General features: G+C 39.7%; 52 protein-coding genes and 1 riboswitch (2 of these 53 only partly in view). Of the genes, 25 read left to right on the top strand and 27 right to left on the bottom strand.

Annotation, left to right across the window (positions count from 1 at the left end; genetic code table 11):
- Together ABZP26_RS09390 and ABZP26_RS09395 are read right to left on the bottom strand one after the other, a co-directional pair.
- On the bottom strand, nucleotides 1–172 hold the 5' end (the start) of the coding sequence (locus tag ABZP26_RS09390) for a DUF2987 domain-containing protein (protein WP_368484861.1). The gene continues 497 nt to the left of window position 1, outside the view; 172 of the gene's 669 nt are visible here — the first part of the coding sequence; its start codon is at nucleotides 170–172; its stop codon lies beyond the left edge, outside the window.
- A complete protein-coding gene (locus tag ABZP26_RS09395) occupies nucleotides 165–974 on the bottom strand; it encodes a glucosaminidase domain-containing protein (RefSeq protein WP_013465099.1) in 810 nt (269 codons plus the stop codon). The genes ABZP26_RS09390 and ABZP26_RS09395 overlap by 8 nt, the downstream gene beginning before the upstream one ends.
- 181 nt (nucleotides 975–1,155) lie before the next feature.
- Here ABZP26_RS09395 and ABZP26_RS09400 point away from each other — a divergent pair, with 181 nt between their 5' ends.
- Nucleotides 1,156–2,448, top strand: a complete 1,293-nt coding sequence (locus ABZP26_RS09400; RefSeq protein WP_024603109.1) for an anti-phage deoxyguanosine triphosphatase — start codon at nucleotides 1,156–1,158, stop codon at nucleotides 2,446–2,448.
- 68 nt (nucleotides 2,449–2,516) lie between these two features.
- Here ABZP26_RS09400 and ABZP26_RS09405 read toward each other — a convergent pair whose 3' ends face one another.
- Complete coding sequence (locus ABZP26_RS09405; RefSeq protein ID WP_368484863.1) at nucleotides 2,517–4,673, bottom strand: prolyl oligopeptidase family protein; 2,157 nt, start codon at nucleotides 4,671–4,673, stop codon at nucleotides 2,517–2,519.
- Nucleotides 4,674–4,830: 157 nt separating this feature from the next.
- On the opposite strand from ABZP26_RS09405, the gene ABZP26_RS09410 reads away from it, so the two are divergent.
- Entirely contained in the window at nucleotides 4,831–5,142 is a 312-nt protein-coding gene (locus ABZP26_RS09410; protein WP_368484864.1) for an Mpo1-like protein, read from the top strand.
- 177 nt (nucleotides 5,143–5,319) lie between these two features.
- Nucleotides 5,320–7,875 (top strand): TonB-dependent receptor plug domain-containing protein, encoded by a 2,556-nt coding sequence (locus ABZP26_RS09415; RefSeq protein WP_368484865.1) that lies wholly within the window; start codon nucleotides 5,320–5,322, stop codon nucleotides 7,873–7,875.
- Between the two features lie 328 nt (nucleotides 7,876–8,203).
- On the opposite strand, the gene ABZP26_RS09420 is transcribed toward ABZP26_RS09415, so the two are convergent.
- The 3 genes from ABZP26_RS09420 to ABZP26_RS09430 form a co-directional block, all read right to left on the bottom strand.
- Complete coding sequence (locus tag ABZP26_RS09420) at nucleotides 8,204–9,205, bottom strand: branched-chain amino acid aminotransferase (RefSeq protein ID WP_368485618.1); 1,002 nt, start codon at nucleotides 9,203–9,205, stop codon at nucleotides 8,204–8,206.
- Between the two features lie 225 nt (nucleotides 9,206–9,430).
- Entirely contained in the window at nucleotides 9,431–10,483 is a 1,053-nt protein-coding gene (locus ABZP26_RS09425) for an acyl-CoA desaturase (RefSeq protein WP_033103332.1), read from the bottom strand.
- Nucleotides 10,480–11,523, bottom strand: coding sequence for a flavin reductase family protein (locus tag ABZP26_RS09430; protein WP_368484867.1), 1,044 nt, complete (start codon nucleotides 11,521–11,523; stop codon nucleotides 10,480–10,482). The genes ABZP26_RS09425 and ABZP26_RS09430 overlap by 4 nt, the downstream gene beginning before the upstream one ends.
- 366 nt (nucleotides 11,524–11,889) lie before the next feature.
- Here ABZP26_RS09430 and ABZP26_RS09435 point away from each other — a divergent pair, with 366 nt between their 5' ends.
- The 4 genes from ABZP26_RS09435 to ABZP26_RS09450 all read left to right on the top strand — a co-directional run bounded on the left by ABZP26_RS09435 (nucleotide 11,890) and on the right by ABZP26_RS09450 (nucleotide 14,564).
- Entirely contained in the window at nucleotides 11,890–13,050 is a 1,161-nt protein-coding gene (locus ABZP26_RS09435) for a PQQ-dependent sugar dehydrogenase (RefSeq protein WP_368484869.1), read from the top strand.
- A gap of 92 nt (nucleotides 13,051–13,142) precedes the next feature.
- Nucleotides 13,143–13,322, top strand: a complete 180-nt coding sequence (locus tag ABZP26_RS09440; RefSeq protein WP_024603117.1) for a DUF6435 family protein — start codon at nucleotides 13,143–13,145, stop codon at nucleotides 13,320–13,322.
- Nucleotides 13,323–13,740: 418 nt separating this feature from the next.
- A complete protein-coding gene (locus tag ABZP26_RS09445) occupies nucleotides 13,741–14,148 on the top strand; it encodes a GFA family protein (protein ID WP_368484870.1) in 408 nt (135 codons plus the stop codon).
- A gap of 41 nt (nucleotides 14,149–14,189) precedes the next feature.
- Nucleotides 14,190–14,564: a VOC family protein gene (locus ABZP26_RS09450; RefSeq protein ID WP_368484871.1), complete on the top strand. Its 375-nt coding sequence runs from the start codon at nucleotides 14,190–14,192 to the stop codon at nucleotides 14,562–14,564.
- 68 nt (nucleotides 14,565–14,632) lie between these two features.
- Here the strand turns inward: ABZP26_RS09450 and ABZP26_RS09455 are convergent, their stop codons facing one another.
- Entirely contained in the window at nucleotides 14,633–15,424 is a 792-nt protein-coding gene (locus ABZP26_RS09455; protein WP_368484872.1) for an SDR family oxidoreductase, read from the bottom strand.
- 25 nt (nucleotides 15,425–15,449) lie between these two features.
- Nucleotides 15,450–15,953 carry a DUF962 domain-containing protein gene (locus tag ABZP26_RS09460; RefSeq protein ID WP_013465113.1) on the bottom strand — a complete coding sequence of 168 codons (504 nt, stop codon included), beginning with the start codon at nucleotides 15,951–15,953 and terminating at the stop codon, nucleotides 15,450–15,452.
- Between the two features lie 181 nt (nucleotides 15,954–16,134).
- Between ABZP26_RS09460 and ABZP26_RS09465 the strand changes: the two genes are divergently transcribed.
- Nucleotides 16,135–16,533: a hypothetical protein gene (locus ABZP26_RS09465; RefSeq protein WP_368484873.1), complete on the top strand. Its 399-nt coding sequence runs from the start codon at nucleotides 16,135–16,137 to the stop codon at nucleotides 16,531–16,533.
- 329 nt (nucleotides 16,534–16,862) lie between these two features.
- Here ABZP26_RS09465 and ABZP26_RS09470 read toward each other — a convergent pair whose 3' ends face one another.
- Together ABZP26_RS09470 and ABZP26_RS09475 are read right to left on the bottom strand one after the other, a co-directional pair.
- Nucleotides 16,863–17,279, bottom strand: a complete 417-nt coding sequence (locus ABZP26_RS09470; RefSeq protein ID WP_368484874.1) for a hypothetical protein — start codon at nucleotides 17,277–17,279, stop codon at nucleotides 16,863–16,865.
- A 125-nt stretch (nucleotides 17,280–17,404) separates the two neighbouring features.
- The gene (locus ABZP26_RS09475) at nucleotides 17,405–18,349 is read right to left on the bottom strand and encodes a LysR family transcriptional regulator (RefSeq protein ID WP_368484875.1); all 945 of its coding nucleotides are present in this window, start codon (nucleotides 18,347–18,349) and stop codon (nucleotides 17,405–17,407) included.
- Nucleotides 18,350–18,473: 124 nt separating this feature from the next.
- Between ABZP26_RS09475 and ABZP26_RS09480 the strand changes: the two genes are divergently transcribed.
- Nucleotides 18,474–19,421, top strand: a complete 948-nt coding sequence (locus ABZP26_RS09480) for a sodium-dependent bicarbonate transport family permease (protein ID WP_024603122.1) — start codon at nucleotides 18,474–18,476, stop codon at nucleotides 19,419–19,421.
- Nucleotides 19,422–19,737: 316 nt separating this feature from the next.
- Complete coding sequence (locus ABZP26_RS09485) at nucleotides 19,738–20,907, top strand: MFS transporter (RefSeq protein WP_368484876.1); 1,170 nt, start codon at nucleotides 19,738–19,740, stop codon at nucleotides 20,905–20,907.
- 46 nt (nucleotides 20,908–20,953) lie between these two features.
- On the opposite strand, the gene helD is transcribed toward ABZP26_RS09485, so the two are convergent.
- Nucleotides 20,954–23,077, bottom strand: coding sequence for a DNA helicase IV (helD, locus tag ABZP26_RS09490; RefSeq protein ID WP_368484878.1), 2,124 nt, complete (start codon nucleotides 23,075–23,077; stop codon nucleotides 20,954–20,956).
- A 206-nt stretch (nucleotides 23,078–23,283) separates the two neighbouring features.
- On the opposite strand from helD, the gene ABZP26_RS09495 reads away from it, so the two are divergent.
- Nucleotides 23,284–25,326 (top strand): methyl-accepting chemotaxis protein, encoded by a 2,043-nt coding sequence (locus ABZP26_RS09495; RefSeq protein ID WP_013465120.1) that lies wholly within the window; start codon nucleotides 23,284–23,286, stop codon nucleotides 25,324–25,326.
- Between the two features lie 72 nt (nucleotides 25,327–25,398).
- On the opposite strand, the gene ABZP26_RS09500 is transcribed toward ABZP26_RS09495, so the two are convergent.
- The 3 genes from ABZP26_RS09500 to ABZP26_RS09510 all read right to left on the bottom strand — a co-directional run bounded on the left by ABZP26_RS09500 (nucleotide 25,399) and on the right by ABZP26_RS09510 (nucleotide 27,617).
- A complete protein-coding gene (locus ABZP26_RS09500; protein WP_368484879.1) occupies nucleotides 25,399–26,106 on the bottom strand; it encodes a pirin family protein in 708 nt (235 codons plus the stop codon).
- Between the two features lie 29 nt (nucleotides 26,107–26,135).
- Nucleotides 26,136–27,086 (bottom strand): glutathione S-transferase family protein, encoded by a 951-nt coding sequence (locus ABZP26_RS09505; protein WP_368484880.1) that lies wholly within the window; start codon nucleotides 27,084–27,086, stop codon nucleotides 26,136–26,138.
- A gap of 78 nt (nucleotides 27,087–27,164) precedes the next feature.
- Entirely contained in the window at nucleotides 27,165–27,617 is a 453-nt protein-coding gene (locus ABZP26_RS09510) for a DoxX family protein (RefSeq protein ID WP_368484881.1), read from the bottom strand.
- Between the two features lie 124 nt (nucleotides 27,618–27,741).
- On the opposite strand from ABZP26_RS09510, the gene ABZP26_RS09515 reads away from it, so the two are divergent.
- On the top strand, nucleotides 27,742–28,641 hold the full coding sequence (locus ABZP26_RS09515) for a LysR substrate-binding domain-containing protein (RefSeq protein WP_368485619.1): 900 nt from the start codon (nucleotides 27,742–27,744) through the stop codon (nucleotides 28,639–28,641).
- A gap of 73 nt (nucleotides 28,642–28,714) precedes the next feature.
- On the opposite strand, the gene ABZP26_RS09520 is transcribed toward ABZP26_RS09515, so the two are convergent.
- The 3 genes from ABZP26_RS09520 to ABZP26_RS09530 all read right to left on the bottom strand — a co-directional run bounded on the left by ABZP26_RS09520 (nucleotide 28,715) and on the right by ABZP26_RS09530 (nucleotide 31,659).
- Nucleotides 28,715–29,125 (bottom strand): hypothetical protein, encoded by a 411-nt coding sequence (locus ABZP26_RS09520; protein WP_013465125.1) that lies wholly within the window; start codon nucleotides 29,123–29,125, stop codon nucleotides 28,715–28,717.
- 207 nt (nucleotides 29,126–29,332) lie between these two features.
- On the bottom strand, nucleotides 29,333–30,178 hold the full coding sequence (locus tag ABZP26_RS09525; protein ID WP_013465126.1) for an HDOD domain-containing protein: 846 nt from the start codon (nucleotides 30,176–30,178) through the stop codon (nucleotides 29,333–29,335).
- A 182-nt stretch (nucleotides 30,179–30,360) separates the two neighbouring features.
- Nucleotides 30,361–31,659: a porin gene (locus ABZP26_RS09530; RefSeq protein ID WP_368484882.1), complete on the bottom strand. Its 1,299-nt coding sequence runs from the start codon at nucleotides 31,657–31,659 to the stop codon at nucleotides 30,361–30,363.
- A 346-nt stretch (nucleotides 31,660–32,005) separates the two neighbouring features.
- Here ABZP26_RS09530 and ABZP26_RS09535 point away from each other — a divergent pair, with 346 nt between their 5' ends.
- The gene (locus tag ABZP26_RS09535) at nucleotides 32,006–32,251 is read left to right on the top strand and encodes a hypothetical protein (RefSeq protein ID WP_013465128.1); all 246 of its coding nucleotides are present in this window, start codon (nucleotides 32,006–32,008) and stop codon (nucleotides 32,249–32,251) included.
- A 76-nt stretch (nucleotides 32,252–32,327) separates the two neighbouring features.
- On the opposite strand, the gene ABZP26_RS09540 is transcribed toward ABZP26_RS09535, so the two are convergent.
- The 4 genes from ABZP26_RS09540 to ABZP26_RS09555 form a co-directional block, all read right to left on the bottom strand.
- Complete coding sequence (locus ABZP26_RS09540; RefSeq protein ID WP_368484883.1) at nucleotides 32,328–33,671, bottom strand: SPFH domain-containing protein; 1,344 nt, start codon at nucleotides 33,669–33,671, stop codon at nucleotides 32,328–32,330.
- A complete protein-coding gene (locus ABZP26_RS09545) occupies nucleotides 33,664–34,002 on the bottom strand; it encodes a hypothetical protein (protein ID WP_028835109.1) in 339 nt (112 codons plus the stop codon). Before ABZP26_RS09545 ends, ABZP26_RS09540 begins: the two co-directional genes overlap by 8 nt.
- 145 nt (nucleotides 34,003–34,147) lie before the next feature.
- Nucleotides 34,148–34,960 carry an alpha/beta fold hydrolase gene (locus tag ABZP26_RS09550; RefSeq protein ID WP_368484884.1) on the bottom strand — a complete coding sequence of 271 codons (813 nt, stop codon included), beginning with the start codon at nucleotides 34,958–34,960 and terminating at the stop codon, nucleotides 34,148–34,150.
- A gap of 112 nt (nucleotides 34,961–35,072) precedes the next feature.
- Entirely contained in the window at nucleotides 35,073–35,936 is an 864-nt protein-coding gene (locus tag ABZP26_RS09555) for a hypothetical protein (protein ID WP_368484885.1), read from the bottom strand.
- 246 nt (nucleotides 35,937–36,182) lie between these two features.
- Between ABZP26_RS09555 and sbcB the strand changes: the two genes are divergently transcribed.
- Nucleotides 36,183–37,628: an exodeoxyribonuclease I gene (sbcB, locus tag ABZP26_RS09560; RefSeq protein ID WP_075169098.1), complete on the top strand. Its 1,446-nt coding sequence runs from the start codon at nucleotides 36,183–36,185 to the stop codon at nucleotides 37,626–37,628.
- Between the two features lie 471 nt (nucleotides 37,629–38,099).
- On the opposite strand, the gene ABZP26_RS09565 is transcribed toward sbcB, so the two are convergent.
- Nucleotides 38,100–38,981, bottom strand: a complete 882-nt coding sequence (locus ABZP26_RS09565; RefSeq protein WP_368484886.1) for an NAD(P)-dependent oxidoreductase — start codon at nucleotides 38,979–38,981, stop codon at nucleotides 38,100–38,102.
- Between the two features lie 120 nt (nucleotides 38,982–39,101).
- On the opposite strand from ABZP26_RS09565, the gene ABZP26_RS09570 reads away from it, so the two are divergent.
- Both ABZP26_RS09570 and ABZP26_RS09575 read left to right on the top strand, forming a co-directional pair.
- A complete protein-coding gene (locus ABZP26_RS09570) occupies nucleotides 39,102–39,644 on the top strand; it encodes a glutathione peroxidase (RefSeq protein ID WP_013465134.1) in 543 nt (180 codons plus the stop codon).
- An 88-nt stretch (nucleotides 39,645–39,732) separates the two neighbouring features.
- Nucleotides 39,733–40,713, top strand: coding sequence for a 2-hydroxyacid dehydrogenase (locus tag ABZP26_RS09575; protein ID WP_368484888.1), 981 nt, complete (start codon nucleotides 39,733–39,735; stop codon nucleotides 40,711–40,713).
- A gap of 95 nt (nucleotides 40,714–40,808) precedes the next feature.
- Here ABZP26_RS09575 and ABZP26_RS09580 read toward each other — a convergent pair whose 3' ends face one another.
- Complete coding sequence (locus ABZP26_RS09580; protein ID WP_058154794.1) at nucleotides 40,809–42,131, bottom strand: sodium-dependent transporter; 1,323 nt, start codon at nucleotides 42,129–42,131, stop codon at nucleotides 40,809–40,811.
- A 166-nt stretch (nucleotides 42,132–42,297) separates the two neighbouring features.
- Here ABZP26_RS09580 and ABZP26_RS09585 point away from each other — a divergent pair, with 166 nt between their 5' ends.
- Nucleotides 42,298–43,056, top strand: a complete 759-nt coding sequence (locus ABZP26_RS09585; protein ID WP_058154796.1) for a 4'-phosphopantetheinyl transferase superfamily protein — start codon at nucleotides 42,298–42,300, stop codon at nucleotides 43,054–43,056.
- Here the strand turns inward: ABZP26_RS09585 and lysC are convergent.
- Together lysC and nhaD are read right to left on the bottom strand one after the other, a co-directional pair.
- The gene (lysC, locus tag ABZP26_RS09590) at nucleotides 43,033–44,424 is read right to left on the bottom strand and encodes a lysine-sensitive aspartokinase 3 (protein ID WP_368484889.1); all 1,392 of its coding nucleotides are present in this window, start codon (nucleotides 44,422–44,424) and stop codon (nucleotides 43,033–43,035) included. The two genes, ABZP26_RS09585 and lysC, sit on opposite strands and share 24 nt — an antisense overlap.
- 75 nt (nucleotides 44,425–44,499) lie before the next feature.
- Nucleotides 44,500–44,672, bottom strand: a riboswitch (Lysine riboswitch).
- 98 nt (nucleotides 44,673–44,770) lie between these two features.
- Complete coding sequence (nhaD, locus tag ABZP26_RS09595; protein WP_013465139.1) at nucleotides 44,771–46,018, bottom strand: sodium:proton antiporter NhaD; 1,248 nt, start codon at nucleotides 46,016–46,018, stop codon at nucleotides 44,771–44,773.
- Between the two features lie 196 nt (nucleotides 46,019–46,214).
- Here nhaD and ABZP26_RS09600 point away from each other — a divergent pair, with 196 nt between their 5' ends.
- The 5 genes from ABZP26_RS09600 (at nucleotide 46,215) to ABZP26_RS09620 (ending at nucleotide 51,985) form a co-directional block, all read left to right on the top strand.
- Nucleotides 46,215–47,486 (top strand): hypothetical protein, encoded by a 1,272-nt coding sequence (locus tag ABZP26_RS09600; RefSeq protein ID WP_013465140.1) that lies wholly within the window; start codon nucleotides 46,215–46,217, stop codon nucleotides 47,484–47,486.
- 5 nt (nucleotides 47,487–47,491) lie between these two features.
- Nucleotides 47,492–48,040, top strand: coding sequence for a hypothetical protein (locus ABZP26_RS09605; protein ID WP_028835095.1), 549 nt, complete (start codon nucleotides 47,492–47,494; stop codon nucleotides 48,038–48,040).
- Entirely contained in the window at nucleotides 48,037–50,829 is a 2,793-nt protein-coding gene (locus tag ABZP26_RS09610) for a hypothetical protein (protein ID WP_024602960.1), read from the top strand. Before ABZP26_RS09605 ends, ABZP26_RS09610 begins: the two co-directional genes overlap by 4 nt.
- A gap of 104 nt (nucleotides 50,830–50,933) precedes the next feature.
- Nucleotides 50,934–51,485, top strand: a complete 552-nt coding sequence (locus ABZP26_RS09615) for a DUF4136 domain-containing protein (RefSeq protein ID WP_013465143.1) — start codon at nucleotides 50,934–50,936, stop codon at nucleotides 51,483–51,485.
- A 200-nt stretch (nucleotides 51,486–51,685) separates the two neighbouring features.
- On the top strand, nucleotides 51,686–51,985 hold the full coding sequence (locus ABZP26_RS09620; protein WP_029750492.1) for a hypothetical protein: 300 nt from the start codon (nucleotides 51,686–51,688) through the stop codon (nucleotides 51,983–51,985).
- A 395-nt stretch (nucleotides 51,986–52,380) separates the two neighbouring features.
- Here ABZP26_RS09620 and ABZP26_RS09625 read toward each other — a convergent pair whose 3' ends face one another.
- Nucleotides 52,381–52,884, bottom strand: coding sequence for a peptide-methionine (S)-S-oxide reductase (locus ABZP26_RS09625; protein ID WP_368484891.1), 504 nt, complete (start codon nucleotides 52,882–52,884; stop codon nucleotides 52,381–52,383).
- Between the two features lie 202 nt (nucleotides 52,885–53,086).
- Between ABZP26_RS09625 and ABZP26_RS09630 the strand changes: the two genes are divergently transcribed.
- Nucleotides 53,087–54,940 (top strand): TonB-dependent receptor plug domain-containing protein, encoded by a 1,854-nt coding sequence (locus ABZP26_RS09630; protein WP_368484892.1) that lies wholly within the window; start codon nucleotides 53,087–53,089, stop codon nucleotides 54,938–54,940.
- A 372-nt stretch (nucleotides 54,941–55,312) separates the two neighbouring features.
- Here ABZP26_RS09630 and ABZP26_RS09635 read toward each other — a convergent pair whose 3' ends face one another.
- Nucleotides 55,313–55,576 carry a YkgJ family cysteine cluster protein gene (locus ABZP26_RS09635; protein WP_008109286.1) on the bottom strand — a complete coding sequence of 88 codons (264 nt, stop codon included), beginning with the start codon at nucleotides 55,574–55,576 and terminating at the stop codon, nucleotides 55,313–55,315.
- Nucleotides 55,577–55,747: 171 nt separating this feature from the next.
- On the opposite strand from ABZP26_RS09635, the gene ABZP26_RS09640 reads away from it, so the two are divergent.
- Nucleotides 55,748–56,923 carry an efflux RND transporter periplasmic adaptor subunit gene (locus ABZP26_RS09640; RefSeq protein WP_013465149.1) on the top strand — a complete coding sequence of 392 codons (1,176 nt, stop codon included), beginning with the start codon at nucleotides 55,748–55,750 and terminating at the stop codon, nucleotides 56,921–56,923.
- Between the two features lie 3 nt (nucleotides 56,924–56,926).
- Nucleotides 56,927–57,671, top strand: the 5' end (the start) of a protein-coding gene (locus ABZP26_RS09645; RefSeq protein WP_024602955.1) for an efflux RND transporter permease subunit. Its footprint extends 2,429 nt past the window's final position; the window shows 745 of its 3,174 coding nt (coding positions 1–745); it begins with the start codon at nucleotides 56,927–56,929; its stop codon lies beyond the right edge, outside the window.

The following is a 57,671-nucleotide window of genomic DNA, read 5'->3' on the forward strand; positions in this document are numbered from 1 at the left end:
TAATATAAAAGTTTACGCGGGCATACTGAAAATCGCCTTTGTTTACTACTTTTAAACGGTCGTAAAAACCGTCATACGACATAACAAACTCTTTAGCATAGGTGTTATTTGCCGCTATTGCTAAAAAGCAGGTCGCTATAGTCGTAACTAATTTTAATACTGGTTTATTCATCAAAGTACGCTCGGTTTTGATTGATCATCGTATTTAGCTCTTCAATATACGCTTCACCACGCTCTGAGTAGGACATCAGCCCAAGGGTTAGCTTAGTCGCCTTAATTGGCTTTTGCTGTGCGCGTAAATCTTCACGTATACTGCGTAATTGTTTATAGGCATTATGCGTATTAATATTTCTAAAATATGACGTTACAGCAGCGCGAACCGATTTAAATGCAGCCACTTCATGCTCGGCTTCATTATTACGTCTTCTTGGCACCATGCCACAGCCTTTTTTGTAACACCATTGGCCAAAAAAGTTTAAGCCTATTCGGGCAAAGCGTGAGGTACCCCATGCCGACTCATTAGCAGCTTGCATTAGGGCAAGTTCTTTAGGAATAATATCTACACGGCGCAGCGCTTGAGTTAGTGTAAGCGTGTCTAAGGTTTCAGGTAAGCGGTATAATTTAAGTATTTTTTTAATATCGCTCGCTTGTTTTTTACTTAACGGCTCGTCGTGTTCTAGCATCATGCGCGCAATTTCAATGTTTGCACGTTGCTGTAAAATCTTTTTGTTTTCGGCTTCTACATGGGGCTTAATGAAGTTAAAAAACGCATGCTTTTTCTCTTTTACATCGGTGTATTCTGAGAATTTTGGCAACTTGACATTGTGCAATGGTTTTTCTTTCTTCTTTTCTTTTTTAATGTCGTCAGCACGTGTTTGTTCATCTGAAACAAACTCATCAGTTTGTATAAATGGATGAGTAAGTGCCCAAATAACAAGGGCGGCTAACAACAACTGAAAAATAGTTTTTAACATGTATTATCTCAATTAAACTCTAAATTATGTACGGTGTAGTCACATACATACGAACACTCATTATACCTAAGCCACTTTATAAACGCGAATACCGAACAACTGAATAAAATTCATACGCCTATTGTGAGTTATTTATAATATACTAAGCGTTAAAGTCGTAGATATAGAGATAGGTTGTGACATGGATAAACAGTGGCAAAATAGAATAATTGAACAATATAAGCACCGCCCAAACGATAACCGCTCTCCTTGGCAAATAGACCGCTCTCGAATTATTCATGCTGCAGCATTTAGACGCCTTCAAGCCAAAACTCAAATAATGGGTATTGGTTTAAATGACTTTTATCGCACACGTCTTACCCATTCTTTAGAAGTATCGCAAATAGGCACGGGCATATTACGTCACTTAAAAGCCCAGCACCCTCGTTTTGAACATTTTCCATCAACCGGATTACTCGAAACCTTATGTTTAGCGCACGACATCGGCCATCCGCCCTTTGGGCACGGCGGAGAAATTGCACTTAACTATATGATGCGTGATCATGGTGGGTTTGAAGGTAACGCACAAACGCTACGAATAGTAGCCAAACTAGAGCCTTACAGTAATGGCTATGGCATGAACTTAACAAGGCGCACATTATTAGGGTTTATAAAGTACCCTGGTTTTATCGACCAGCTGTGGTACAACATTCCCAAAGTGGATAAACAACGCGCGTTTATAAAAGCCGACGACTGGCGACCTGCTAAAGGCATTTACAATGACGATGCACCTATATTTAATTGGATCATTGAGCCACTGAGTCAAAACGATAAAGCATTATTAACCAGCCAAAATATTGTAGATTCATACCGAGCTAAAACACGCTATAAATCTCTCGATAGTGCCATTATGGAACTGGCTGATGACATTGCCTATGCCGTTCACGATCTTGAAGATGCCATAGCCACCGATGTGTTAAGCCTAGACGATTGGTTAACCCATGCATTGCCGCACTTACAAGCACTCAACTATGATTGGTTAAATACGCTACTTAAATCACTTACAGAGCGATTATTTTCAAAACACGAACATGAACGCAAAGATGCCATTGGTGAATTAGTAAATACCTTTATTATTCATATTCATTTAGACATACAAAACGATGCCTTTGAATGCCCTATTTTAAAGCACACCGCTAAATTAGATCAGCAATACGAAAACGTATTACAAATACTTAAACATTTTGTATTTCAACGCTTGATACGCGACCCACAAATGCAACAAATAGAATTTAAAGGGCAGAACCTGCTTATTGAACTGTTTACTGCATTTGCCAGCGATCCAATGCGGTTATTACCCGAAACCACGCAAGCACTTTACCTAGAAGCCGAAAAACACCATCAAGGCATGCGAATTATTTGTGACTACTTAAGCGGTATGAGTGACGAATACGCTTATAAAACTTATCAACGGTTGTTCTCTCCCATACAATAAAGTAGTGAGCATAAAAAAAAGCCGAGTCATTTAAGTAACTCGGCTTTTCGTTAGCTTATAAAGTCACATTAAAGTGATTTAATGCCCATGTTGTAAAGCGTAAAACCGTACATGTCGGCATAAAGGTCAATAATTTTACTTGTTGGCGTACCCGCACCGTGGCCTGCATTGGTTTCAATACGAATAAGCGTTGGATTAGTGCCCGCTTGGTTCGCTTGAAGCTCTGCTGCAAATTTAAATGAATGCGACGGTACAACGCGGTCATCATGATCGCCTGTAGTGATCATCGTCGCCGGATATTCAACCCCTGCTTTTACATTATGAATTGGCGAGTAGCCTTTTAAGTAATCAAACATTTCTTTACTTTGGTCGCTAGTACCGTAATCGTATGCCCAGCCAGCACCCGCTGTAAAAGTATGATAACGAAGCATATCCAGTACACCTACCGCAGGTAGCGCCACTTGAAATAAGTCAGGTCGCTGGGTCATTACGGCACCGACTAATAACCCGCCGTTTGAACCACCTCGCAGTGCTAGGCGCTTTTTAGAGGTGTATTTTTTATCTTGTAAGTATTGTGCAGCAGCAATAAAGTCGTCAAATACGTTTTGCTTTTGCAATTGCGTACCTGCTTTATGCCACTCTTTACCATACTCACCGCCACCACGAATGTTTGCCACTGCGTATACGCCGCCTTGCTCAAGCCAAGCCGCTGTTGTTGAACTAAAGCGAGGTGTTAAGCTTATATTAAAGCCACCATAGCCATATAAAATAGTTGGGTTGCTACCGTCTAATTTAATATCACTTTTGTAAGTAATAATCATCGGTACTTTAGTGCCATCTTTAGAGGTATAAAATACTTGCTCAGAGGTGTAGTTGTCGCTATTAAAATCAATCCCTGACTTACGATATACTTTAGACTCACCACTTTGTACGTCAAAACTGTAAGTCGTGCCAGGTGTTTTGTAGTTAGTAAATGAGTAATAAAGCGTAGTTTGCTCTTTTTTACCGCCAAAACCACCCGCCGTACCAACCCCTGGTAAACTAATATCACGGATCAATTCGCCCTGCTTGTTGTACTGCTTCACTTTAGAAATAGCATCAACCATGTAGTTGGCAAAAAATGTATTACCGCCAAGCGTTACATTGAGTACGTTTTCGGTTTCTGGAATAAAGTCTTGCCAGTTTTCAGGTTGCGGGTTGCTTGCATCAACCGTCACTACTTTTTTATTCGGAGCATTTAAGTTAGTAACCAAAAATAGCTTGCTGCCTTCGTTATCAATCACACTGGTATCAGAGTCGGTATTACCCACTACGGTAACAAACTCGCTATCTGGCTTAGTTAAATCTTTAATAAATAACTTATTGCCTGAGGTCGATACGCTAGCACTAATAAACAAATAACGGCCATCTTTGGTCGCTTTAGCGCCTACATAACGGTGTTTTTGCTCAGCGGTATCGCCAAATACTAGCGCATCCTCGCTTTGGGCTTGGCCTAATTTATGATAGTACACTTTATGTTGATCAGTTTTTGCAGAAAGCTCACTGCCTTCTGGTTTGTCGTAGCTTGAATAATAAAAACCATCATTTGCCAACCAACTCACGCCACTAAATTTAACATCAACCAGTGCTTGCTCTACTTGCTCTTTGGTTTCGGTGTCTATAACAATGATTTTACGCCAATCACTGCCACCTTCCGATATTTGGTATGCTAACAATGAGCCGTCTTCTGAAAATGATAAGCCCGACATTGAAGTGGTACCATCTTCACTAAAGGTATTAGGATCTAAGAAAATCTCAGCCTCGCCGCCGTCTTTACTGCGGTATAAAACGTACTGATTTTGCAGGCCATCATTTTTGTAAAAATAGGTGTAATCACCTTCGGTGAACGGCGCGCTGATTTTTTCGTAGTTCATTAACTTTTCAAGGCGCTGCTTTAACGTATCTCTGTACGGTATTTGCTCTAAATATGAAAAGGTTAGGTTATTTTGTGTTTTAACCCATTGAGCCGTTTCATCACTCATATCATCTTCTAACCAACGATACGGATCAGCCACAGTTTCACCAAAGTAGCTATCAACCACTGTGCCTTTTTTAGTTTCAGGGTAATCTAGAGAGTTAACTGCTTTCATTGCTGTTTTTACTTCATTTTGAGAGGTGTTTTCTGCAGGTTGTGAACAACCCGCAAGTGCGATTACAACCGCACAGGTCAGTGTTTTTTTTAGCATTGTTATTTTATTTCCTTGTTGATAATCAATCTAAGTTATTAACTTTTCCTGCTTTTGTCTATTAAGATGCGGTAAACGTCATTTATCGCTGTTAACCTGCGCTTAGTTACGCTTAAATACATTAATGAACAACGTTTAAACACCAATAGGCTAAGTAATGACAGAAACCCAATCCTTTAAAAGCTTTAAACGCTTTTACCCTTATTACTTAAAAGAGCATCGTAATCAAACCTGCCGTAGATTGCATTTTATAGGCAATAGTTTAGTACTGTTACTGGCAGGCTATGCGTTTTTTAGCTCACAACTTATGTTGTTATGGTTATTACCAGTGATTGGTTATGGCTTTGCGTGGGTTGGGCATTTCTTTTTTGAAAAAAACCGCCCTGCTACATTTAAGCACCCGTTATATAGTTTATGGGGCGATTGGGTAATGTTTAAAGATATGCTCACAGGTAAAATTAAATGGTAAATGGCGACTTACGCTACAGGCTACTCAAATAGTCCACCTGCCGCTGTAAATAAATTGTAGATTGAATGTAATTCAATTGACCTTGGTTGTAAAAATGGTCTACCTTGACAACAGAAATTTCAATTAGTTCATTAATAATTGAATTACCTGTAGAGCATTGAATGAGGGAAACTAATCATGCAACTAAAACAGCTATTTACAGCAAAAAAAACCATTACACTCAGTGTTGCCGCTGCACTACTTGGCTCGTGGTCGGTAAATGCCGCACAGCAAGAAACACAAGCAGAAGAAAATATTGAACAAATTAGTGTAATTGGCTCTCGCCGACTCGGCCGCACAGTTGAAGACAGCCCAGTTCCGATTGATATCATTAGCGGTGATGCCCTAAAAAGTTCAGGGCAAACTGAAACCAATGCACTACTGAGCACTTTATTACCAAGCTTTAATTTCCCTCAGCCATCAATCACCGATGGCAGCGACCATGTGCGCCCCGCTCAACTGCGTGGCTTAGCACCTGATCACACCTTAGTGCTCGTAAATGGTAAACGTCGCCATAGTAATGCACTGCTTAATTTAAATGGTTCAACCGGTCGTGGGTCATCATCGGTTGATTTAAACGCTATTCCAGCCAATGCCATTGATCGAATAGAAGTATTGCGCGATGGTGCCGCTGCGCAATATGGCTCAGACGCCATTGCCGGTGTGATTAATATTGTCCTTAAAAGTAATAGCAGTGGCGGCAGCCTAGGTGCTGTATATGGAGCAAACATCACCGAAATGCAGGGTGTGCCTCAACTAGAATCCGTTTCTGAAGATGCCAATGGCAACTTAGCCTTTAATGAAGGCAGCGACCGTTCGCTGACCGACGGCCAAACCTTAACCCTGCAAGGTAATATGGGGTTTGAATTGGGCGATAACGGCTTTTTAAGTATTTCTACTGAATATCGCGACCGTAGCTCAACGAATCGCTCTGATTATGACCAGCGCGAAAATTACGCCCGCCTACCTGATGGCTCTCTTGATCCGCGTGAGTTCACATGGGATCGTTACGATCATAACTTTGGCAATGGCACCGTTGAAGACTTCGCGCTGTTTTATAATGCCGGTTATCAATTAACTAACGATGCCGAGCTTTACTCGTTTGGCTCTTACAGCAAGCGTGAAGGCGAAGGCGGAGGTTTTTATCGTCGCGCACAAGATAGCCGTAACGTAACAGAAATTTATCCTGATGGCTTTTTACCGGTGATCACCTCAGATATTGACGATTTTTCGTTAGCACTTGGCGTAAAAGGTTTTGCTAATGAATGGAATTACGACGCTTCTGCTGTATACGGCCAAGATGCCTTTAACTTTGGTGTTATTGATAGCTTAAACACCTCATATGGACCTAGCAGTCAAACCAGTTTTGATGCCGGTACACTTACCTACGATCAGCTGACTATTAATCTTGATTTTAGCCGCGAGATTGATGCAGACTTTTTAGCTAGCGGAATCAACGTCGCAGTGGGCGCTGAGTATCGTCGTGAAGGCTACGAAATTCAGGCAGGCGAAGAAGCCTCATACGGACAAGGCACTTTTGGCCCTGGTGGCGCAGTAACCGACCCAGTTAATGGCCCATTTGGCTCTGCAGGTTCGCAAGTATTCCCAGGTTTCACACCTGAGTCTGCGGGTGATAACAGCCGCCATAATGTTAGCCTTTACATTGATTTAGAAGCCTTTATTACAGATAACTGGAACGTTGCCGTCGCTGCGCGTTACGAAGACTACTCTGATTTTGGCGATACGCTTAATGGTAAAATTGCCACCCGTTATACGCTAACAGAAGATTTAGCATTACGCGGGTCTGTATCAACCGGCTTTAGAGCGCCCTCTCTGCAACAGCAATATTTTACTTCAGTGGCCACCGTGTTTGTTGATGGTATTCCAACACAAACAGGGACGTTTGCCCCAAGTAGTGATGTAGCCGTTGCATTGGGATCACCGGGCTTAGATGCAGAAGAAGCCACCAACTACGGGGTAGGTTTTACCTGGTCAACCGACTTTAATTTCAGCTTATCTGTGGATTATTACCAAATATTAATTGATGACCGTATTGTGTTATCAAATAACCTGTCGGGTGCAGGTGTAGCAAGCTTACTTGAGGGCACTGGAGCTAACCAAGGGCGGTTTTTCTTAAACGCGATTGATAGCAAAACCCGTGGCCTTGATGTGGTTGCCTCTTACAACCTAATGACCGATAACTACGGTGATGTAGCGTTTAATTTAGGCTATAACTACGGCAAAAACGAAGTGACTAATATTATTGCCCCACCCGCTGAGCTACAAAGCGTAGGTGTTGAACAAGATAATTTGTTCTCGGGTAATGAACTGCGTCGTTTTGAAGTAAGTACCCCGCGTAATAAATACAACCTAAGCGCTACATGGACACTAAACGAATGGCGTACCACACTTCGCAGCACTCGCTATGGTGAAACACAAGACCCATCAGAAATTCCAGAGCGTAACGAAGTGCTCAAGCCAAAGTGGATCACCGACTTAGATGTTGCCTATGCACTTAATAACAACATTACTCTGAGCTTAGGCGCGAATAATGTGTTTGATGTATACCCAGATCCAACGCGTGATTTAGTGAGCGATGTAACCACTTTCTCTCGTTTGTTCTCTTACTCGGGCTTTTCGCCATTTGGTTTTAATGGCCGCTATGTTTACGGCAAAGTTGAAATGAAATTTTAAGCTGCAGCTAAAAACAAAAAGCCACACTATTTAGTGTGGCTTTTTAATAGATTAGGGTCTGTTGATCTTTCAAGGTTAAATTTGCAGCAGTCTGTTTGGTATTTAGGCAAGGCAGAGCCTATGTGGTGTGGTTATTCCCCATAAATAGGCGATAACGCAGCATCAATGCCAAACAGGCGCTGCCCGAAGGGTTCTGCCTAGGGACGATTTACTCTTTGTTGCTCGGTTTTTACTTAGCCCACTAGGTTACAAACCTCGCGCCGCGATTAAACCGCCCCTAGTTTGAACAAATTTTAATCCGCAAAGGTCAACAGACCCTAGAACCCGATTAGATTTTAGTTAACCAACCGTGTGTATCTTCACTTTTACCCCATTGAATATCGTTCAATGCTTGGCGTAAACGTGCTGTTGTTGGTCCTGGTTCACCATTACCCACTTTGTATTCTTTATCGTTATGGATAAACGTACCTACTGGTGTTAATACTGCTGCAGTGCCTGAAAGTGCTGCTTCAGTGCCTGGTTTTGCTGCACGCTCTAAAAGCTCAGTTACGGTAAAGTTACGCTCGCTTACCGTCATTCCTAAATCTTTCGCAATGGTTAAAATACTATTACGAGTAACACCATGTAAAAAGGTGCTGTCGAGTGCTTTAGTAATGATTTCGTTGCCATCAATTAATATAAAGTTGGCCGCACCGGTTTCTTGTACATCGCCACCTGGGCAAAATAAAATTTGGTCGGCTTTATATTTAGTGCGCGCTGCTGATATTGGGCCAAGCGCGCTAGCATAGTTACCACCGCTTTTAATCATACCCATATGCGGGGCACAGCGCATGCCGTCTTCTTCTAATAAAACACGTAACGCGGTAGCACCACCTGAAAAGTAGTCACCCACTGGCGATAATAACGTATAAAGCAATGAGCTCATTGAAGGTGCAGCCGCTTTGCCAATGGCAGCTTCAGTACCAATGTGGGTTGGGCGAATATACATAGAACCAGGAGGAAGCGGCGTTTCATCGGCGTATTCACGAACAATATCGATGATCATTGTTTTTAGCATCTCGCCATCAACCGCTGGTAAACTTAATAATTCAGAACTTTGCTGCATACGCGCAATATTTGCATCCATTCTAAAAATATTTACCGAACCATCTTCATGGCGAAAGGCTTTTAAACCTTCAAAACATGTACTTGAATAATGAAGAACGTGTGCACCTGCATGCAACTCAAGCTTATCGCAAGGAACAATTGAGATTTCGCCCCACTGATTGTCAGAAAACTTAGCTTGAATCATCTGCGGCATAAACACAGTACCAAATGCGGCCATTTTTATTCTCTCTTGTGTGGTCTATTTTTCTCCATTGTATGACAACCCGCTACTATTTAACCATAGCAAAACAGGCTGTTTTTAAATTAATTAGACGAATTTTTTGCATGTGCTGATGATTATTTAATCAAAAAAGCACTTACCAACTCTTTAATGCAATAATCAGCTAACAATTTAAGGTTAGCTGATTATTTAATGCATACATTATAGTAGCGGCTATTTTATTAACCTCTATTTAAATGAATAACGAAATATACGTTTTAACACCGAGGTATATTGGTGAAAAAAACCGCCGGTGTTGTATGCAATGCCCTGCTTTTGTAAAGCAGCTTGCACTTGTGGTGCTATTTCTTGGTAGCGTGACGATGGCATATCAGGAAATAAGTGGTGTTCAATTTGAAAACTTAAATGCCCCGTTAAAATATGAAACCAACGCGCCCCTTTAATGTTTGACGACCCAAGCGCTTGGCGATAATACCACTGACCTTGGCTTTCGTTTTCACAATCTTGCTCGTAAAAGGTATGCGTTTGCTCGGTAAAATGGCCACAAAAAATAATGGTTGATGTCCATAAATTACGAATTAGGTTCGCCAATAAGTTACCGCTTAGCACCCATAAAAACAGAGGCCCCGCTAAAAGTGGAAACAGCACATAGTCTTTAATTAATTGGCGCGCCCCTTTACTAAAAAAGCGTTTTTTTAACGTACTATGCGCTACAGCCCCTTTGCGGTTTGGCTTCTTTTTACCTATAAACACACGCTCACCCGCCAGCTCATGGTACGACACGCCCCACTGAAATAGCACACTTAAATTTAAATAGGTAATAAACTGCCAAGTATTTTTTAAACGCCATTTAAAGTCATTACTTAATCTTAATAAGCCATAACCAAAATCGCGGTCTTTGCCAATAATATTAGTGTAAGTATGGTGCTCAAAATTGTGTACTCGGTTCCAACTTTGGCCGTCGCAGGCTATATCCCACTCGTATGTTTTTGAATTAAGCTGTTTGTCGTTCATCCAATCGTATTGACCATGCATTACATTGTGGCCAATTTCCATGTTGTCGAGAATTTTAGCCAAAGCCAGTAATAACACACCCGCCACCCAAAGTAAGGGCTGAATAAAACCAAGCATTAATAAAATGCGCCCACCTATTTCGCACAGTCGCTGCTTGCGGACAATAGAGCGTATATAATTAGCATCCTTTTGCCCTACTTTGGCAAGCGTCGACATTTTTATGCCATCTAAATCTTCGGCTAATTGTTGATAATTTATGGTTGTCATAGCTGTAACTCCAAATCACTGACCGCTTGGCTAACACACAGTTGAATTAACTGCTCGCCGTTATCTGATAACTCACCGGTTTTTAAATTGCGCACCACGCCCGTTTTTTTAATGCACTGGCATTGATGACAAATACCAATCCCACACCCTCGCTGCACAGGTAGTTTTTTTGCCTCAAACTGAGTTAACAACACCTCATTCGCTGCTACGTCGTGGTGATCATTATTAATTTTTACAGTAAATTGACTGTCATCATTTAAGCTTGGCAATGCAAGGCTAAAGGCTTCTTGGTAATAGGTTAAATGATGCTGGTTTGCAAAATGTGCAATTTTTTGCATAAACGCTGCTGGCCCACAGCAGTAAATATCAGGATTGTCATCGATGTTTATATGCGTAGTTAATTGCGGGCTCATATCGCGAGTGAGTAACAAGTAAGAAAAATGCGCATAACGCTCTGCTAATGCGGCAAGTTCTTCAATGCATTGGTGCTCATTAGCTTTTGCAAAATACAGTAATTTGATGGTGTGCTGAGTATTTGCTAATTGCTGGCTAAGCATTGCCAGCATAGGTGTAATACCTGAGCCACCAGCAACAAAGGTGCTGGCTTTATGCCAGCTTTTAAATACAAAGTCGCCACTTGGCGCAGAAATATTACACCACGACGGCGCCTTTAATGTGCTTTGCAACTGAGCTGTAAAACGTCCTTGCTCATTGGTTTTAATTAAAACTCGCAGCAATCCGGTTGCTTTGTATTGCGCGGGGCTGCAAGCAAGCGTAAATACACGGGTAAGCAAACGCCCGTTGAGCTCAAGCGTTAAACTAATATGCTGGCCCGCAATGTGGGCGCGCCACTGTTTATTGGGTTTAAGCGTTACACTTAAAAACTGACCACTCAACGCGTGTACATCAACAATTTGCGCACGAAAAAAGCCAGCTCGCCATGCAGGTTTAACGACCTGTATTAAGGGCTCTATGTAAGCGGCAAAGCTTTGATGGTGTAAAAACCATTTTGAAAATTGGTCTAATACCGAAGTTAACATGGTGATTAATTCTCTACTTAAATCGACTACCCATCACTTTGTGTTAAGCGAATTCACGCAAACACATGACTGGGCTTTAAATATTTGAGCCTACACGTGTAAGCTCAACTTTAAGCGCACAAGTGTACGCTCGAATTTTTAAATTTCAACCCCAATAGAGTAATTATTCAATTTTTTTAAAGCGGTCTTTAATCCCTATATCCGCAAAGTTAGTTAAACACCTAAGGGGCATAAACAAGCTCATAAAGCCTAAAAACCAACATTAAACCGGTTAAATAGCGTGCAATTTCATTCATCCCAAATACTTAACACTGTGATTAATAGCGTGCTAAGGTGGTTAAAATTTAGTTAATTTTGGAAGCCATTATGAACAAAGTAACAACGCGTAAAAAATTTTCTACACTCGCCACAGCCAGTTGTGCATTGGCATTTTCGGCGCTTACCAGCCTTAGTGCTCATGCAGTTGATTTTAAAGAACTGGATAAATTAGCGCTTAATGTAAAACCGGTCACTGTTGCCCAAGGGATTTCCATTCCGTGGGCTATTGAGGCTCTGCCAAACGGTGATTTATTAATAACCGAGCGCAGTGGCACCTTGTATTTACTGCGTAAAAATACCACCAGCTTAACTAAAATTTCTGGGCTACCTAAAATTGATGCCAACGGCCAAGGCGGCCTACTTGATTTAGAACTGCATCCTGATTTTGCTAATAATCAATGGCTGTATATCACTTACTCAAGCAGTGAAGGTGACGGCGCTGGCAGTAACACCGCACTTATGCGTGCAAAGCTAAGTAACGATCACAGCCAATTGCGCGAGCCACAACAATTATACAAAGGCGAGCATAACTCTAAAAAAGGCCAGCACTACGGCAGCCGCATTGTGTTTGATAACCAAAATTATGTGTATTTTTCCATTGGCGATCGCGGCTCGCGAGATATTAACCCACAAGATTTAAGCCGCGATGGCGGTAAAATTTATCGTTTACACGACGATGGTAAAATTCCAACCGACAACCCATTTGTAAACCAAAAAGACGCAAAATCAGCGATTTGGTCTTACGGGCATCGTAACCCACAAGGCATGTGGTTCGATGGTGAAAATAATGTATTTTGGGCACACGAACACGGCCCCCGTGGCGGCGATGAGCTTAATATGATTAAGCCTAAAACTAACTACGGCTGGCCAGTGGTAAGCTATGGTATTAACTACAGTGGCACCTCGTTTACCGATTTAACCGAAAAATCAGGCATGCAAGCGCCCACATTACAATGGACACCCTCTATTGCTCCTTCAGACATGCTGCTCGTAAAAGGTGACAAATATCCTGAGCTTAAAGGAAAATTTTTACTCGCTTCAATGAAATACGCGTTTATTAGCGTACTTGAAATAGCAGATGGCAAGGTCGTTAAACAAAGTAAATTACTGGAAGGCATTGGTCGTATTCGCAGTCTAGCACAAAGTGATGATGGCACTATTTACTTAGGATTGGACGGCCAAGGCATTATGCGCCTTGACCCACAATAATCTTTTAATAAGCTAATTACAGTAACAGAAAACTTTTTGCGCCTTCACTGCGTATTGTTACTGTAATTAGCTAATAAACAACGAGGGTGTTGATGTTTTCATTTTTAAAGCCAGATCCAATCAAAAAATTACGTAAAGAATACGACGCAAAATTAGAACAAGGCATGCAAGCGCAAAGAAAAGGCGATATAAAAAGCTATGCGATGTTAACCGACGAGGCTGAAAAAATTTGGAATGAAATAGAAGCGCTCGAAGCCAAAAAAGCCCAGTAAACATTTAACCAAATGAGTTTAAACCTATCCCCCGCATTAACAGTGCGGGGTTTGTATTTCCCCGACTAAATAACTTCGATAAACATTTATCCAACTAAGTAAAATTAGATACACTTCTTATAAGTTCACTTTGCATTTCCCCCATCACGTTATTACAGCCCTATTGTTACGACACTCAAAAGCCATTTTATTTCTCGCATAATCATTTGTTTACATTAAAGTTAATTAGTGAAATTATTTACCTAATACGACAAGGACTTTATGGATTGTTTGAAATAGCAAACCATTTAAGCGCTAATGGTTATGTGGATACGAGAAAAGCATTTTTAGTGGGGTGTGTAATCAAGCCATAAAGCGTCAACAATTTACTGGCAAGAATACAATATAACGAACAAATTATATAAACCAAGGAATACAGATGTACACAGGTAGTTGTTTATGTGGCTCAATCAATTTTTCAATTAATGGTAAAGTTACTGATATTATTCATTGTCATTGTTCGCTGTGTCGTAAGGCCAGTGGCAGTGCTTTTGCTACTAATGGATTTATTAATGCCAGCGAGCTAACGTTAACTGATAAAAATGGGTCGCTTACTTTTTACCAAAGTAGTGAAGGTAAACGTAAGTACTTTTGTAAAACCTGTGGTGCACCAATTTATAGTGCTAATGCACAATCTCCTCAAAGATATCGCCTTCGATTAGGCGCGTTGACCTGCGATATTACAGAGCGACCAATATCGCATAATTTCATCACCTCAAAAGCTAATTGGGAAGATTTAGATGCTCAACTTCCTCGTTATGAGGGACATGAGCCAGGGCGAAAGTAAATCGCCATAAATTTATCTATTTTTTTGTAGTGGGAGTTTACATGAAACTGAATCAAGTAACTTTGCCAGTCAAAGATATGAATGAAGCGGTGAGTTTTTATCGCTCACTTGGCTTTATCCAAATTGTTGACACACCGCATTATGCACGTTTTAGTTGCCCTGAGGGTGACTCTACATTTTCATTGTCTCTAGAGAGTGAATTTTTTGAAAATCATTCTGTAATTTATTTTGAAAACGATGACATTGAGCAATTGTGCCAACAATTGATCAAAAAGGGGATCGTATTCGAACAGCAACCCACAGAGCAAAGGTATCTATGGAAAGAATCGATTTTAAGAGACCCTTCAGGCAATAAAATTAAACTCTACAAAGCTGGAGAAAATCGATTAAACCCACCTTGGAAAGTACAAAAATAGCTATTAGCTTTACACGAATCAGCATTGCGCTCAGGGGCTCAATGCTGGTGTTTAAGTACTGTACTTAGTTATTTATATTCTACCTTAGCGGTTAATCGATTAAATAAACTAGGGAAAAACCGTTTTATAAACGGTGCCCAACCGCTTAACCCTTGGCCTATTACAACTTCGTCTTTTTTATTATAGATTGCGGTGAGCATTTTCGATGCGGCTACATTTACATTCATACCATTTTCTATTGAAGGCTCAGGTTTGTTTTGTGCCTCTCCCTGCTCGTTTAATGAGTTATGGGCAATAGCCGTTTTAATGGAGCCGGGGCAAATAGTTAAGCAATGTATATTGTGCTGCGCCACTTCTGCACGTAAGCAATCCATAAAGCCCACCACCGCGTATTTAGTACCTGAATAACCCGTTCTAAATTTAGAGCCCACTTTGCCTGCCACGCTACTAATAGCCACTACAGAACCACTTTTTCGCGCCACCATTGAGGGTAGCACTGCTTTAGTGAGTGCAATTAAACCAAAGTAATTTACTTCCATGAGTTGGCGGTACACTTTAAAGTCGTTTTCTAAAAATAAACTACGCTGCGAAATTCCGCCGTTATTAATTAAAATATCAATCGGGCCTAAGCTATCTATTTGCGCTGATACATCCTGCAGTACGGTTTCGGGCTTTGATAAATCAAGCGGTATTACCCGATGCCCTTGCCCTTTTAACTGTTCTTTTATCTCGTTGAGTTTATCAACGTTACGCGCTGATAAAATAACCTGAGCACCTAACTCTGCAAATTGTTTGGCGAGCTCTTCACCAATGCCAGATGATGCACCGGTGATCCACACTGTTTTATTATTATAATCCATGGTTTACCTTATAGTCTTTGACTGATTATGCTTTAGTTGGGCCCGCTATTTCATTAACTTGCTGTTCTAAATTTTTATAAAAGCCCATTAAAAATAACAGCTCTGCGGTGACATACAAAGGGCCAATAATTAAACCCACTAAATCATCAACAAAAGCGGGCTTTTTGCCTTCAAAATAATGACCAATAAACTGTAACACCCAGCCAAATACAAACACACCCACACCAATCGTCAGCCAAGATGTAAAGGGCATTGCGGCGATAGGCTGCGCTGCCACTAACAATAAAGTAAAAATGATGCCCATGATTAAACCTAGCGAAAAGCTCAGCATAAAATAGTAAACCACACTGGCAAGGACAAAAAGCTGCGCCCCATCGACATTAAAACTCCCTAGAGGAATTTCAACACGCGCTAGTAAGCACAATGCCGCAAATACAATCAGTGGAATACCAAAAAAGTGAGTTAATACGTTACGCTTTGAACGATGATACAAGCCATACTGGCCAAGTTGTTGTTGTAGAGTTTTCATCGGTTGATCCCGTTGTTATTTTTATAAGCAAAGTTCACCTTATAAAAAAGTGCGCACAATAACAACAAATACCGATGGTTATAAATTAAAAGGCTAACTAATGGCTCTCTAATTGGGAATTGATGTAAACTATTTAAAATAAATGTTTAACTGTTGGCCTTTGTAATATAAGGAAATCATCATGTTATTAAAAGCCCTAGCCATAGGCTTATTACTTGCTTTGGGCGAGATAATTAATGGCAACATTAGAGTGCGAGTTCTGCATCGATTATATGGGCAACGACGCGCTAAAACACTTAGTTTACTCTCAGGCATCGCCATTATTTTTGCTATAACTTGGTTAGCCCTACCATGGGTTGCCCCTACAAGTTACCTAGACTGTTTAAAGTTAGGCTTAGTGTGGCTAATGATAATGCTTAGCTTAGATATTTTTGTTGGCCGGTATTTATTTAAATATAAGTGGCAGAGAATTCTTGATGATTTTAATCTCTTTAAAGGCAATTTGCTTAGTGTAGGTATGTTGTTACTTTTTATAAGCCCAAGCTTGGTTTTTTGGTTGCAGATGAAAGTTATGGTTTAGATCACTGCTCTAAAAGCGCAGCGTCTCTTCGCTCTCTTTGTGTATTAATCACTTAAAAATAATTTAAACTGATAGAAATGAATGAGGATAAAATAAGCAGGAAAAAATAAATTTATTTCAGCCGCTTACTCTAAAGTCGCAGCGTCTCTTCGCCCTCTTTGTAAATTGATCATAAAAAACAGTATGAGCTGAGAGAATTGAATGAGAAGCCATAAAAAATATGCTTTAGATCACTGCTCTAAAAGCGCAGCGTCTCATTGCCCTCTTTGTGCATAATTCTTAAAATCTATTTAAAATCAGAAGTAAATGAGCTTGCAACGTGTCGTTATCTAAGCTAACGCGGTTACAAGCTTGCCTTTTTCATGCGTAGGTTGCATGGCCATTCGATCAGTGCCTTTTTCGTATTCTTGCTCCAGCATTTTTTGTAACTCTGCAAGCTGCTCTTTAATGGTGTCTATATCAGCACCTTGCTCTTGAAGTTTTTCTGCCAATGCTTCGATTGCTGCTTTTAACTCAGCAATTTTTTCTTTATCAACCCCTAATCGTTGATAAATAAGCGCCTCTTGCGCATTTTCTAAAAAGCTTTTTTCTTGTGGCTTGGCGCTTGCGATTTGCGTTTGTTCGCTATCGCTGGTTTTAGCTGTTGCCGCAGGGCCAGAAGTTGCCGCTACTTCGTCAGCTTTTGCCGGTTTATTTATTGTACTAATATAAGTATTGTATTGATTTTTAAAGGTTATTGATGTCATCAGCTCAAATCCATTTTTGCGTTAAAATATCTATCTTTAACTATTTTCACTTAGATACTTGTATGTGAATGACTACAGCAACTTTAATACCAACTTATATTTGTTATTCGCTTCGCTTTAACTCTTTAATGTAAATTAAGCCCATTTAGCTCATTACGCACCCATTGCTTATCGAGATATTGCTCTAAATTCAGCTGGGCAAATTTTAAAAAGCTGCGCGCAGCATGAGAAATATGCCTGTCTGTTCGCACTACAAAATACCAATGGCTGGCTAAGCAGGTGTCGGTTACATTGAGCACTTTAAAACTGTTATCGCCTTTTGGTAATACATGATGGGAAAGCACCGCAATCCCCATTCCCGAGGAAACTGCAACTCGTATGGCTTCGTTACTGGCCATTTGCACGCTATCGCTAAGGACTAAACCACGGCTTTGTAATTCGCTTTCAAAAAGCATACGCGTAGCAGAGCCTGGCTCTCTTAATAAAAATCGATATGGCATTAAATCAGCTAATGTTAATGCTTTTACATCGGCAAGCGGATGATCAAGCGGCACAATAAAAACTAAGGGGTTATGTAAAAAACGCGCAGCCTGGGCATGTTCAAGTGATGGTGGGTGGCTAAACACATAAATGTCGTCTTCTCCACGCTCAAAACGCGCTAACACTGCAGAGCGGTTGCCAATTTCCAATGGCAGCTCTACATGGGGATGGGCATTACTGTAAGGCCCAAGTAACTTAGGCAAAATATATTGTGCAGTGTTTACCATGGCAATTTTACAGCGCCCGCGCTCCCCGCCTTTAAGCTCGGCTATATAGTCTTGGTAATCATCAAAGTGCCCAAACATTTGCTCACACGTTCTAAATAATTGTAAGCCAGCCTCGGTAACCTGTAATTTTTGCTGTTGCATAACAATTAAAGGCTCATTAACGGTTTCTTGTAAGCGCTTAATTTGCAAAGAAACGGTAGGCTGGGTTAAATGCAATTGCCGAGCTGTTTCGCTAATGGAGCCGGTTTTAACTACACTCATAAAGACTTCGAGTAGCCTAAATGATAGCTGCCTTGTGTTCATTATTCACCTCATAGATGTTTATCTATAAGATACTATCATTCATTTTATTATTTACTATACAAAGATAGGCTTACAATAGCGCCGCTTAACAAATTGAGTAACTAATAACAAAAAGGAGAACAGTGTGCCTGATATCGTCGTAATGTTTTTTATTTTAGGATTAGTGGCGGGGATTTTACGTTCTGATTTAGCGATACCTAAAGCCACTTATGACACGCTAAGTCTATTGTTAATGCTCACCATAGGGTTAAAAGGTGGCATGGTGCTGCATGGAAATTTAAGCTGGCAGCTTCTTCCTGAAATGGCCTCGGTTATGTTACTCGGTGGCCTTATTCCCCTCACTCTTTACCCTATTTTAAAATATGTTGTTAGACTCAGTGTGGCTAATAGCGCCAGTATTGCCGCGCATTATGGCTCGGTAAGCGCAGGTACCTTTGCAGTTGCATTGGCTTATGCAGAGTCGGCTAAATTAGAGGTAGGTGCTGAGGTTACACTGTATTTAGTGATGCTCGAATTACCTGCCATTATTGTCGGTTTAATGCTGTATCGTAAACTCGATAAACAACATAGCCAAAGTAATACACTGTCACTCAAAGCGCTTTGGCACGAAACACTCACTAACAAAAGCGTGATTTTGTTAGTTGGCGGTGTGATCATCGGAATGATGTATGGCACACAGCAAGGCAGCCAAGTAACCAGTCTTTTAACCAGTAGTTTTAAAGTAGTACTGGCATTGTTTTTACTTGAAATGGGTTTAGTGGCTGCGCAAACTCTGCGCCCATTTCCTTGGCAGCATTGGAGACTCGCTGCATTTGCTATTATCACTCCGCTATTTTTAGGTACTATTGGCGTGGCTGTAGGCACACTATTAAAATTAGAATTAGGCTCGGTGGTGATACTCGGTAGTTTAGTGGCTAGTGCGTCTTATATTGCAGCCCCTGCGGCAATTAAAGCAGCCGTTCCCAAGGCTGATATTGGCCTAGCTATGCTGAGCTCTTTAGGGGTAACGTTTCCGTTTAATGTGATTGTTGGTATTGGTTTGTACCATAAGCTTGCGCTAGCCATGCATTAAAATAAACACCAATAAAGCCCAACATGGGCTTTTATTTTTTAACTATGCCCCGCCATTACTAAGTTATTACCCTCTTTAAAAACTCAACAAATATAAAACAAAAACGCTAACTTATTTCTACAATCAGATTGCAATTAAGCGATTAGTTTACGTAAAAAAACATTTTAAAAATTATTTTGATTGAGCAATTAAAAAACACTTTACTTGGTATAAAAAGCAGCATAAATTCGCAGCCAAATTAATCTGCTTCAAATAATCGCGCCACTATCACACCTAAATCAGCAATTATTTAAACCCTTTTTATCGGAATAATCTAATGGTGGAACTTGCCGCTAATAGTAAATCAAATAATCCTTTAGCCCCTGTTATTGGTTTATCTTTTTTTGCTATTGCTTCGGGCTTTTTAATGAGCCTGATCCCGTTATCACTGAGTGCTTTTAAGTTAAGTATTGATCTTGCGCCTTGGCTTGCCAGCGTCTTTTATTTTGGTTTACTTATTGGCGCGCTGTGTATTGAGCGCGTGGTAGTAAAAATTGGCCACCGTATGGCATTTATCGCATTTTTAATGTTGCTGATCATCAGTGTTATTGCACAGATCATTTCCCCTACAGCCACAATGTGGTTAATTGCTCGCTTTGTTGCTGGTATTGCTGTTGCGGGAGTATTTGTAGTGGTTGAGTCGTGGTTGTTAATGGCGAATACACCTAAGGCGCGAGCTAAACGCTTAGGTTTATATATGACCTCTTTATATGGTGGCAGCGCTGTGGGGCAATTAGCAATCACACCGCTTGGCACTGAAGGTGCCGTACCGTATTTATTTGTCGTGGCCCTTTTGGCGTTGGCTATTTTAGCACCATTATTAATTACCACAGGCCAACCTAATGCTCAGCAATTACAAAAGCTGCCACTTAAAGAGTTAAAAACTCTCAGCCGCCCTGCTATTTTAGGCTGTTTAGTATCAGGATTATTACTAGGCCCTATTTACGGGTTATTACCAGTTTATATAGCCGCGCAAACTGATAAAGCCCAATATACCGGCTTACTTATGGCGGTGATTATTTTAGGTGGCATGCTGGTGCAACCTTTAGTGAGTTATTTATCAACCCGTATTATAAAAAGCTTACTTATGGCTATTTTTTGTCTTGTTGGTGCTGCCAGCGTAATGGGAATATTAAACGCGCATAGCTTTGGCGGATTAGTTGTAAGTTACTTTGTATTAGGTGCGTGTAGTTTTGCACTTTATCCGATTGCAATTACTTTAGCGTGCGACTCCTTACCTATGGCAAAAATAGTGTCAGCCACTGAAATAATGCTGCTCAGCTACAGTGTCGGCTCTGTATTAGGCCCGTTGTTGGCAACGCATTTTTCTGATGCAAGCCATGGTGTGCTTTTTTATTTAGGTGGTTGTTTAATTACCACCTGTATTTATATGCTCATAAAAAGTATGAAAAAAATACCCACAGGTAACACCCCTGTTGCAGGTTAACTAACGCAATAGACCGCTTAAGCTTATTCGTTTGCCACTAAGCGGTTTATACCTGCGCTACCACTTTACTAGCTATGTTTTTTAACTCTTTTAGCTCAATTTGATACTCGTTTATGAGCTCGTCAACAAAACAGCTGCGGTTGTTGTCATCACTTATGATAAACACCTTGTGTTTAGCACGAGTGAGCGCCACATAAAATAAGCGTCGCTCTTCGCTAAAGGCATACAAATCTTTAGCGGGTAACAGAGCTTCTAACATTGCAGGCGATGGCTTAGTGCTCGGAAATCCAAATTGCCCGCCATGCATACCTAATATAACTACATAATCGGCTTCTTTACCCTTTGAACCATGAAAGGTATCACACTCAATTTGTAATGAAGAAAAGGTGTGCTGCAAGGCGTTAATATCGGCTTTAGTAGGTAACTGAAAGCGATAGCGTGCCAGTAAATACACAACAGCGGGCTTATTTTTGTTGATAGTGTCGAGTACATGGGCAAGTGCCCCATTATTTAGCTCAGCTATTTTTGTATTTTTGCTTGAGACAACATTCGCTGTTTTTAATATGCTAATAGCGGGCTTTGTCACTTGTGATAACGAGTTAATTTGCTTAGCTAACTGGGCAGGGTTTTTCATGATAAAACATGAAGCAACCTCACTAATTTTATTATTAAAACGAAACGTAACATCCAGTATGGTTTGTGTGGTAAAACCAAAATGTGCGGCAAATTCTGTGGTAAGGCGCATATCAGCACCACTAAAACGGTAAATAGCTTGCCAGTCATCGCCTACTACAAACAATGAGCTTCTAGGCTTACTATCGCGCAGCGCTTTAACCAACGCCGCACGCGTAGGCGATATATCTTGAAATTCATCAACCATGATATAACGCCAAGGTGATATAAACTTTCTTGTATTAACATAATCGAGGGCTTTGAGGATCATATCGTCAAAGTCTATTTCACCTTGAGTATGTAAATAATGGTTATAGTTGGCTAATAATGGCTTTAATAATTTCCAAGCCTGCTGTATCTGCTTTGAATCGTTCTCAAGCGTTATATTTGCTGTTTTATACACGCTAATTAATTGACTAAATAAAGTCGCTAATTTGGTTAAATAACCGCCAGCTTTTATCTCTTGTAGAAGCGCTATATGATTAGGCTTTGCAGTGCTTAATTCAAACCCACTTTTAACGTCATTAAGATTGTTATTTATATAGTTTACCAATGCTTTAGCATACTGTGGCTTAGCATTAGCAAGCGATTCAAAACACCCTTCAACCCATTTTATTTTAGCTTTTTCGTTTTCAGCAAGTTTAGATATTTTAGGCGTTTTTCTCTCAACCTCACTAATAATTGTTAAACCTAAGCTGTGAAAAGTGGCGGTTTTTATAGCCTGTGTATTCAGCTTAGTTTTAATACGTTCGTCCATTTCACTGGCAGCTTGCTTACCATAAGCGAGTAATAAAATATCATCGTAATTAGCTTGATCACTGTTAACTAAATAGCCCGCTCGCGCCACCATTACACTGGTTTTACCTGTGCCGGCTCCGGCTAATACGAGGTTATTATCGTCATCGATAATGCATGCCCGTCTTTGCTTTTCAGTAAGTGGGTTTGCTTCAACGTTATCGAAAAAACCAGCATAACGCTGCAATTGTGTCTGTGTGTATTTATGCTGTAAAAAGCGAGTTAATGGATCGCTCCACTGACTATATTGTTCGAGCAGTTTTATTTGCGTGCTAACGACTGCCAATGCCTCACTCTTTTTTATCCAAGGAAACCAGCGGTTGTATTGTTGTTTAACGCGCTGTTTTATATCTGCCACATAGGATTGACGCAAAAATTGATGATGTGCAAATTGGTTAATATTTTCTAGCAGCTCATTTAATGGTTCAATATTATTATTGACCCATAGCTGATCCGTCTTAGCTTTAAGTATTCGGTGACTGCCATAAGCCCTCATCCACACTCGATACTGCCTAGACTTTGTTGAAAAACGTAGTGTTTGTCCAAAAACCCCATATTCATAACAAATAGGCGAGGTTAAATCGCACCAATTCAGTGTATCTGTGTGCTTTTTGTTGTTAATGACTAAACCTTGTTGATTAATATCAACAGCGAGGTGTGGGGTAAACAGGCGGCCAAATACGCTGGGGAAAATAGAATTCATTAACAGCAGAATTCCTTTATAAAAATGAACCAATTAACGCTATTTTAAGGTAATACGCGCTGTAAGGATAATAAATCTGGCGGTAAAATTTTCAACGCGTTAAAGTAGAACAAAAAACAACCAATCAATTTATCCATTTCCTTGGCATAACTCCCTATTGTGACTAATATTTACTCTACATACAGTGATTTAACAAGGATTGAAACATGCGAATTAACTCAATTAGAACCAAAGTTATTTTACCTATTGCTTTTTTAGCACTGATCCTTGCAGGTTTACTTGTTTCAATTGCATCAATTACTTACATACAAGACAACGCGATGAAAAGGCAAACCGAAACCTTTTTTGAAGCCGTTACCGTTATTTTAAATGCTGACAGAGACATATACCAAGCACGTATTGCACTGGAAAATCTACTCAGTGCCACAGGCGATAATGAGACCAATAAAGCAGAGTTTTTAGAAAACGCTGAACAAGTCAAAGACCGCTTCAACAAATACTTAACGTACTTAAAAGATGAACAAGCACTATTGTCAAAACATGACTCTTTTTCTCGTTTTGAGCCTTTATACAATCAATGGCTAGACCACAGTAAAACGTTAATGGATTCCAGTCACTCACAAGGTAAAATGCAAAGTGATTTGAATCAAACTGAATCTGAATTTTTACAAATACGAGAAATGATGGATCAAGCAGGTGAAGAGCTTCGCATCCATACCAATAAACAGCAGCAAGATAAAGTCGGCTCAGAGTTATTAAGTCGCTATGTAGAAGCAATGGCCGAGGTGCTCAATGCAGATAGAGATATATACCAAGCTCGACTAGCAAAACAAAAAATTGTAAACCAACATGGCGAATTGGCACAAAACCAAAAACTATTTGAAGAAAATGCAGCTCAGGTTATTCGTCGTTTTAATAGTTACCGCAGCTACTTAATTGATGAGCCACAACTGACACAAAAATACGCTAATTTTGATCAACTTTATCAACAGTGGTACGAGAAAGGAAAAGCGTTAGTTTACTCAAGTTCGGCTAATCAAATAGCCTTAATTGATGATAATTTAGCGCAAGCAGATAAAAGCTTTAATGAATTGAGAGAAATACTTGATATAGCGGGCGAAGAAGCGCGAACCTATGCCCGAAAAGTAAAACATGAAGTGCAAGCTAGCATTCAACTTTTTGAAAAAATTGTGTTTGTTATCATTATTATTGCCTTTATTGTTGCTTTAGCTGTGGGTTATTACATCCCTAAAAAACTCACCGACAATATAAATAATATTACTCTACGAATCCAAGAAATTGCCGCTGGTGATGGTGATTTAACGCAAAGAATTAATACTACATCACATGACGAGCTCGGTGAGCTGAGTAATGAGTTTGATAACTTTTTAGCGCACCTGCAGCAAATAATAAAAAACATTCAGCAGCAATCCATTCAACTAGGTACTGTGACCGGCGATCTTAATAATGTCTCTGATACCGCGATGGACGTGACCCAGCAACTTGCTAATGCGTCTGACTCTATTGTAAGCGCTGGTCATGAAATGGATATGGCAAACCAGCAAATGGCTGAGCTGGCTAAAAATACCGCCCACGAAGCTGATATTTCTAGCGAGCAGGTACAGCAAGGAGTTCAAGCCATTGATGTATCGAGTAAAGCAATTGAAGATTTAATCAATGATATTCAATCGGCTTTATCTAATTCTATTGAATTAGAAAGCAGCTCAACCGATATTACGTCTGTACTTGAGGTCATTAGAAATATTGCCGAACAAACTAACTTATTAGCGTTAAATGCCGCGATTGAGGCTGCCAGAGCTGGCGAGCAAGGCCGAGGGTTTGCCGTTGTCGCTGATGAGGTTAGAACGTTGGCTACTCGCACACAACAAAGCACCGATGAAATAGATACAATGATCCAACGCTTAAATAACAATGTAAAAGCGTCATCAGATTCTATTAAAAACAGTCAAACAAATGCTAATGCCACACTCAGTAATTTTGATGCCGTTATTAGTATTTTTAGCAACCTAACTCACGCCTTTGAAAAAGTGCAGCAAATGTCGGCCGAAACCGCACAAGCAACACAAGAACAATCCCATGTAGCAAACGAGATTAATAGAAATTTGGTATCGTTAAAAGAACAGTCAGCACAAATGAAACAAATCTCTGAGCAAACAACATTGCAGTCAAAAAATGTATCAGCGCTTTACAAGCAAATGAAATCGCAAGTAGATAGCTTTAAGGTATAGTGCTGTATGTTTTTAAAACAATGGCGCAGTGTTTACTGCGCCATTAAGATAAACCCAACTAAGCCGAATAGCCTAGGCTAGTGTATCAATAATAATTATTTCACACTCTGTTGCTGCAGTTAGCGTGATAAAATCAGCATGAGTGACCTCAGCACCATCCCCTTTGTTCATGGTAATTACACTGTTTTTGTCATCTACAGTAAATGCACCATCAGATGCAAGTACATAAGCTTGATGATCAATACGCTGAGTGATGGTGGTACCTTTTGCAAGCTTTCCACCATAAATGCGTGCTTGTTGATTGATAAATAAGGTGTTACCCGCATCTTCTGCATAACCCGACACTAAAAGCGTAAGCTCGTTAGCTACGTCGGTCAGAAATTTTTTACTTTCCCAACGCGGCGGCACATCTTGTTTATTACTTTGAATCCAAATTTGATAAAAAGTAAGTGGCTCATTGGTACGATTATACTCAGAATGCACAATACCTGTGCCTGCACTCATTACCTGCACTTCACCTTGCTCGGTTATGCCTTTATTACCCATACTATCTTGATGAGTAATGGCACCACTGCGTATGAAACTAATAATTTCCATATTTTTGTGTGGATGCGCTCCAAATCCCATTTCAGGTGCAACCCAATCATCATTAACAACGCGTAGTGTACCAAAGCCCATACGTGTCGGATTATAGTAATGTGCAAAACTAAAATGATGTTTAGATTTAAGCCAACCGTGATCGGCACTGCCTAAACTATTCTTTGGATAATGATTGATCATGGTCTTTCCTCAAAAAGAATAAACATTAATTAATATGGACGTTCACGGTCGTGTGGAGCATCAAAATGATGCTTTGCACCCAGCGGTACTATTTGTGTTGGATTAATCGTTAAGTGGCTTACATAGTAATGCACCTTTGTGTACTCTAAATCGACTGTTTCTTTAACACCCGGTACTTGGTACAGCTCGTTAACGTAATTGCTAATATGGTGAAACTCGCTTAATTTTTGACGGTTACACTTAAAATGCCCGTGATACACCACATCAAAGCGAATGAGGGTTGTAAATAAACGCCAATCAGCTTCTGTAATAACATCACCAACGAGATAGCGCTGCTTAGCTAAACGCGCTTCTAGCCAGTCTAAACTATCAAATAGTGCGGTGTAAGCCTCGTTGTAAGCTTCTTGTGTAGTAGCAAAACCGGCTTTATATACGCCATTATTAATGGTGTTATAGACACGGTTATTCACGGCTTCAATTTCTTCACGAAGTGGCTCTGGATAATAATCATCAGTATTGCCAGTGAGCTCATTAAACGCACTATTAAGCATACGAATAATCTCTATTGATTCATTATTTACAATAGTTTGCGTTTTTTTATCCCATAAAATCGGCACAGTAACCCGCCCTTCATAACTAGGATCGGCTTTTAAATACAATTGATAGGCGTAATCTAAGTTATAAAGTGGATCGCCCTGCTCGCCAAATTCCCAGCCGTTTTCCATCATGGGAGCTTCAACAATACTCATAGAAATAATGTCTTCGAGCTGCTTTAATTTACGAAAAATAATCGTTCTGTGCGCCCAAGGGCACGCTAGCGATACATATAAATGATAACGCCCCGCCTCAGGGGTAAATTTGCTTTGTGGCGCTGATGAAATAGTATCCCTAAAACGGCTGTCTTGGCGTACAAATTTACCGTCGCTTTTTTCGGTGTCGTACCATTTATCGACCCATTCACCGTTAACAAGTAATCCCATGTCCGTCTCCTAAGTATGTAGAATGTGCCAACCTTACGCAGATTGGCAGCTTAAAGTTCAATCAGTTATATGATCAGCTTATTGGTTTAATTTGTTATGAATTTTTCCATCAAGGGATAGCTTTCCAGCTCCTTGAATAAATAAGGCCAAGGTAATTGCCAACAACGATAAACCAAACTCGTAACCGTTGTTGCTCATAAATAAGCCGTTATCTATATGTACGGTAAAAATAGCAACCACCATAGTGATAGCCAGTGCAAAACTCGCAGGACGCACCAGCAAACCAACGATGAGTAGTAACCCACCAAAAAATTCAGCGCCACCCGCCATTAATGCCATTAAATAGCCCGGTGCTAAGCCAATCGACTCCATCCATTGCCCTGTGCCTTCCAAGCCATAGCCACCAAACCACGCAAACAGTTTTTGTGCCCCATGAGCGCTAAACACTAATCCTGCAATAAGCCTTAATGGTAGTGTTGCAAAAGACTGTTCAGTTTTTGTGATGACAGCTGTGATATTTTTAATCGTCATAATGTTTACCTGTATTGTTTCTGTTGATTATGCAGCTATTGTATAAGTTGAATTAAAATTAAATAACTCCTATTATTTGCTTTATATGTTCAAATATTTTGAACAGTTAATATTTGGTATGATGATGAATACATCCCCCATTAGCATAGAAGCTTTACTGGTATTAGACGCCATTGAGCATCGTGGCAGTTATGCAGCCGCTGCAGAGCAACTTAATAAAGTGCCATCAGCCCTGTCGTATATTGTTAATAAACTTGAAGAGCAATTAAATGTAACTTTGTTTCAGCGCCAAGGTCGGCGAGCAGTTTTAACCCCCGCAGGTAAACATTTACTGAGCGAGGGGCGTAAAGTGCTCAATGCTATAAATAATTTATCGGAGCAAACACAAACCATAGCTAATGGCTGGGAGCCTAGAATGCGGATTGCTTGTGACTCAATTATTGACGTAACTAATGTTTTTGCTGCTTTGCAACAATTTTTAATTGAACATAAAAGCATTGAAATTGATGTAAAAGAAGAGGTCATGAGCGGTACATGGGAGGCGTTAATAGAGGACAATGTTGACTTAGTGATTGGTGCACCCGCCCCCGTGCCTGCTCAAAAAGGGATCAGAGCAGTGAAAATAACGGATATTCAAAATGTACTTGTGGTTCACCCAACCCACCCTTTAGCAAAAGAGCAAAAACCCATCAAGCCTAGTGAGCTTGGTCAATACACCACAGTGATAGTTCATGACTCTGCAAAACAAAGTATTCCGTGGTCAGCTAATTTAATCGAAGGTAGTCAACGTTTTTATGTAAGCTCCGTAAAACAAAAAATTACCGCTATTTTATCGGGAATCGGGATTGGTTATTTACCAGTAAACCTTATTGCTGAACATATTAAAGCTAAAAAACTTCATGTTGTGGAGCTCATTGAACCACGTCCTATTCAAGACTTATACCTTGCATGGAAAATAACCAACAAAGGTAAAGGATTAAAAAAATTGACTCAACTTTTAATCGACAATAATTTACAGACATGAAATAAGCCAACTACATAAATGCAAAAGCCCATGCTAACTAAATTAGCATGGGCTTTTTAATCACTAATAGATGTTATAGAGCAAGATCTTGCTTAGCACGTGTTAAATTGTGTGACACTAACTCGTTACCTGATATTTGCTGTGCTTCGTAAAAGTCAGATAACGCTGCGGTTTCGTTTTTAGCCATTAAACGGCCAACACCGCGGTTACTTAAAGCAAATGAGGTTAGCTCACGTACTTTAAAACGTGGGCCTGTACTTTGCTGTAATAATGTAATTGCTTTTGAGCAAATTTCTTCAGCTTGGCTGTAGTTTTTTGATTTTACATTTAATGCGCAACTGTTAAATGCAACTTCGAATTCTTGTGGGGCTGTTGCAGCCTCTTCAATAACCATTAACTTGTAGTCACTTTGATCAGCCATTACAGCAGCTGAGCAAGTTAATAAAGAGCCAAGAGCGATGGTTTTGATAAGTGAGCGTTTCATGATTAGTTTCCTATTTGGTTAGTCGTGCTTGTTGCCGACAACTAAACTTTAGAGTGTTTACTTAATCTCGACAAACGATTAAAAACAAACCAATAAGTGAAAAAAACTAACCTATAGACTTTAGTCTAATTAAACTGAGCATATTCGTTTTAATAAAAGCGACAAATAACCGCTCGTTTAACTAGGCTGCAAACCCGGCATGATTATTTACTGATTTAAGTAATCAATAACTTCTTCTTGTAAATCAATATATTCATCTTCAGACATATTTAACTTTTTAAGTATAAACGGTTCAAGGCGCTCCCAATCTTTAATTTTTTCATCACGTAAAATACTATTTACTATGCTTTCAGAGAGCTTTAACACACAAAAACAGAGCTGTTGATTAGGATCGGATGTGTCCTCAAGTAAACTTAAATCATGATGGCGTAGAATAAGCTGGCAAATATCTCTTGGTAAATGCCAACTCGATGCTAAGTAATAGCCGATAATGGCATGATTAGCGCCATAAACACGATCTTCAATATCAACTAAACTTTCTTTACTGCTTCTATTTGAACCATGCAGCACATTGACGTAGTCGTCATATTTAATCGCCATCGGAACTATGCCGCAATCATGAAATAAACCGAGAGTGTATAAGTATTCAACTGGAATTTTATTTTTTACTCGCTGTCCAACAATCATGTTTACATTAGCAATTTCAGACGCGTTATCCCAAAAACGCTCTAAACTAATACAACATGTTTTTTGTAAAAACATTTGCTTTAATTTAAGCGCAGGAATAAGTGCTTCTATACCATTCCAACCTAAAAACATGATGGCTTGTTTTATGTCAGCAATGCTTCGCACTAAGCCGTAAGCGGGTGAATTAACAATTTTTAAAATAGCAGACGATATGGCCACATCTTTAGCAACTATATCTGCAGCAGCCATTAAAGACGGCTCATTTTGACGTGCTAATCTATCAAGATCATCTAAAATTTGCGGTTTTGGGGGAATAATAAAGTTTTTGTTTACATCAGATAATACCTGCTCATTAACGACAAACATCGATGTCTAGCCTCCAGCTAAGCTATATGGATTATTTATTTAATTCCATTTGAACTTTTATACTAGAAGTTGATTAGAGATTTATCAATTTGTAGGTGCTGAAATTGGTAGGGTAAAAATAATTTTTAAAACGACAGCAGCACACGCCCATTATATAGACGTGTGCTTTGAATACTAGCTTATTAGAAGTAATAGCCAATATTAATGTTGAAGCGGCGTTCAGTTTCGCTGCTATCGCCCGCTAATGACCCACCAACAAACGGCATGTTTTTACCATGAACTAAGTCAAAGTATGTAAATAAACCACCTGCAGCGACCGAAAAACCGGTTACGTTCATCCAGGTATCTTTGCTGTTGTCTGATTTGTCGTAAATAGCGCTGTAGTCATTATAAAACTGTAAGTTTGTTACTGCACCCCATTGCACCGGCACACTGTATGCTACGTTTGCACTCGACATAGTTGCTTCCGCTGCCATGCTATCGTAAAACGAGTAAGCGCCTACAGCAATACGGTTTACGTTATCAATATCGTAGTTGTATTCGCCATGTTGTAATTGCAAGTTCCAAGGGCCCATATTACTGTTTAAGTGAAGCGCCCATGCGTTATAGTCACCTGCGCGGTCAACACCATCATGCAAGCCACCAGCAAGCGCTGACACACCAATTTCAGTTTTACCACCCTCATGCTCTAGGTGATAGCCGTAACGACCTGAGAACGTATTATATTCGCCAATTGGATTGGTCGGCTCAGCGTAAACACCATCACCAGCTTCTCTAAAACCAACAATATCGTATGAGTAGCGATCGCTGCGGTTATCTACATAACCATCAACACCACCTAATTCATCATTTTTGAAAAAGCCTAAATCAAGCTGCCAGTTATCGGCAATTTTACGCTTAAATAACACCCCTAAATCGTGGTCGTCTTCAAGGCCTACGTAATAGTTAGTGCTGAAAAAGTAGTTATGTGAATTGTAAGGCCAGTTACCAAAAGGAACCTGAGTAATACCTGCTTGAACTTGCCAATCATCAGCAAAATCGTAAGCAGCATAGGCGTATTTAACAGCTGTCATGTAATCAAAAAAACGAATTTCAGCGTTTAGTTTTACATCACCCACATCGCCTGAGAAATTTAAGCGAAAAATATCAAAGTCAAAATCGCCGCCGCGATTTTTATTGTCGTCATCATACGAGGTGTGGCTATAGTTGGTTCGAACAGCACCGCCAATTTTAATTCCCTGAGGCTTGTGTTCATGTTTAGCTACTTTAACTTCAGCTATATCTTCTTTCTGTTCAATGGTGCGCTCGATTGTCTTTTCACTTTTTTGCTCTGCTTTTGCAAGTTGCTTTTGCAGCATTTCCACTTGTTTTTGTAAGCTGCTTAATTGCTGCTTTACTTTATCAAGATCTGTATCTGCATGTGCCGGATGTGAAAAAACAACCATAGCCACTGCCAGTGCTAAAGGTTTCATAGGTGTCATAATTTGTCCTTGCTTGCCTTGTTGATGTTATTAACTCGAACTTGGTCAGCGTGAGCTAAGTACCTGCTTGATTTTACATATTGTTTTACAATGATAACGTATTTTTACAACTCTTCAATTACACTTTATGATTTTGCGCAACACAACAGCAACACACACTACTTTTTAGCAGGGTAAGCATGACAATTAATCATCATTTTAATAAATGAAAGCAGCAGCTTGCAAAATTAAAGCTTAAAAAAATAGTAGGATGATCATGTACCTATTTTTAATGTGTTATTATTTAAAAAGCATATTTAAAACAGCCAGTTTGTTGCTACATATATAAATTAAGGACTCTCCAAAAATGAAAAATAACGATACCTTTAACACAATTGCTACGTTAATTTTTAAGCATCTTTATAATAACTTTCCAAGCCCAAGCCAGTTAGATCCTGAACAATTAATTAGCGATGCCTCAGATCATCAAGGTGAGCAAATAAAAGGAACAATTGCGTTTCTTCTTCATGAGGAATATATATTTTCGACGCCCAGCGCCACTTTTTTGCTAACCGAAAAAGGCTTTAGCCACGCTTTGTGTCCTAAGTTTTAAACTCACCACTTACAAAGCGATACCACAAAAAAAGCCCTAGCAATTAAAGCTAGGGCTTTATAATGATTTTTAACGTTTATTTTTTCTCTTTTTCTAAACGCTTCTTAAGGCTCAATGCCGCGTCGGCCGCCAGTAAGCGCATAAATTCAGAACCATTATTTTGCTCACCCTGCCCTGCACCTATAACAATTTCAGGCACTAAGCGACTGTTACCTAAGCTATTAAATAAAGCCGTTTGAATTTTAACTTCTGCTTTAAGTGTTTCATCAAATACATACTTAGGATCAAGCGCTGCTGATTTTGCGCGTAAACGTGCTTCAGCTAAAACGTCCATACCTAATGCTTCTAAGCGTTGCTGTTTTAAAATTTCTTCTTGCTCTTTTGCAAGCTCCGCTTTAACAGCTACACGTTGCTGGGCAGAAATAATCGCATTCGCTTTTATTCGTTCTGCATCAATTTGCTCTTTAATTTTTAGCTTTTCAGACTCAGCTCTTTGCTTTGCAATCGCTTGTTCGCCTAATGCCACTTCAGTACGTGCTTGTTGCTCTGCTTTTTTAAGGTTTTGTCTTGCAAGAGCTTCATCAGCAGCCGCTTGTTTTTGCGCCTCTAAACGTGCATTTACTTTATTTTCGTAATCAATATCAATAATACTCGCATCAACGACTGTGATCCCGTAAGAGCCTAAAATAGGCGCATTACGTAGCGGATTACCTTCAGCATCCTTCTTTATATTAATAGTAACGCGCTGTTGCTTACTTAAATTACTTAAATCATCTGTTTTATCACGCTCACCGGTACTAATAATTTGCTCAGTAACAAAAATACCATTAGTAAGTTGATCAGAAAAATCTTGGCTTAACTGGCCATTACCACCTGAATAATGTTGCTCCACCGACATCATACGTGCAGACGCTTTTACATTTTCTGTTGTTGCACGCATTAAAAGGTTAGAAATTAGGGTTTCTTGGGAGCCAAATTCTTCATGAATTTTTAATAAACCACGCAAAGCACCCGATTCACTAGCGGGTACGTTGCCAGGTAATCTAAAGCGGGAAACACCGCGTGCCCCACCGGTCGTGGTATCTAAGAATCGAATAGGAATGAGTGGTACAATGGCACTGGCTGTTGCGCTGCTATCGCCGGTAAAGTTAATTGAAATAACTTTTTTATAGGCTGATGTCGTACCAAATGCTTTTAAGTAAGGGCCCGCTTGATTTATTACCGTTAAATTACCGGTAAAAGCTGACTGATGAACTAGCCGTTCATCGGCTTCATTCCATGAAATAACCTGCGACGTTAATGTTGCAATCACTGCTAACACCACGACAACGGATGTTAGTAAAATCACATTACGACGACCAAAACGTGCCATAAATGAGGTGTTTTTTGCCTCAGCGACTGCTTGTTGCTCGCTATCCATTTTTAGTACTCTCCATGTTTAGTTTCTTTTTAACAAAATACGTAATTTCTTGTTCGCTTAAATGCGCACAAAAACTACCCGATCGATGCAAATCTATAAAAGTTGCAAGGATCTCTTGTTTGCCTTTAATTGTTTTTTCCTGGTTTTCTTGGGTTTGGTTTTTCTCGCTAAGTTGAGCAATGAGTTCATCAATAATGGTGTCTTTATCAAATAACACATTATATTCTTTTGACTTTCTTACTCGGCTCTTACGTATATTGCTGTAAATCACATAAAGCGCCACACACAAAATAATAACAAGCGTACTTAACCCAATAATATAAAAAATCATAACGTCTGCTTATATTAATTGAATAATTAACCCCAACAACAAATGTAACGACTAGGTCACAGGTGTTAAGCCGATAATTTTACAGAATAACGACCCAAAGAACAGAATTAAAACTTGGCTTGTGTATATTTTTGTAAACTAAAAATTAATCAGTGCGATTAAGTAACCTGACTAGCTGGGTGATCACCATTTCTGGCTCATCATTTTGTGGATAGTGGTAACTTTCACTGGTTAGCACTATCTCACCTTGAGGAAAAGCATTAGCCCAGTTTAAATGCAGTTCTCCCCACATTTCACGCCCTTTATCAGTAAAAAATAACACCGATGGATTTTCATATTTTTTAACTGAGGCAATAACCGTCACGGGAATATCTGCTATTTGTGGATAATCGGGCAAAGGTCGCTTCGACCAAAAGTCTAAATACTGATTCGACATGCCGTTTTTCATATCATCACGTTTTATAGCGGCAATTTCTTTTTCAGCGCGCGGTAAATCAATCTTACGCATAATATCAACATCATGCTCTGAGGCGGGTTCAATTAACATTAACGCTTTAATGTTATCAGGGTAGCTTGCTGCAAATACCCTTGCGATATAAGCACCATAAGAATGCGCGACATAAATCACAGGTTCTTCAATTTTTAACGCTTTAAGTAATAGTAAAGCTTCAGCAGCATACTCCTCAGAGCTATAGTTTTTCTTTATTTGCGCTGAGCCGCCATTGCCAATTCGAGAATAGCGAATTACTTTTGCATGCTTGATAAGCGAGTTATAAATGGGATCCCAATCACTCAGCCCTGCAGAGCCACCCGCCTCGAGTAAAACAGTGTGTTTACCACTACCCGCTATTTCATATTTAATATCAAAGCCATTTACTTTAACTTTAGCAAGCTCAGCACACACAGCGGTAGAGGTGATTAATACCCAAAATAGAATCGTTTTTATTATTAGTTTCATGTTGTGTCAACCATATTCTAAATGAAAAAAGTACCTACTTTTCTTCACAGGGCTTCTTAGTGTGATCTTGAGCTTTTTAGTAAGTGTTAATAATAAAAAAATATTTTTAAAATTACATCTTTCTTATCGCTACTTTCGCCTCTTCATTTATTTCACTGCTAGGCATTCCTATAATTGCTTTAGCCAATTCCATATCAAAATTTAATGCAAACTCTTCAAAAAGCTCATTTTTGGTAATTTCATCATATTCACAGATATTATTTATCAATCTTGATAATGCATTATTTATGACGTTAAACTCATTACTTGAATAAAAATGATACCCTAAAAGTATATTTAAACACTCTTCCTTGTCCTTCATTTTTATACAACTACTAAAATCAGGTTTAAGTTCCTTATTTATAGACACAACATAACGATGTAGCGCTGTACTTACATAAAAACCTCTATTAAAAATTAATGAAGTAAGCTCCGCAGCTGTTACCTCACTGCTTCCCGAATTAAAGTTTTCACTAACATGATTAGTAAGTAATTTTGATAGATTAACCCTATCATCACAACTAACTGTTCCATGTAGTAAGTTAATTAAATCATTAGCAACGTTTGAAGATGTTCTTATATCTATCTTTTTATTTATTTTATCGTTTAGATTGTTAATTCTACGAGAGAAAATTTCTAGAGAGTTTTTCTTTTTTTCTTCAATTAATTGTATATCTAATAAGCGTCTTGTTAATTTCATTTCACTTTTTGTTGTTACCCAGGTCAGCCAAAGCAGAACTATACTAACTAATGCAAGGATAGGTGAAATTAAACCATTAATTATTGTTGCAGTATTATTCCAAGCGCTTTGTGTATTTGAACGAATGGGGAATGCTTCCCTATACTCGCTCAACAACATCAAGCAACACACGGACAAAAAAAACAGAATAAAATATGGGGTTATTTTTCTTATAGTTTCCAATCCCTTGCTCAACATTTTTTAACCTTTATAAACAGATATCTGTAAAAATATAATAATACACGAAATAATTTAATTAATAATGAATAAGATCTAAACCATAAGTAATTTTTATAATATTTGAAATATCAAGATTGAGTTTTGATAACATTTATAATCCATGCCTATAAACCTCTGTAACCCTATGCCATAATCTAAATAATTCATAAATTTAGTAACTTGGCGGTATATAAACCGTTTCAAGCTAACTTATAGGGTTTTTTAATGGCTTATCAAGAGCAAAAACAAGCAACAATCTATTGGCACGACTACGAGACCTGGGGGGCAAGCCCGCAAAAGGATAAGCCGAGCCAATTTGCCGGTGTACGCACCGATCTTGATTTAAATATTATTGGCGAGCCGCTTATTGAGTACTGTAAGCCTCAAGCGGATTATTTACCGCATCCTGAGGCGTGTTTAATTACTGGTATTACCCCACAAGTGGCGATGCAAAAAGGCTTAGTTGAGGCTGAGTTTATTGCTAAAATTCATGCCGAATTTAGCGTGCCCAATACCTGTGTGGCTGGTTATAACAGTATTCGCTTTGATGATGAAGTAAGCCGGTATAGCTTTTATCGTAACTTTTACGACCCGTATGAGCGTGAATATAAAAACAATAACAGCCGTTGGGACATTATTGATTTAGTGCGTGCCTGCTATGCACTGCGCCCTGAGGGTATTGAGTGGCCATTAAAAGAAGATGGCAGCCCAAGTTTTAAACTTGAGCATTTAACCGTAGCCAATGGCATTGAACATGCCGCCGCGCACGATGCACTTAGTGATGTAACGGCTACTATTGCACTGGCTAAATTAATAAAAGAAAAGCAGCCTAAGCTGTATCAGTTCTTTTTTAGTTTGCGTGGTAAAAAAGCACTCGCTGAAATGGTTGATGTATTTAATATGACCCCATTAGTGCATACCTCGTCACGTATTCCAGCAACCCAAGGCTGTACTACCTGGGTGGCACCTATGAGCTTTCATCCTGTTAATAAAAACGCGGTTATTTGTTTTGATTTAACCCAAAACCCACAGGTATTACTTGATTTAAATGTAGAAGAGCTACGCAAGCGTTTATACACCAAACGTATAGATTTAGCAGAGGGTGATTTACCCGTAGGTTTAAAGCTGGTGCATTTAAACAAGTGCCCTATTTTAGCACCGGCTAAAACGCTACTGCCTGAAAACGCTGCTCGCTTGGGTATTGACCGCGAGCAATGCCTGGCTAATTTAGCCATTTTAAAAGCCAATACCGAGCTACGTGATAAAGTCACTGAGGTATTTAACGAGCAAGGCGATTACAGCGCCACCACGAACGTGGATTACTTATTATATGATGGGTTTACTAGCCATGCTGATAAAGCTAAATTTGCGATTATTCGTGATGCAAAACCTGAAGACTTGGCAAGTTTAAAGCTTGAATTTGAAGATCCTAAATTTAATACTTTGTTGTTTAGATACCGCGCCCGTAACTGGCCACAAACGCTAAACCAACAAGAGCTTGATCAATGGCGTCAATATTGTCAAAGCAAGTTAATGCATGGCGAAGATCAACCCTCAATCAGCGCACAAGATTTTATGATCACCCTTGAAAACCTAGCGCACGAGCATGACGACAGTGAAAAAAATCTTACAATTTTAAAAGCACTGTATAACTACGCGCAAAGTATGTAATTTGCTTTAGTGTATATAATCCATGAAAAACGCGACCCTTTAGCAAAAAGTGTCGCGTTTTTTGTATATAGTTAGGTAAGCGAAAGTAAGTCCCACAAAGAGAAGCGAATGAGGCATAAATGAGAAACACATAAAACCTATAGTTATTTTTATGTGTATCACTTTCTCTAAAAGCGCAGCGCCTCTTAGCCTCTTTGTGATAAATCAATTTACGGGCTTTGCCCGTCATGCAAGCAAGCTACTCGTCTACAAAACAACCCTGCACTTAGACCTAGGGGTAGAAGCCCAGCTTGCGCATGTGAAAAGCGCACTTTTAAAGTAAACAATATTGCACAAAGAGAAGTACTAGAGGTGTACTAGAGGAGTAAATGAGAAAACATAAAACCTACAATTATTTTTATGTATATCACTTTCTCTAAAAGCGCAGCACCTCTTACCCTTTTTGTGAAAAGTTTACTTTTACCAATTACATTACTTTTTATGCAGTGCTTCAATACGCGCTAGTAAACTTGAGGTATCGTATCTGCCGCCGCCAAGAGCCTGTACATCGGCGTAGTATTGATCGACCGTTGCGGTCATTGGCAGCGTTGCACCGTTATTTTTAGCTTCATCAAGTGCTATGCCTAAATCTTTACGCATCCAATCTACAGCGAAACCAAAGTCGTATTCGCCTGCCCACATTGTTTTGTAGCGGTTTTCCATTTGCCACGAACCAGCTGCGCCTTTAGAAATAGTTTCTATTACTTTTTCGCCATCAAGCCCTGCTTGTTTAGCAAAATGTAACCCCTCAGCTAAACCTTGCACTACACCTGCAATGCAAATTTGGTTAACCATTTTACATAATTGCCCAGAGCCAACTTCCCCTAATAACTGGCTAAAACGGCTAAACGCCGCCATAACTGGTTGTGCTTTAGCAAATACCGCTTCGTTGCCACCGGCCATAACGGTTAACACCCCGTTTTCAGCGCCTGCTTGACCGCCAGATACCGGCGCGTCAATAAAGTCGATATGCTGTAAAGCCGCTTTTGCCGCAACTTCACGTGCTACTTCAGCTGAGGTGGTGGTGTGATCGATTAAAATCGTGTTTTTGTCCATACCAGCTAAAACGCCATCATCGCCGTATACCACTGACCGTAAGTCGTCGTCATTGCCAACACACATAAATACCATATCGGCACCACTTGCAGCTTCACGCGGGGTAGGTGCAAAACTGCCGTTAAAATCTTCAACCCATTTTTGTGCTTTAGCTGCTGTGCGGTTATAAACACATACGCTGTGCCCCGCTTTTGCTAGATGCCCTGCCATTGGGTAACCCATTACGCCTAAACCTATAAATGCAATTTTTACTGACATAAAAATGACCTATTTAACTGATAACTTAGAAACATAAGCTCGATTATGTCAATCGGCCGCTAAAAAAGCGAATGAAAGTCTTTTAAAATTTCCCTCATACGGAAATTAGGTAGGTAATCTATGGATAGTATTTATCAATTTAACGCACCACTTTGTAATAACGATGATTTTTCTTTGAGTCAGCTAAAAGGAAAAACGGTTCTTATTGTTAATACCGCCAGTAAATGTCATTTTTCTGCGCAATTATGCGCGCTAGAAAAGCTATATCAACAATACAAAAACGATGGGTTTACTATTTTAGCCTTTCCGTGTAATCAATTTGATAAAAATGAGCCATTAGAGGGAATGGCCATTAAAGACTATTATCAAAAACATTTTTCAATTAATTTTGAGGTGTTTAATAAGGTCATGGTAAATGGCCCAGATACGCATCCACTGTTTAGTTATTTAAAGTCTCATACACGAGGTATTGCACAAAACCGAGCAATAAAATGGAACTTCACTAAGTTTTTAGTTAATGCACAAGGGCAGCTGGTTGCTCGCTATGCACCGCGAACTAAACCGGAGTCATTACATAATGTAATAACAAGCTGCTTAGAATCAGTGCCCGTTATAAAACCGACGACCGCTCGTTTAGGAGTCCGTTCGGCTGTATTAAAATAATCCTGTCGTAATTAAAACAACAAGAGTGAAGCATCTATAGTAAGAATAGTTTATGGTAATAAAATAATTGATTACTTGGAGCTAGTTAATGGATATTGCTTTTTTTAGTGCTCAGAAATATGAGCGACCTTTTTTTGAGCAAAGTTTAAATGGCTTTTCTAACATCACTATTACTTATTTTGAGCAAAGTTTATCGCCGCAGACGGCAATATTAGCTAAAAACTTTGACGCTGTGTGCGTATTTGTCAACGATACAGTAGATAAAGCAGTGATTGAGCAACTTTCCACATTGGGTGTTAGCGCTATTTTATTACGCTGTGCGGGGTTTAATAACGTTGACTTGCCTGTTGCCAAACAGCATAACCTCAGCGTATTACGCGTACCCGCCTACAGCCCTGAGGCAGTAGCGGAGCATTGTGTTGCCCTTATGCTTACCCTCAGTCGTAAAACACACAAAGCTTATAACCGCGTGCGCGAAGACAACTTTGATTTAAATGGCTTACTTGGGTTTAACTTACATAACAAGACCATAGGGATTATAGGCTGCGGTAAAATAGGCTTGGCACTGTGTAACATTTTAAATGGTTTTGGCGCTAACGTTTTAGTGTGCGACCCTTTTGCAAAACCAGGCAATTACACTATTACCGATTTAAATACCCTACTTGCCCAAAGCGATATAATTTCACTGCACTGCCCGCTGAGCGAAGACACGCATCATTTAATTGATGACGCCGCATTTAATAAAATGAAAAAAGGGGTCATGCTCATTAATACTTCTCGCGGTGCGCTGGTAAACAGCCAAGCGTGTATTAAAGCACTTAAATCACAAAAACTGGGGTACTTAGGGCTTGATGTGTACGAACAAGAATCAGAACTGTTTTTTAAAAACCACAGTGACGAAATAAATCAAGACGATATATTTTCTCGCTTAGTGAGTTTTAGAAATGTGTTAATAACAGGGCATCAAGGCTTTTTTACTCAAGAAGCTCTAACCGAAATCGCTAATATAACATTACAAAATGCAAACGAGCTTGCTCAAGGGCAAACGCTAACCAATCAAGTATTGTAATATCAAGTCATTTAAACTGTAAAAAGCGAACTTTCGGGTGACTCCCAATAGTTCGCTTTTTAAAACTGCATTTTTAAATTCGCGTTTAAAAGTTTTTAACCAAACGCTACATTTGCAAATACTAAGGTCATAAGTACAGGACACACAAAGCGAATATATTGTGCAAACCAATAGTGCGGCCCACTACTTGCCTTGTTCAGTTTATTACCACGTTGCCATAGCCAGCCTACCGTTATAAAGTAAAACAGCCCCATTAACGGCAATTGGTATTGAGTAAATACCATAATCACTAAACCAAATAACCAATCAAAGTTTAATATAATGGTACTGGCACAAATAAGCACAACAGCACTGACTGCCCATGTTGCTTTGGTTCTATCTACACTGTGGTTTTCAACCAAAAATGCCACAGGGATCTCAGTTGATGAAATAGTTGAGGTAACTGAAGCTATCGACATCAAAACAAAAAATAATAAGCCAACCAATAAACCAATTTCACCCATAGTGCCAAATAGCTCAGGTAATATGGCAAAAATAAGTTGCCCCTCACCAATTAGTTTACCGTTACTAAAGACTTCAACGCCATTGTACTGGGCAACATAAATAGCCGGAATTATTAATAAGCCCGCCAAAAACGCCACGCTGGTATCAAGTAGCGCAACACTTGCGGTTAATTTTGGTAAGTTAGCTCCGGGTTTTAAATATGAGCCGTAAATCATCATACAGCCTACCCCAAGCGACAACGAAAAGAACGCTTGCCCCATTGCGGCAATAATTAAATCCGGGTCGAGTATTTTGCTAAAATCAGGCACTAAATAAGCAGCAAACCCTTCGCTTGCGCCATCTAACGTTGCAATATAAATAATAAGCCCAATAAGGAGAACAAGTAAAAGCGGCATTAAACGGCGTGACCAGGTTTCTATTCCCGACTTCACCCCTTTTAAAATAATACTGGCGGTTAAAATAAGCATAAGCGGCGTAAAAATAAAATTACGTAACATAGAGTCGCTATGTAAAAACTCACTCAAGCTATGCAAGCCAAAAAAGCTACTTATAGGCTCTATAGCGTAGGAAAGCATCCAACCGGCCACAATTGAGTAAAAACTTAACATAACGATGGCACCGGCAAGGCCAATATAGCCTGCTGCGGCTCCCACTTTAGGGGCATGATCTTGCCATGCTTGGCTTAGCGCTTTAACAGGGTTAGCTTGGGCTTTGTAACCTAAATACAGCTCGGTGTACAAAGCAGGTAACGCCAGCAAAAAAATAACGATAAAGTAAACCAGTAAAAATGCGCCGCCACCATGATTAGCAGCCTGCGTAGGAAAACCCCATATATTACCTAAACCTACCGCTGCACCGGCTGCTGCCAATACAAAACCTAGTCGACTTTGAAAACCATCACGCACTTGTGCCATACACCTACAAATCTGTTATTATTTTAACGAATGCGAATTAAACCATATTTAAGAGCGGCTGAGTAATAAAAATGTACTTAGCGCTCACAACAACTAACAACCGCTCACAAACTATCCAGCTTTGGGTAATAAATATGTAATCGGTCGTCATTTATAACGAGCAATGATGAGTGTAACTTACTTTGAAAACCAGCTAAAAGCCACGCCCGCTTTCGCAAATAACAGCCATTGCATTGCGTTGCTTAACGCAACCACCCTCAATGTGGGTGAATTTGATTTACCCCACTATTTAAGCCCTTTTGAGCTCAATGTTATTAATCGGCGTAAAAATCCACAGGCTAAACAAGAATATTTAGCCACACGTTTAGTGCTTAAATACCTAGTAAAAACCGCTTGTTCTTCTTATGCATCATTAAAGCTGTGTGATATTAGTTCTGAATTTAACCCCGATAACAGTAAATTAGAATTACATATTAAAAATACAACAGGCGTGATCAGTTGCTGTATTTCTCATTCTCATGGTTTTGTAGGTGCAGCGTTAAATGTAGCATCAACTCAATTTGGCTTTGATATTGAAAAAATTAGTTTAAAGCGCCCTTTTAATAAACTCGCTAAACACTTTTACCACCCAGCCGAAGTGAGTTTAATAACCAATACAGATAACATAACAACTCAAGCACATCATTTTTTTAGGATTTGGACATTAAAAGAAGCGCTGGCTAAAGCCACCAGCCGCCCCATTGCTCAATTATTAAGCCCTAATGTGTTTAACGAACTTAATAACACTCAGCTTACAGCTTGTAGCAATACCGTGGTTGGAGCACATAACGACATGTTTGATATTAGCGTTGTGGCAAAAAAAAGCACCGACTGGCGGTGCTCAATAATAACTATTAACGATTTACGCAGCGCAATCACTTTCTAGTAATCGACTATGAATCGCTTGAACCACTGCATCAGACTCGCTTTGCTCAACTAAAAAGCACAAGTTATGTTTACTTGCACCATGGCAAATAAGTCTAATATTAAAATCACTTAATACTTTCATTAAATTCATTTCGTGCTGACGCAATACAATTTCAGACCCAATAAGTGCTACTAGGGTTAAATTGTTCTCAACCGATACATGGCAAAATTCAGCGAGTTTATCTAAGCACTCTTGATCTAGCTCTGGGCGTGATGCATTAGGCGCATTATCAAGGGTAATTGCTACACTAATTTCAGAGGTGGTAACCAAGTCTACCGAAATATTGCACTCACTTAAAATAGTAAATATACGGGCTAAAAAACCACTCGCTAATAACATTTCTGGGCTTTTAAGGGTTAATAATATTTGATTTTTACGTTGCGTTACCGCACGAATACCAGGTAGCTGCGATTTTTCACGTTCAATCCACGTACCGCCAAGTTCTGGTTCTGTGCTTGAGCCAACAAACACATTTATATGGCTGCGACTGGCAGGCAAAATTGTAGCTGGGTGCAGCACTTTAGCGCCAAAGGTCGCCATTTCTGCTGCTTCATCAAAACTTAAACGCGCAATAGGAGTGGCTTTTACACACAAACGAGGATCGGTGCTAAAAATACCCACTACGTCAGTCCAAATATGCACACTTTTAGCGTTAATAGCCTCAGCAAGCAGTGCAGCACTATAATCTGAGCCGCCTCGACCGAGCGTGGTCGTTAAATTGTTTGCATCGCTACCAATAAACCCTTGGGTCACAATAACGCTATCATCAAGCAGCGGAATTAAATGTGTTTTAGCGGCTTGCGCTGTGGCGGCCACATTTGGTGTTGCTTTACCAAATTGGCTATCGGTTTTAAGCACCTGGCGCACATCAAAACGAGTGGCTTTTAAACCCTTTAACCTTAGTACTTGAGTAAATAAGTAAGACGATAAACGCTCGCCAAAGCTAAGTAGCTCATCGAACTGCTGCTCAGTATTGAGTGTTTGTGCCGCCAACGTTTGAAATGCATCTAGCGTTTGATTAAACCCAATGGCTAAATCCTCATCTAACGACAGGTCATTTAAAATAGCCTGCTGAATCGCAAGGACACCATCAATATGCTGTTGGCGTTTAGCGGCTTCAATACCCGCTTTGCAAAGCTCCACTAAATGATTGGTCACTCCGGCACTGGCGCTTACTGCAACAATACGTACATTTTTATCGTTTACGATAATTTCGCTACAACGGCTCATCGCCTCAAAGTTAGCAACGCTGGTGCCACCAAATTTGGCAACAATGTAATCTGATTTTGTGCACTGTGAACTTTGTGGCACTGGTTGGGTAGTCATTTCGTCTCCTTTCGCGGCATCCAAACCGCAATAAAACAAGAAGAACTTGGCAGGAAATAAAGATAAGAAAAATCTACTGCCAGAAGCTCTCCACCTAAATTGGTGACAGTTTTGAGGATTCAGCCCCATAAACCGAAAAACAATGGTAACGACCCATTATTTTCCTCGGCGAGTACTTCCCTCCTTAATGATCGCAGGCTGTCGTTGCCTCACATTAAGTACCTAAGTATCGCACCTCTTCTGAATGTATTATTAACCTGTGGCTAATAAAACAAAACCGCACTAAGAGTGCGGCTTTGAAAGTTATCGTTTAGACGTCTAGCTGTCAAGTCGTTTTACTATAAAATCAAATAAAACTACCCATTAAGTAAGAGCCCGCATAACCAAAGGTGTAACACAGTAATAAATACAGCGATAAGCGAAGGTAACTTGCAAACGTCAGCTCTTTTACCTTACTCATGGCTATAATACCGGCCGCCGAGCCAATGATTAGCATAGAGCCACCTACACCGGTTGCATACGTAAACGACAACCAATGCTGTTGACTCATTACAATGTCGGCTTTTAATAACGCTGCCGTTAGTGGCACGTTATCAACACCTGCGGATAAAATACCCATTAAGTAGTTTGCGTACTCTGGCGCCATTACCGTATACAAATTAGTAAATTGGCTCAGTACCCCAACTTCTTTTAACGCACCAACAAGCAGTAACACACCCACGAAAAACAATAAGGTGTCGTACTCTATGTCGCGTATAAAATCGATCATATCTTTGTTGATGTCTTTTTTGCGCATTAAAAATTGCGCGACTAAAAACATAATAGATAAACCCAATAAAAAAGTAAGCAGAGGCGGTACACTGTATAAAACACTCAATGTAAGCGTAGCAATAACCGTAGTGAAGAAAATAACCGCAATGGTTATGTCGGTTTTTTCAATACGTTTAAATTTAGTTTTTTTAAACTCGAGTTGCTTATTCATGCCAATTGATAACAAAGTAGCCAGTAATAATACACTTAGTAACGCAGGCACAATTAACAGTAATAAATTGCTAATTGTTACTTTACCATCAAGGAAAATCATAAGTGTGGTTACATCACCCGTGATAAGTGATACACCACCGGAGTTTACAGCAAATACAATAAGCGTGGCGTACTTAACTAACTTTTTGGCTTCAAGTTTTAATGACATAATCACTGCCAGTGATATTAGCGTGGCCGTAACGTTGTCTGAAATAGATGAAAATAAAAACGCAAAACACCCCACCAAAAACATCAGCTTTCGCTCACTAATGCTGGTTGGCATAATCCGATTCACAACATTTTCGATAAGTCCTTTAGAGTTTAAATAGGCGACAAAGGTCATTGCGGCCATTAAAAACAGCCATAAAGAAGCAATTTCTAAAATATTGTGGTCTAGGAGGGTTTGAATCGTTTCGGGGCTTTGCCCATTAAGAGGAAAAATAAAGGAGATAATCCAGCAAAGTGTACCAAAAAATAACGTCGTTTTGGCTTTGTTAACGTGGATCACATCCTCAATAACGATAAGCAAGAATGCAATCGCTATCAGCGTCAGGATAATCGAGGAAACCATGATATTAAACAACCTTCGGGGTTAAGTAAAAATTGAAACCATGTAAAAAATATACCCACAAACTCTATGTGCCTATATTCGGCGCGGATACTATCACTAAGCGGGTGTAAAAACTATTATTAAATCGTCGCAAAAACGAATACCATATAAGTTCGAGAAATATAAAATAACGAATACTAGGAAGTTGCAACGCCTTATGATCCCAGCTAAAAAGCTACTTAATACCCTAAATGAACACTGGGGTGTATTAGAGCTATTATTTAAGCGCTTTAAAATGGCCGACTTTAGTATTAAAGATCTTCAAAATGCCATTAAGCAAAAGCAACCCACGTGGAATAATGAGCGTATTTATAAAGAAACCAACCGGTTATTAAATCAAGAAATTATTATTCCGCTGGCTAAATCGTCACAACTGGAAATTAACCGCGCCATTGCCGATTTTGCCACCTTTTTACTGCAAGAAGAACATTTAGGCTTAGCACAAGAAATAAGTGTATTGGTTGATGATTTGGCCCGTTTAGGTAATCGGCTATCTAATGCCGGTGAAATGGAAGATTTTGATGATTTACGCCGCTTTAGCCGTATTATGGATGATCGGGTGCGTAAAATAATCAAACTGTTTTTACACAACGAAAACGCCATTTTAAATATTGTTGAGCAAGCCAAATCTAATAATGCAGTGCAGTCGCTACAAAAACGCTATAAAGCCGTGATAGAAGCGTTTGATGAGTATATAGAACCCATGCTGGAAATGGTGGATATTAGAGGCGACTTTCATGCCTGTTTTACTTTAATTGAGCAACAAATTAGCACCCAAATAGAACATATTGAACGTTCAGGCAAAGCATACAACGATAAACGCATGCTTGAGCAATTGCGTACCCGCATTCTAGAAATGCACTTAGTTGGCCGGATAAGCTTACGTAAAAGTGCCGATATGCTTATGCCACTGCGTGAAGAGTTGCGCCGTAATAACCTTGTTACCCGCCAAGTAGCAAAAGTATTAGGGCTAATACGTAAAAATGGGGTAGATAATATGCTCAGCGCCGTGCAGCCACATTTTGTAAGCGATGCGCAAAAGTATTCATTGGGTCAACAGCGCCATATAGTAGCCTACATGGCAAGCCTGGCTGAATTTGAGCATCATGAATATCAGCTACCAGAGCAAAACGATGTGCCTGCGTTTGTCACGCCAAACATTCCTGACTATCACGATGTAAAAGCGCAGTTTGCAAAACGCTTCAAAAAGCAGCGTAAAAAACCACAGCCTCTGCTGCAATTTTTAGACGAAAGCTACCCAGAGCTTGAAGCCGATGAAATGCTGTTTTTATATCAAAAGCTAGTGAGCGATACCACCCTACACATTAGCCAAAGCGATAAAAAAGCCCGCGTTAACATTGCAGGCCAGCACTTTTCTTTGTACCCCTTTAATTCAGAGCCTCAGGCTGATAAAGCCGAGCACGAGTAATGACCATGACACAGATAAACTTAAATGAGCTTTCTCACTTACAAGCCATTAATAAAAAATTAGTCGCGGGTTACCACATTTGCGAACAAGACACCCTAATGTGGCAAGAGCTTGACCAACAAATTGAAGCCTACAGCGCCTTATTCACAGCATTAGGCCATGATTTAAAGCACGACAGTCGTGGCTTTTATTATTTTGCTAGCGATGAAAGCACCCCCAATATGGGCAAAATATCGCGCGCGATAGCGCTCACTATTTATATTTTAATCGAACACTTTGCCAACACAGGTAAAGACCCAATGCGTGCATTATTTGATGAGCCAAACGATTTAGAGCTAATGCAAACCTTGGTACAACTTAATAAACATTTATTTGATCAGCTTGAAATATTCTCGGGTTCTGATTTACGCAAAGATGTGTATTTACGCATGGTACGTTTAGGCCTTGCCCGCGAAGTGGAAGGCGGCTTTATGCTACAGGCGCCAATTCATCGCTATATTGATGCCTTAATGGAAGTAAATGAAGAAACCTTTTTAGGAGAGGACGAGGAATGAAAAACTTATACGGACTGAGTAAACTCGCCCTACTTAATACTGCAGGCTATGCAAAGTGTGTGATCCCACTTGATAAAAGTAGCTCGATTTGTGCGCCTAACAACACAGGTAAAAGCTCAGTTATTAATGCACTGCAATTTCCGCTAATTAACGATTTACGCCTTACCGAGTGGGATGGCCACGATTTAGATGAAACCCGTAAGTTTTATTTTTCATCAGATCAATCGTACATTTTATTGCAAGCCGATTTACCCCATGGCTCAGTTGTCATTGGCGTAGCAGGCTTAGGTAAAATTGCCGGTTATGCACACCAATACTTTTGCTATCAAGGCAAACTTGATTTAGCCCAGTACACCCAAGGCAATACCATTATTAAGTTTACCAAGCTGTTTAATCACTTAAAGCAGCAAGGTTACAACCCGATAGAGCTTAAAGCACAAGAGTTAAACGCCCTACTTACTGGCGGTGCAACGCAATTTGATGGTGAGATCAATTTAAAAATGATCCCCCTTAACAACGTTCAAGACTCTGCAATATACAAAGAAATATTTCGTCGTATTCTTAATTTACATAAATTAGGCGCAAACGACGTTAAGCGCTTTATGTTACGTGTGTTTGAACGCCACATGTCAAATTCAAAGGTCGACTTTTACGAAGTATGGCGCCGGTCGTTTGATAAAGTAAACCGCGCAAAACGTGAATTAAAAGCCCTTGAGTCAATGCAAGAGCCCATAGCCGCCCTTGAATCTATGCTTGAAAACCAAACCGTTCTTAAAGGTAAACTGGCCGCTTATGCACCAAAAATTGACCAAGCACTGATTGATTTTGATACGTATCAGGAAGAGCAACTAAGCGAACTCAACATCGCTCTTGAAGATATTGAGCACGAAAAACACGAGTTTGAACAAAAACAAAGCCTATACGTTCAACAATCGCGCGATATAGAGCGCAAACAAACCCAAATTGAACAGTGGTTTTTAGATTACAACGCTCTTAAAAGTGAGTTTGAGCTGGTTAATAAAGCCACGCTCAAAACCAGCTTAACGCAGTTAAAAAATGACTACGAGTCGTTGTCACACTCAATAACGAGTGCACAAGGTCAAAGCCTGCACACCCTTGATTACCGCATTGGCGAAACACAAAAACAAATTAAAAGCTTAAAGTTACAACTTAAAAACTTAGAATTTAATTTATTCACTCGTATGCGTGAAGACTTATCACTGAAAGAAGTTGAAGAAATATCGCGACTATTAAACCCCGATCTTCTCTCCTTTGCTACCACCAGCAATGGCGATATCACTATTGATGATGACGACGCTTTCGGCGAATTTTTAGCGCAGCTTAGTGAAAACGTAAAAGGCGGTGTACTCACCCTGCCCGGTGCCAGTATTAAGCTTAAAAAACTCTCGCCTGTGCAAATGCAAAGCGGCGAAAACAAAGAGCAACTGAGTGCTCAATTAACCGCACTTGAGCAATCATTAAAAGAGTTTAAACAACAGCGCGAAGTGGCCGCCAATGTTGCAGATAAGCAAAAAGAAAAAGACGCGCTATACGATGAGCTTATGAGTGCTGAAAGTGCACTTAAACGCTTAGAGCAATTTGAAGTGATGCAACAATCGGTTGACGCCCAAGCAATGCTAAAAGAGCAGCTTTTAGCCGAACGCGAACAAGTTGACGACTACCTACAAGATATTCAAAAAAACAGTGGCTCAATTGCTGATAGACGCTCGTTAATTAAATCAAAACAAGCGCAAATTAATCGTCAAACAGAACGCCTGCGCCAAGTTAAAACCGAGCGTATTGACCACACGTTAGATTTATACAGTGGTAAAGTGACACCTTACATGATTGATATAAAAATCGATTTTGATAATTTAAGCGATTTAATTCATCACTTTAATAAGGACTGCCAAGAGCTACGTAATTTCGATATAAATGTACGTAATACCTATATGCATATTTATAATGCTGGTATCACTAAGTTTGATAACGAAAACGATGAGTTTAGTAAATATCAAAAGCTTATTAGCGCGTTTCATAACATTGATAACGAGCGCGATGCCGTTGAGCGCCAAGGTCGCGTTGCCCTCACCGAAGTGGCCGCCACGATTAAAGGCTTACGTGAAGATTTAGACCGCCTACGCCGTGAAATGAATAGCTTTAATAAAGGCATAAGCCAGCACCGCATTTCAAACCTGCAAGCGTTTAAAATTAATATTATCCCGCGAAAAATGTTGGTAGATAGCATTGATACCATTATCAGTACATCTAACCAAATTGAACAAGGCGATACCCTGGATTTACTCAGCCAAGAGCCGTACAGCGAAAGTGCGGTAAACGACGCAAAAGATCATTTAATTAAACTCGCCTCAGACAAAGCAGGCCTGACCCTTACCGATTTATTTGATATTCGTTTTGAAGTGGTTAACCGCGCGGGCGAAACCGAGCACTTTGAAAAAATAGATTCGGCTGGTTCAAATGGTACGCGTATCACCATTAAGCTATTATGTGGCATGTTGTTTATTCGTTACTTATTAAGCGATCAGGAACAAAACTTATACCGTATACCTATTTACATAGATGAAGCGGCTGATATCGATCCGCAAAACCAAAAAGCAATTATAGAAACCGCCCTGAGCTTTGGCTTTGTGCCAATATTTGCTTCGGTTAAACCGCAAATAAGTTGTGATTATATTGTGCCAATTCGTTCAGTAAAAGACGGCGCACAAAACTGGGTAGATGAAAAAGATTGGATTGAGGTTGAACATAAAGCCTCTCTACTGGACTAAGAGTTAATTGGCTATTCATCTTAGCCAGTTACACTTATTTTTAGATTTTAAATTACCCTCGCCCATGGTAGTTTAAACAAACGCACTTTATTGGAGCAAACGGTATGAAACATATATTTATTGTCGCAGCACTGGCGCTACTTACCGCCTGTACACAAACGCCCGATTGGGATTACGATAAATCAGCAAACTTTAGTAACTACAAAACGTTTGCTTGGGTAGAAAACGCGAGCCTAACTAAAGACACGAATAACTACCAAATCAGTGGCCTTATGGAAAAACGCGTTCGCAATGCGGTAAACAACCAACTAAGCCAACAGTTAGGTATGCAATTGGTTGACGTAGCGCAAGCTGATGTACTTGTTAATTACCATGCAAGTGTTGATAAAGAGCTAGAAGTAGATACCTTTAATGTAGGCTACGGTGCACGTTGGGGTTACTGGGGCACAGGCTTTAACCACGATGTAAGCGCACGTGAGTATGAAGTAGGCACGTTAGTTATCGATATTATTGATCGTGAGTCAAACCAATTAATTTGGCGTGGTGCTAAAGATGGTCGTTTAAAGAAAAAACAAACACCATCACAACGTGAAGCCGCTATTAAAGAAACGGTTGCCAATATTTTAAGCAACTTCCCGCCTAAAGCGCAGCAATAAATTTTAATTAATATTTAAAAGCCCGCATGTTCGCGGGCTTTTTTATAGCTTAAAAACTGTTTACCTATAATGTAATAAGTTGCGCATTAACAAGGTGATAGCTCAATGCTATAGTAACCATGTTACAGGGATAAAGCTTAATCAATAAGATGTTTAGTAAACCTAGTGTTTAAAGTTGTGAGGTAAATTAAAGGATTAAAATGAAAGAAACATGCCCAAATTGTAAAAGTAATTTTGCAGCTAAAGATATAAAAAATATTAACAAAAATAGTATTTTTATTGAAAAACAATGCCCTTCTTGTCAAACATGGTTTTGTTTGAATAAAACACTAACGATTATAAAAATTATTGGTATTTTTTTATTGTTAATAACCAGCCTATTAAATATCTTCAATATTAAGAGTGAATACAGTCTGGTTTTTTCAAGCATTGGCTTAGTAGGCATACTAATGGCAATCATTATTACTTTTTTTGGCCAAAATGAAGCAATCAAAAAATAAAAAGAAACCAAAAGTAAAATATGTAGATATAAGTAATACGAGAATGCTATTGAATCAAATCGCATTCTCTTTAGTCTTTTGGGCTTTAGGCCTTTTATCTATTTTATTTGCGATAAAGTTTATACATGATGGCTATATTCTGACCCCAACAGATTACCGGGTCGAATCTGACGTTTATTTCTTTTCAGCGTCGCCGTTTACTTATCTATTTTACCTTTTTCTTTATTTAGGAACTGGGATCTACTTTTTAGCTGTGCCCTATCTTTTTAGAGATATGTTCCCACGAAAAAAGAAAAAGCCTAATAAATCTAAAAAAAAGCATAAACGAGGTAACAGCTAATTTTAGCTTTATTAGTTACCAGCCTTTTTTATTTAAATACGCATCAATGAAGTTGTTATTTATACTTGTGTAATAAATCAAGTGGGATATGGCAATAATCATCTGGGTGATTCGTTAAACGGTCTTGATGCTCGGGATCGCTAGGGACATAATTAGTCAATGGCGCTACTTGTACCGCTATTTTTTCAGCATCATCACGCTGGCTAATATAGTCTCTGGCGATGTTTAAATGATTACTGTCTTGGCTAAAAATGGCGGTGCGGTATTTTTCGCCTACATCGTTACCTTGTTTATTGATATTGTATGGGTCAATAATCTCAAAAAAATAGCCGATTAATTCATTTAAGGTCACTTCTTGGCTATCAAAGGTTACTTTCACGCATTCGGCATAGCCATCGTATTCACCTTGTGTTGTGTTACTAGTGCCATTGGCACGCCCCGCCTCAGTGGTAACTACTCCAGGTAAATACTTCATAAATTCTTGCACGCCCCATAAGCAACCACCAGCAAAATAAAGTGTGTGCTGATTTAATGAATGACTCGATTGTTGTGTTTGCATAATAAAGTGACCAATGTAAATAATTTATAGGATGCAGAGTTACTATTTTGTAACGCTAGATTTGATTATCAAATGCAGTTTTTTATCATTAATGTACAATAGCGCCCAAAATCACCCTAGCTTAGTGAGCTTACCTTATCATGTGATAAAAAATGATAGGTATTTAATTTTTAGCGCCATTGCATAAAATGAGAGTAATGATATGAATCGTGCCCCGCACCTTATAATACCGGCCGTACTAGCCAGTATTTCAACTGTTGCTTATGCAGAGCAGAGTAAAGAAACAGCAACCATAGAACAAATAACAATTGAAGCGTCACCCACTGCCAATACCTTACCTGTTGGTACATTTGATTCGCCTATTTCAAATTTAGAGTACGACCCGCGTGTTGACTTGCAATCACGCAATATGGCTGAAGCACAAGCTGATGTAACGATACGCGGTGGTATTTTTGAAAATACCGGCTTTAGAGTCGGCAGTGCAACTCTACTAGACCCGCAGTCTGGTCACTACTTTGCAGAAATTCCTATTGCACCACAAATGCTAACGGGTGCCAGCGTATTAACCGGAGCCGATAATGCACTTTATGGCATGAATAGCTCGGTAGGTACTGTGTCGTTTGCTTGGAAACCAATAACAACTGGTGGCAGTGTCTCTTTGGGCGCTGGCTCAAATGACTTTAACCTACAAACAATTCATGCAGGTGTGAGTACTCCAATTGAAGCAAACGCTAATTGGCGTATTGGTTTTGAAGGTGAATATTCGCACTCACAAAGTGATGGTTCAATTGATTTTGGCGATCATGACTTTACCCGTACTTCTGGAAGAGTGCAGTTAACTGGGAGCGATTCACAAACTGATTTATTTTACGGCTTACAAGAAAAGTTTTTTGGTTGGCCAAACCTTTATACCCCCTTTGGTGTAAATGAAACCGAAGACTTAGAAACCCAATTATGGATGCTCAACCATAAGCAAGCCTATGCTACCAACAGTGAATTTGAAGTATCGGCTTATTACCGCAAGCATAACGACCATTATGTTTATTCAAGAGAGAACCCAAGCGCGTTCCAAGCATTTCATGAAACACAAGTAAAATCATTGGCTATTTCAGGTCGTCATGCGCAAACAAAGTCAGTTGCGGTTAATTACTCGGCGCAATATATAGAAGACAGTATTGACTCCACCACCCTTGAAAATAACTTTACTTCACGTAACTACTTTAAGCTTAGTGTATTGCCTGAATACACAACAGCACTAGCAAGCAACCAGCAACTAACCGTCCGCTTAGGTGCTGCGTTTGATAACACCAGTCGTGATGATTCTGAGCTATCGCTAATTGGTGATGTTAGTTTAAATACCCATAATAACGATGGCACTGAGCGTACATTGTATTTGTCGTATGCTGAGGCAAACCAAGTAGCCGGTTATACTGCTATTGGTGGCAGCGAGTCAGGTGGTTTGTTTAGAAGTAACGCTAATCTTGAGCGCGAAACCACTAAAAATTTAGAGCTGGGCTTATTGCTTGAGCAACAAAGCTGGCAGCTTAATTCCGCACTTTTTTATCGTAAAGATAACAACCTAACCGATTGGACATTTAGCTTTGATTCAAGCTCAGCGCGATTTGCACAGCCGGTTGATATTGACACCACAGGCCTTGAGTTTTTAGCCACTAAACAATTTAATAATACAGAAATTGTTGCCAGCTATACCTACTTACATAAAACAGAAACCTATGGCGCTGAAAATGTTGATGCTAGCTTTTATGCCTTAAATTTTCCTGATCATCGTGTAACACTCGGTGCGATTTGGAACCCGACGGATATGTTAGAGTTTCGAGTAGATAATGAGTGGCGTAAACAGCATAACAATGCGCTGCGCCGTTCAGATGACGAGGCACTATTTACTCAGCTGACGTTAAAAATAACCCCGGCTACACTGCAAAATTTCTTTATTACTTTAGCTGCGGATAATTTGTGGGATGAATCGTTTGAAGAAATCCCAGGCACGCCAGGTCGCGGTGAGCAATATACGCTAAGCGCCACGTATAGCTGGTAACAATTTAGCTCGGCGAGGGTGTATCCCACGCTGAGCGTGTTTTTTTAATTGAAATAATAAACAGACTAGCAACAAACTGACTTAAAAATTTCATACCGCAGCTCGCCCTACTTTACGTACTCTAAAAGCGCAGCGCCTCTTCGCCCTCTTTGTGCATTTATCATTAAAAACGGTATGAACAAAGAGGATTGAATAAGAAGAAAATGAGAAAAACACGACTCACTAAATCAAGTGACTTTGTGTCTAAGTCACTTACTCTTAAAGCGCAGTGTCTCTTTGCACTCTCTCAGTACTACTTTTAGAAACAAAAAGTAAGTGTCTACACTTTTCAAGCGTATAAATTGTAAATATATGTGTATTTAATACAATAAATTAGGTTAATTGCTCTAATTCTGTAATTAACGTCAATGCGTGTTCATTAGTCGTCCCGCATACATCTAAAGTGGCGCTAAAATCACTACACACTTTTGGGCGCGACTCATCACCAAATAGCTTACATAAATTACGCTCATCCAGCTGAATACAACGTTCTCCGGCCTTTTTACCATTTGGCATACCCGGTATTGGCGAGCTAATACTTGGTGCAATACAACATGCTCCACAGCCTAAACGGCACGCCATTGATTGTGTTTTCATTATAACCTCAGTAATAAATTTTAATTATATTGTTGCTGCTTTGCATACAAACAGAGCGATTTGTTCTATTTGTAACCGCATTATGCAATGACTTGTTACATCTTCAAACACACTGTAAACACTTTATTGCGTATCATTAGCCCATCAGCACAATTTATGAAGGAATGCCCTGTGGCGACTAAAAAACAAATAATACTCCCTATCGCGGTCCTTGTTGGTGGCATCGCCCTTGCAGCGGGCTTTTCAGCAATGAAAAAACCACCAGAAGAAAAACCAGAACAAGATACTCGCCCATTGGTTGCAGCACAACCTATTCACCTTGATGCAATCACTCTCGATGTTAAATCGTACGGTATTGTGCAACCTAAAGACCGCACTGAGCTGATTGCTCAGGTAAGTGGCCAAGTTATTTCTGTTGCAGGGCAATTTGTTGAAGGTGCCTTCGTAAAGCAAGGAGATATTTTAGCACGAATTGACCCAAATGATTACGAAGCTGATTTAATTGAAGCTGAGGCTGGGCTCGCCCAAGCAAGTTCAGCGCTTGAGATTGAACGTGCTCAAGCGCATGTTGCTAAAGCTGAATGGGAACGCATTAAAGCAGACTCAAGTGATATCACCGCCTCTGCGCTTTATTTACGTAAACCGCAATTAGCAGAGAAAATGGCACGTTATCGCTCAGCACAAGCAAGTGTAAAACGTGCTAAACGTAATTTAGAACGCACTTATATTAAAGCCCCCTACGATGCAATTATAAACGCGCGTAGCATTAGTTTGGGTTCTGTTGTAAATCCAGGTAATAGCTTTGGCTCACTCAGCGCCACTTCGGTCGCTGAAGTACGTTTACCGGTTGCCGATAAAGAGCTTCAATACTTAAATAATGGCGGTATTGGTGCAACAGTGTTATTTAGTGCGCAGTTCGCGGGCAAAGAAACCACATGGCAGGCAGAAGTTGTTCGCAGTGAAGGGGTGATAGATCAAAAAAGCCGTATGAGCTACTTAGTGGCACAATTACCAACCCCATATGCTAACAAAACTCAACCATTGCGTTTTGGCTCCTATGTTAACGCTAGCATAGAAGGTCGTGCAGTTAATAACGCCATTGTTGTGCCACATCATTTAGTCAAAGAAAATAAAATTGCGATATTAAATGACGATTTAACCCTGTCGTTTAAAACTCTCAATATTATACGTGAACAAAACGGCATGGTGATCGCAGACCAAGGGCTTAATGAAGGTGAACAGCTAATTACTTCTGCCCTTGAATACCCTACCGAGGGAATGGCGGTAAAAATTGAAGACGTTGTAACAACCCCAGACGTTACTCAACTTGCATTGAAACAGGAGTAACTTATGTCTACACGTGAAAAAGGCCTAATTGCATGGTTTGCGCGCAACCCTGTTGCAGCAAATCTATTGATGATATTTATACTTATTGGTGGCATTTTAACGGCGTTTACTATTCGCAAACAAATGTTTCCACAATTTGAAAGTAACTGGATCAGTGTCTCCGCGGTATACCCTGGCGCAGCCCCGCAAGAGGTTGAGGAGGGCATTACCATAAAAGTCGAGGAGAACCTTGAGGGTATAGAGGGAATAAAGCGCCTTATCACCTACTCCAATAGAGGCTCTTCACAAGCGTGGATTGAAATAGAAGAGCAGTTTGACCCGCAAGAAGTACTCGATGAAATTAAAGTACAAGTAGATTCAATTAATACGTTTCCTGCGGGTATGGAGCGCCCTATTGTTCGTCGCGATAAATACGAACAAGAAGTAATGATACTTGCGCTTTACGGTGACATGAGTAACTACCAACTTAAAGAGCTCGGAAACGATATAAAAGACGAGCTTCAGGCACTGCCTAATATTAATTTAGTTAACTTTAATGGTGGCCTTAATTACGAAATTGGTATTGAAGTAAGCCCAGACAAACTGCGTGCTTATGGATTAACGTTTAGAGATATTGCCAGTGCAGTGCAAAGCTTTTCTGCCAATATGTCAGCTGGGCAAATTCGCTCTGAAAATGGCTACATTTCAATGCGCGTTGAAAAACAAGCCTACCGTGGTAGCGAGTTTGCAAAACTACCACTGATCACCC

Origin of the sequence: Pseudoalteromonas sp. SD03 (genome assembly GCF_040937955.1) — a bacterium.
GTDB lineage: Bacteria > Pseudomonadota > Gammaproteobacteria > Enterobacterales > Alteromonadaceae > Pseudoalteromonas > Pseudoalteromonas tetraodonis.

Excerpts from the sequence above, each read along its gene's own strand:
- ABZP26_RS09395 (WP_013465099.1), bottom strand. The coding sequence starts at position 974 with ATGTTAAAAACTATTTTTCAGTTGTTGTTAGCCGCCCTTGTTATTTGG.
- ABZP26_RS09400 (WP_024603109.1), top strand. The coding sequence starts at position 1,156 with ATGGATAAACAGTGGCAAAATAGAATAATTGAACAATATAAGCACCGC.
- ABZP26_RS09405 (WP_368484863.1), bottom strand. The coding sequence starts at position 4,673 with ATGCTAAAAAAAACACTGACCTGTGCGGTTGTAATCGCACTTGCGGGT.
- ABZP26_RS09410 (WP_368484864.1), top strand. The coding sequence starts at position 4,831 with ATGACAGAAACCCAATCCTTTAAAAGCTTTAAACGCTTTTACCCTTAT.
- ABZP26_RS09415 (WP_368484865.1), top strand. The coding sequence starts at position 5,320 with ATGCAACTAAAACAGCTATTTACAGCAAAAAAAACCATTACACTCAGT.
- ABZP26_RS09425 (WP_033103332.1), bottom strand. The coding sequence starts at position 10,483 with ATGACAACCATAAATTATCAACAATTAGCCGAAGATTTAGATGGCATA.
- ABZP26_RS09430 (WP_368484867.1), bottom strand. The coding sequence starts at position 11,523 with ATGTTAACTTCGGTATTAGACCAATTTTCAAAATGGTTTTTACACCAT.
- ABZP26_RS09435 (WP_368484869.1), top strand. The coding sequence starts at position 11,890 with ATGAACAAAGTAACAACGCGTAAAAAATTTTCTACACTCGCCACAGCC.
- ABZP26_RS09440 (WP_024603117.1), top strand. The coding sequence starts at position 13,143 with ATGTTTTCATTTTTAAAGCCAGATCCAATCAAAAAATTACGTAAAGAA.
- ABZP26_RS09445 (WP_368484870.1), top strand. The coding sequence starts at position 13,741 with ATGTACACAGGTAGTTGTTTATGTGGCTCAATCAATTTTTCAATTAAT.
- ABZP26_RS09450 (WP_368484871.1), top strand. The coding sequence starts at position 14,190 with ATGAAACTGAATCAAGTAACTTTGCCAGTCAAAGATATGAATGAAGCG.
- ABZP26_RS09455 (WP_368484872.1), bottom strand. The coding sequence starts at position 15,424 with ATGGATTATAATAATAAAACAGTGTGGATCACCGGTGCATCATCTGGC.
- ABZP26_RS09460 (WP_013465113.1), bottom strand. The coding sequence starts at position 15,953 with ATGAAAACTCTACAACAACAACTTGGCCAGTATGGCTTGTATCATCGT.
- ABZP26_RS09465 (WP_368484873.1), top strand. The coding sequence starts at position 16,135 with ATGTTATTAAAAGCCCTAGCCATAGGCTTATTACTTGCTTTGGGCGAG.
- ABZP26_RS09470 (WP_368484874.1), bottom strand. The coding sequence starts at position 17,279 with ATGACATCAATAACCTTTAAAAATCAATACAATACTTATATTAGTACA.
- ABZP26_RS09475 (WP_368484875.1), bottom strand. The coding sequence starts at position 18,349 with ATGAACACAAGGCAGCTATCATTTAGGCTACTCGAAGTCTTTATGAGT.
- ABZP26_RS09485 (WP_368484876.1), top strand. The coding sequence starts at position 19,738 with ATGGTGGAACTTGCCGCTAATAGTAAATCAAATAATCCTTTAGCCCCT.
- helD (WP_368484878.1), bottom strand. The coding sequence starts at position 23,077 with ATGAATTCTATTTTCCCCAGCGTATTTGGCCGCCTGTTTACCCCACAC.
- ABZP26_RS09495 (WP_013465120.1), top strand. The coding sequence starts at position 23,284 with ATGCGAATTAACTCAATTAGAACCAAAGTTATTTTACCTATTGCTTTT.
- ABZP26_RS09500 (WP_368484879.1), bottom strand. The coding sequence starts at position 26,106 with ATGATCAATCATTATCCAAAGAATAGTTTAGGCAGTGCCGATCACGGT.
- ABZP26_RS09505 (WP_368484880.1), bottom strand. The coding sequence starts at position 27,086 with ATGGGATTACTTGTTAACGGTGAATGGGTCGATAAATGGTACGACACC.
- ABZP26_RS09510 (WP_368484881.1), bottom strand. The coding sequence starts at position 27,617 with ATGACGATTAAAAATATCACAGCTGTCATCACAAAAACTGAACAGTCT.
- ABZP26_RS09515 (WP_368485619.1), top strand. The coding sequence starts at position 27,742 with ATGAATACATCCCCCATTAGCATAGAAGCTTTACTGGTATTAGACGCC.
- ABZP26_RS09520 (WP_013465125.1), bottom strand. The coding sequence starts at position 29,125 with ATGAAACGCTCACTTATCAAAACCATCGCTCTTGGCTCTTTATTAACT.
- ABZP26_RS09525 (WP_013465126.1), bottom strand. The coding sequence starts at position 30,178 with ATGTTTGTCGTTAATGAGCAGGTATTATCTGATGTAAACAAAAACTTT.
- ABZP26_RS09530 (WP_368484882.1), bottom strand. The coding sequence starts at position 31,659 with ATGACACCTATGAAACCTTTAGCACTGGCAGTGGCTATGGTTGTTTTT.
- ABZP26_RS09535 (WP_013465128.1), top strand. The coding sequence starts at position 32,006 with ATGAAAAATAACGATACCTTTAACACAATTGCTACGTTAATTTTTAAG.
- ABZP26_RS09540 (WP_368484883.1), bottom strand. The coding sequence starts at position 33,671 with ATGGATAGCGAGCAACAAGCAGTCGCTGAGGCAAAAAACACCTCATTT.
- ABZP26_RS09545 (WP_028835109.1), bottom strand. The coding sequence starts at position 34,002 with ATGATTTTTTATATTATTGGGTTAAGTACGCTTGTTATTATTTTGTGT.
- ABZP26_RS09550 (WP_368484884.1), bottom strand. The coding sequence starts at position 34,960 with ATGAAACTAATAATAAAAACGATTCTATTTTGGGTATTAATCACCTCT.
- ABZP26_RS09555 (WP_368484885.1), bottom strand. The coding sequence starts at position 35,936 with ATGTTGAGCAAGGGATTGGAAACTATAAGAAAAATAACCCCATATTTT.
- sbcB (WP_075169098.1), top strand. The coding sequence starts at position 36,183 with ATGGCTTATCAAGAGCAAAAACAAGCAACAATCTATTGGCACGACTAC.
- ABZP26_RS09565 (WP_368484886.1), bottom strand. The coding sequence starts at position 38,981 with ATGTCAGTAAAAATTGCATTTATAGGTTTAGGCGTAATGGGTTACCCA.
- ABZP26_RS09570 (WP_013465134.1), top strand. The coding sequence starts at position 39,102 with ATGGATAGTATTTATCAATTTAACGCACCACTTTGTAATAACGATGAT.
- ABZP26_RS09575 (WP_368484888.1), top strand. The coding sequence starts at position 39,733 with ATGGATATTGCTTTTTTTAGTGCTCAGAAATATGAGCGACCTTTTTTT.
- ABZP26_RS09580 (WP_058154794.1), bottom strand. The coding sequence starts at position 42,131 with ATGGCACAAGTGCGTGATGGTTTTCAAAGTCGACTAGGTTTTGTATTG.
- ABZP26_RS09585 (WP_058154796.1), top strand. The coding sequence starts at position 42,298 with ATGAGTGTAACTTACTTTGAAAACCAGCTAAAAGCCACGCCCGCTTTC.
- lysC (WP_368484889.1), bottom strand. The coding sequence starts at position 44,424 with ATGACTACCCAACCAGTGCCACAAAGTTCACAGTGCACAAAATCAGAT.
- nhaD (WP_013465139.1), bottom strand. The coding sequence starts at position 46,018 with ATGGTTTCCTCGATTATCCTGACGCTGATAGCGATTGCATTCTTGCTT.
- ABZP26_RS09600 (WP_013465140.1), top strand. The coding sequence starts at position 46,215 with ATGATCCCAGCTAAAAAGCTACTTAATACCCTAAATGAACACTGGGGT.
- ABZP26_RS09605 (WP_028835095.1), top strand. The coding sequence starts at position 47,492 with ATGACACAGATAAACTTAAATGAGCTTTCTCACTTACAAGCCATTAAT.
- ABZP26_RS09610 (WP_024602960.1), top strand. The coding sequence starts at position 48,037 with ATGAAAAACTTATACGGACTGAGTAAACTCGCCCTACTTAATACTGCA.
- ABZP26_RS09615 (WP_013465143.1), top strand. The coding sequence starts at position 50,934 with ATGAAACATATATTTATTGTCGCAGCACTGGCGCTACTTACCGCCTGT.
- ABZP26_RS09620 (WP_029750492.1), top strand. The coding sequence starts at position 51,686 with ATGAAAGAAACATGCCCAAATTGTAAAAGTAATTTTGCAGCTAAAGAT.
- ABZP26_RS09625 (WP_368484891.1), bottom strand. The coding sequence starts at position 52,884 with ATGCAAACACAACAATCGAGTCATTCATTAAATCAGCACACACTTTAT.
- ABZP26_RS09630 (WP_368484892.1), top strand. The coding sequence starts at position 53,087 with ATGAATCGTGCCCCGCACCTTATAATACCGGCCGTACTAGCCAGTATT.
- ABZP26_RS09635 (WP_008109286.1), bottom strand. The coding sequence starts at position 55,576 with ATGAAAACACAATCAATGGCGTGCCGTTTAGGCTGTGGAGCATGTTGT.